Here is a 57,671-nt window from a genome sequence, read left to right on the forward strand (position 1 = left end):
GCCGACATTATAGCAACAAAAAAAGAATGCGCGATAGCGCATTCTTTAATCAGCCTGACGTCGCAGGAAAGCAGGAATATCGAGATAATCCATATCAGGACTGTCTGCGACATCTATCTTCCGCGCGGCGTTGCCGGCCTGACGGGTGATGGTCGGACGATCCAGCTGACTGTAATCCGGCGTACCATCGGCTTTACGCGTTGCCGTATTATCGACCACTTTGGTCGGCTTTGGTTCCTGAGCCGCTTGCGCACCACCCAGACCCGTTGCCACCACGGTTACCCGTAACTCGTCGGTCATTTCCGGATCAATAACAGTACCGACTACAACGGTGGCGGTTTCTGATGCGAATTCGGCAACCAGGTCACCCACTTCACTGAATTCACCCAACGACAGATCAAAACCTGCCGTCACGTTAACCAGAATGCCGCGGGCGCCCTGCAGATTAACGTCTTCCAGCAGCGGGCTGCGGATAGCACGCTCGGCCGCTTCACGGGCACGGTTTTCACCACGGGCAACACCGGTACCCATCATGGCCTGACCCATTTCAGACATCACAGTACGCACGTCAGCAAAGTCGACGTTGATCATACCCGGACGGGTAATCAGATCGGCAATGCCCTGTACAGCACCCTGCAAAACATTATTTGCTTCTTTAAAAGCATCCAGCAGTGAAGTGTTTTTACCCAACACGGCCAGTAATTTTTCGTTCGGAATGGTGATCAGCGAATCCACATGCTCACTCAGCTGCTTCAGTCCCTGGTCAGCAATCAGCATGCGTTTTTTACCTTCGAACGGGAACGGACGGGTAACCACAGCCACCGTCAGAATACCCATTTCTTTGGCCACTTCAGCCACCACCGGCGCACCACCGGTACCGGTACCACCACCCATACCCGCGGTGATAAATACCATGTCTGAACCTTTCAGTGCTTCGGCAATACGCTCGCGATCTTCCAGCGCTGCTTGTCGGCCAACTTCCGGATTTGCTCCGGCACCCAATCCTTTGGTTAATCCATTACCCAACTGGATAATGGAACGTGAACTTACATTACGCAGGGCCTGGGCATCGGTATTGGCACAGATAAAATCCACGCCTTCAATATCGTTTGCCACCATGTGCTGAACGGCATTACCACCGCCACCACCTACCCCTACAACTTTAATAACTGCAGATTGCTGCAGATCATCGGCAAGTTCGAACATATCCCCTTCTCTTTGCTGAGACATAGCGTTATCTCCTTAGCGCGCGCTGGTTATTATTTAATCTTAAAAATTGACTTTAATCCAATCTTTTATCCGCGATAAATAACTATCCTGCGGTTCTTCTGCAGGCATATTTTTGCGGTTATTCGTTTGCTGCTGGGCGGCGAACAAAAGTAAGCCGACACCGGTTGAATAAATGGGATTATTAATCACGTCGGTGAGACCACTGACCCCTTGTGGACGGGCAAGACGAACCGGCATATGGAAAATTTCTTCAGCCAGATCCACGACACCTTCCATTTTCGCCGTACCACCGGTTAAAACGATGCCGGCAGCGACCATATCTTCAAAGCCACTGCGCCGCAGTTCAGCCTGAATCAGGGTAAATAATTCGTCATAGCGTGGCTCAACCACCTCGGCCAGAGACTGCCGGGAAAGATCCCGGGGCGGCCGGTCACCAACACTCGGAACTTTAATCGTTTCATCGGCCTTGGCCAGCTGCGTTAACGCACAGGCGTATTTGATTTTGATTTTTTCCGCATGCTGGGTCGGGGTACGCAAGGCCATGGCGATGTCATTGGTTACCTGGTCACCGGCAATCGGAATAACGGCAGTATGGCGGATGGCACCTTCGGTAAAAATGGCAATATCGGTAGTACCGCCACCGATGTCGACCAGACACACACCCAGTTCGCGTTCATCATCGGTTAATACGGCATAACTGGACGCCAGTTGTTCCAGAATAATGGCATCAGTCTGCAAACCGCAGCGCTGCACACAGCGTTCAATATTCTGGGCGGCATTAACGGCACCGGTCACCAGATGCACCTTGGCTTCCAGGCGCACCCCGGACATGCCAATAGGCTCTTTAATGCCTTCCTGATTATCGACCACATATTCCTGCGGCAGCACATGCAGAATGCGCTGATCCTGCGGAATAGCCACGGCCTGCGCAGCATCAATAACCCGTTCAATATCGGCCGGTGTTACTTCACGATCACGCACTGCCACGATGCCGTGGGAATTCATAGACTGAATATGGCTGCCGGCAATACCGGCATACACCGAATGAATGGTGCAACCGGCCATCAGCTCTGCTTCTTCCACGGCACGGCGGATGGACTGCACGGTGGATTCAATATTAACCACCACACCTTTTTTCATGCCGCGACTGGGATGGGAACCCAGACCAACAATTTCAATGGTGCCATCAACACCCATTTCGCCCACGATGCAGACAATTTTTGAGGTGCCGATATCCAGGCCAACCAGCATCTTTTTTTGTTGTACCGGATTCATGATCCCATCTCCTGATCCTGGTGCCAGCGTATCGCTGCACCTTTTCCGTAACGTAAATCCACTGCTTGCACTTTTTCCTGCGGCAGGCGTGCCAATAAGGCTGCTAACCGCAATACCCGTTCTTCAAAATACTGGCGGCCAAACTCAACCTGCCAGCCATTATTCAGTTGCGTCCGCACCGCTCCGGTTGCCGTTATGTGCAACTGCTCTACCCGCACGGCATTCCCTGCCAGAACCTGCTGAATACGGCGAAAATAACGTACCGCCTGCTCAGCCTGAACGCTGCTGCCCTGCATCCGGGTCAGCCCGGCAGTTTCCAGCCCTGCCGGCACTGCACTGAGCATGCCACTGGCACTGAGCAACTGATCGTTATTCCACAACGCCACCGGCACATCTTCATACAGGCGGATATCCAGCGTACCCGGCCAACGCTTGCGGACGCTTACCTGCAACACCAGCGGCAAAGCCTGCAACTGGCGGTGTACTTTTTCGACATCCAGTGAAAAAAAACTTTCACCCTTTACCCACACCAGCTGGCGGGCAATTTCATCCGCCTGCCAGACAGATAAACGACCACTTACATCAATGGCGGTTACCGGCCAGCTTTGATAGCCCCAGCGCATCCCCGCTACCAGCGCCACCAGCAGCAGTGGCAGCAACAACCATTGCCAGCGGATATTCAGCTGCGGCAGCCGCCACTGCCGGGCGGGTTTCGCCACCGGCCGGGGGGTTGCACCGCGCGGAATATCCGGCTTTTTTTTAGCCACGGTTACGACCCTTCGCTTCCTGCAACAACAGCGTTACCAGGCGGGGAAAATCCATGCCTGCCGCACGGGCCGCCATCGGCACCAGGCTGTGATCAGTCATGCCCGGCGCAGTGTTGGCTTCGAGCAACCAGAAATCACCTTGTTTATCCTGCATCACATCAATCCGGCCCCAGCCCTGGCAACCCAGCACATCAAAAGCCCGCAGTGCCAGTTGCTTTAATTCCGTTTCTTTTTCCGGCGCCAAACCACAGGGCAACAGATACTGAGTATCAGTGGCCTGATATTTGGCGTCGTAATCGTAAAACTCATGGGTGGTTTTCAGCTGAATCGGAGGCAGCGCTTCACCATTAACAATAGCGACGGTAAATTCCGCGCCCTGCACCCAGCGCTCAGCCAGTACCAATGCATCAAACTGACTGGCGTAACCAAAACTTTCCTGCAGCTCTTTGGCACTGTGTACTTTACGCATACCAATGCTGGAACCTTCACGGGCCGGTTTTACAATGGCATCGGCCTGCAAGGCCGTAATTAAGGCATCCCAGTCACTGTCTTGCTGCAGTAAAAATGCAGCGGGAGTCGGCAAACCGGCGGCCGTCCAGATTAATTTCGTGCGCCACTTATCCATCGCCAGAGCGGAAGCCATAACACCGCTGCCGGTATAGGGTTTATCCAGCCATTCCAACACCCCCTGCAGAGTGCCGTCTTCACCACCACGGCCGTGCATGGCAATAAATGCCACATCAAATTCGGCATCGGTGAGCTGGTTAACTGCGTGGCCCTGAATATCAATAGCGAACACATCCGCCTGCAACGACTGCAACGCCTGCAGCACAGCCTGACCACTGCGCAGCGATACTTCCCGCTCGGCTGAATTGCCACCCATAAGGACAGCGATTTTTCCCAGTGCCGCCACACTCATACCTGAACCTCTTTTAACCATTGCGGTAATTGTTGTGCCATATTCTGTGCCAGTGCGCCGACGTCTCCGGCCCCCTGCATCAATAATAAATCGCCCGGCTGCAGCAGGGTTTTCAGCGGCGCTTCCAGAGAATCATCACGACCGATAAAGACCGGATCCAGCTTGCCACGCTGACGGATGCTGCCGCATAACGAACGGCCATCGGCTCCGGCAATGGCTTTTTCACCGGCCGGGTATACTTCCAGCAGCAACAGCACATCGGCGTTGGCCAATACTCTTACAAAATCTTCGTATAAATCCCGGGTGCGGCTGTAACGATGCGGCTGAAACACCATCACCAGACGCCGTTCCGGAAAGCCTTTACGGATGGCATCGATGGTGACTTCCAGTTCCCGCGGATGATGGCCGTAATCATCCACCAGCATCACATCACGCTCACCGAACGGGTATTCACCCAGTACGGTAAAGCGCCGGCCAACCCCAGAGAATTTTTCCAGCGCCCGGATAATATCGTCATCGGCAACGCCTTCATCATCGGCAACCGCAATGGTGGCCAGCGCATTCAGAACATTATGCTGGCCCGGCATCCGCAACGTAATGTGCAGAGGGGCCCGGCCGGCCGGCCGCAGCACGGTAAAATGGGTAAATAAACCCTGTTGCTGCAGGTCAACTGCGCGGTAATCGGCATCTTCTGCAAAGCCGTAAGTAATGGTCTGACGACTGATGCGGGGTAATAATTCGCGCACGACTTCATCATCAATGCACACTACGGCCAGACCATAAAAAGGCAGATTGTGCAGAAATTCAATAAAGGTATTTTTCAGCGTTTCAAAATCACCGCCGTAAGTACTCATATGGTCGGCATCAATATTGGTAACAATGGATACCATGGGCTGCAGATGCAGAAAGGACGCATCGCTTTCATCGGCTTCGGCCACCAGATAGCGGCTGGCCCCCAGGCGGGCATTGGTACCGGCGCTGTTCAGTTTGCCGCCAATCACAAAAGTCGGGTCCAGTCCGGCCTCGGCCAGCACCGACGTCACCATGCTGGTGGTGGTGGTTTTACCATGAGTACCGGCTACCGCAATGCCGTGGCGGAAACGCATTAATTCAGCCAGCATTTCTGCCCGGCGCACCACCGGTACCCGGCGCTCCAGTGCCGCTTTAATTTCCGGGTTAGCGGCATCAATAGCCGTAGACACCACCACCACATTGGCTGCATCAACGTGCGCCGCCTGATGGCCTATATGTACTTTAATACCCATATTTTCCAGACGCTCGGTGACCAGCGACTGACGCAGATCGGAGCCGGAAATACGATACCCCTGGTTGTGCAGCACCTCGGCAATGCCACACATACCCGCTCCACCAATACCGACAAAATGCATGTGCCGGATACGGCGCATTTCCGGAATAAGATGACGGTGGCTCGGATGATTTTGTTCAACCACGGCAAAACCCCTTGATATGTTGCACCACATCACTTGTGGCGGTGGTAATGGCCAGTGCCCGGGCACGTTCAGCCATTGCCTGTAATTCGTTTTTATGGCCGGCAAAATGCTGCCAGACTGCGGCCAGTTTCTGGCCGTCTGATTCACGTTGTTGCTGCAACAAAGCCGCCTTCTGATCCGCCAGATAGCGGGCATTTGCAGTCTGATGATCGTCAACCGCAAACGGGAAAGGCACGAACAAGGCGGCACAACCGGCCGCGGCAATTTCGGCAACCGTTAACGCACCGGCACGGCAAATAACCAGATCAGCCCACTGGTAAGCGGACGCCATATCATCAATAAAAGGCAACACCTCAGCCTCAATGCCGGCGGCCTGATACTGTTGCTGTAAAGCTGTGGCATTATTTTTACCGGCCTGATGACGCAACTGCGGACGTTGTTCTGGCGGTAAAATCTGCATCGCCTGCAGCACCACATTATTCAGCGCCACCGCGCCAAGACTGCCGCCCACCACCAGTACCTGCAGTGGTTGTCCGTTGCGGCCGGCAAAACGCTCAGCCGGTGCCGGCAACGCCACCACATCGGTACGCACCGGATTACCAACCGTTACCGCACCTGGTAACGCGCCGGGAAAAGCCTGCAACACCCGCTGACTGATGCGACTGAGCAAGCGGTTGGTTAACCCGGCAATGGCATTCTGTTCATGAATAATCAACGGAATGCCGGCCAGCCGGGCGGCTACCCCACCCGGACCAGTAGCGTAACCACCAAAACCGACCACCACATCCGGTTTAATCCGCTTAATTATCCGGCGCGCCTGCCACACCGCACGGATAATACGCAGAGGAGCAGCCAATAACCCGCTAACACCTTTACCGCGCAGACCGGCAATATCGAGAAAATGCAGCGGCAAACCCTGTGCCGGCACCAGATCATTTTCAATACCACGGGCGGTGCCTAACCAGTGCACATCGATGCCGGCAGCACGCAATTCACGCGCAACCGCCAGCGCCGGAAAAACATGGCCACCGGTACCCCCCGCCATCATCAGAACGGTGCAGGCTTCAGGCATAGGCCACCTCCGTTTCTGTCAGCGGAACAGCGGTCTCATGCGCAATTCGCATCACAATACCAACCATGGCACAGCACACCAGCAAACTGCTGCCGCCGTAACTGTAAAACGGCAGGGTTAAGCCTTTGGTGGGTAATAAACCAATATTAACGCCGACGTTAATCAGCACCTGCAGACCAAATAAGGTGGCAATGCCAATGGCGATATAAGCTGCATATAAATGGCCATTCTGTTGTGCCTGCCAGGCCACAGACCAGATACGGGACAGCAGCCAGACCAGTAAGCCCAATGCTGCCACGGCGCCCAGTAAACCGGTTTCTTCCGCCCAGATAGCGAACACAAAATCGGTATGCGCTTCCGGCAGATAAAATAATTTCTGTACGCTTTCACCCAGCCCGACACCCAGCCACTCACCACGGCCAAAGGCAATTAGTGACTGCGTTAACTGGTAACCGGTACCGTAAACATGATCCGGATTCCAGGGATCAAGGTATGCCATTAAACGTTCAACCCGGTAGCTTTCAGCCCCCAGGGCGATGCCACTGAGCACTAACGTCACCAGCAATGCCAGGAAAAACTGCCCGGCCTTTACCCCACCTAAAAACAGCTGCGTCAGCACCGCGCCCATTAACACCACAACGGCACCAAAATCCGGTTCCAGCAATAACAGCAAGACCACAAACAACAGCAATCCCACCGGCTTTAAAAAACCTTTCCAGCTGCTTTGCACTTCATCCTGACGGCGGACCAGATATCCGGCGACATAGAATACCGCTGCCAGCTTCGCCAGCTCAGAGGCCTGTACTTTAATAATTCCCAGATTCAGCCAGCGCCGGCTGCCGTTCACTTCATGGCCAATAACAGGGGCAAACACCAGAATCAGACCAACCACAGACAGCAATAAAAACCACACATCCAGTCTGGCCCAGCGTTGTAACGAAATCTGGCTGACGGCGTAGAGAGCCAATACGCCGGCCAGCAAATAAACGCCCTGGCGAATGGAAAAATAAGCGGCGTTGCCGGTGTAGTAATCAGCAATACCGGTGGAAGCAGAACTGACCATCAGCCAGCCCAGCATTAACAAAGCCAGCCAGGGAAAAAATAATGGATTCTGATGCTGCCAGTGCAAACGCTGCAGGTTCATAACTGCGCCTCCACTAAGGTGCGAAAATACTCACCGCGCTGCACATAGTTGCGGAACTGATCAAAACTGGCGCAGGCCGGGGATAATAAAATTACGTCGCCGTTTTGGGCGTGCTGCAGGGCGGTGGCAAAGGCGTCATCCAGCGTGGCAAAATTTTCCGTCGGACAATGGCCGTTAACAGCGGCAGAAATTTTGCCACCGTCGGCACCAAAGGTCAGTACCGCGGCAGCGTACTGATGGCAGGAATCCGCCAGCGGTTTAAAATCCTGGCCCTTGCCTTCACCACCGGCCAGCAACCATATTTTACCGTTAATTTCCGGCCCCAGACCGTTAATGGCCGCCAGGGTTGAACCGACATTGGTGCCTTTGGAATCATTATAAAAACTCACCCCCTCGCGCTGCCCCAACCACTGACAACGATGTTCCAGCCCGGCAAACTGCCGCAACGCCGGCAGTACCGTCTGTGGCGCCACACCCACCGCCTGCACCAGAGCCAGTGCGGCCATCACATTGGCCAGATTATGCTGACCTTTGATTTTTAATTCTGACGCCGCAATAACCGGTTGTTCACCCAGTACAATCCAGCTTTCATTCTGAACACGCTGTAAACCAAAAGCGCCGGCAACCGGAGCATCCAGACCAAAACGGATTACCGCGGTGCCAGCCGGGGCGGACGTGGCAGCATCGTCACGATTAACAACCGCCAGCCGGCAGCCCTGAAAAATACGCTGCTTGGCCTGCAGATAACCCGCCATACCGTCGTAACGGTCCAGATGATCTTCACTCAGATTCAGAATAACGGCAGCCGCGGCATTGAGGTTGCGGGTGGTTTCCAGCTGAAAACTGGATAACTCCAGCACATAGATTTCCGCCGCCGGTAAATCCAGCACTGGCACACCAATGTTGCCGCCCACGGCCACCTGCTTACCGGCCGCGGCTAATAATTCACCCACCAGCGTGGTCACGGTGCTTTTACCGTTAGAACCGGTAATGGCAATAATGGGTTGCTGACAACGCTCGGCAAATAATTGCACGTCACCGCTGATCTCGGCGCCGGCCGCAGCTGCCGCCTGAATAGCCGGCTCATGAATGGCCACTCCGGGGCTGACAATTAACTGGTCGTACGCCGATAAAATATCCGCCTGCAGCGGGCCGGTAAAAATAGTGGCCCGGGGAAATTCTGCCTTTACCGCCGCCAGACCCGGCACTTGCGTGCGGGTATCACACAAATCAAACGCATAGCCCTGACGCTGACACCAGCGCGCAGCCGACAGCCCGGTCATACCCAGACCGACAATCATGCGTTTGTTAATGGTGTGAATGGCAGTCATAACAGTCTCTTAACGGATTTTTAATGTGGCCAGACCGACCAGCACCAGAATAATGGTGATGATCCAGAAGCGGACAATAACCCGCGGCTCCGGCCAGCCTTTTAATTCGTAATGGTGATGCAGCGGCGCCATCCGGAAAATACGCTTACCGGTCATTTTGAACGAGGCTACCTGCAAAATAACGGAGACGGTTTCAGCCACAAAAATACCGCCCATAATAAACAGCACAATTTCCTGCCGCACGATGACCGCGACCACGCCCAGTGCAGCGCCTAAGGCCAGCGATCCGACATCCCCCATAAATACCTGTGCCGGGTAGGTGTTAAACCACAGGAAACCGATACCGGCACCGACAATGGCGGCGCAGAACACCACCAGTTCCCCTGCACCGGCGATATACGGAATGTGCAGATAATTAGCAAAATTGACGTTACCCGCTAAGTACGCGCACACGCCCAGCGCCGCACCCACCATGACGGTGGGCATAATGGCCAGACCATCCAGACCATCGGTTAGGTTGACCGCATTGCTGGAACCAACGATGACAAAATAGGTAAGCAGAATAAACAGCAGCCCCAGCTGCGGCATCACATCTTTCAGAAACGGCACCACCAGCTGGGTTTCCTGTGGGCTTTGGGCGCTGTAAAACAAATACGCGCCGGTAATCAGCGCCAGCACTGACTGCCAGAAATACTTCCAGCGTCCCGGTAAACCACGGGAATTTTTTTCCACCACTTTACGGTAATCATCCACCCAACCAATGGCACCGAACGCCAGCGTCACCAGCAGTACGACCCAGACAAAGCGGTTTTCCAGATTGCCCCACAGCAAGGTACTGACGGCGATGGACAGCAGAATTAATACGCCGCCCATGGTCGGCGTACCGGCTTTGCTGAGATGGGATTTTGGCCCCACTTCACGGATCGCCTGACCAATCTGATATTCACGTAATTTGCGGATAACCAGCGGCCCCAGCAGTAACGCCACCAGCAAGGCGGTAATAACCGACAAAATAGCCCGCAGGGTTAAATAATTAACCACCGCAAATCCGGTGTGGTACTGAGCTAACCAGTCTCCCAGCCATAGCAACATGATCAGTGTTCCTCTGAATTTTTTTGCAGTGCGGTAACAACCTGATCCATACCGGCACTGCGCGACCCTTTCACCAGAATGACATCCTGCTGGTTGGTCTGTTGTTGTAAAAATCGCACCAAATCATTTTGGGTTGCGAACCAGTGCGCTCCGGCACCAAATGCGTCCGTGGTAGCTTTGCTCAGCGGCCCGGTGGCCAGCACATGCTGAATTCCCTGACGACGGGCATATACACCGATATCCGCATGTTGCTGCACGGCATCGGCGCCAAGCTCGGCCATATCACCCAGCACCAACCAACTGCGCGGGGCGTGCTTCAGTACATGAATAGCGGCTTTAACCGAAGCCGGGTTGGCGTTATAGGCGTCATTCAGAATACGCTGCCCCTGCGCACCGCTTACCCATTGCAAACGGCCGGCCACTGCACCGGCACTCTGCAAACCGGCAATAATTGCTTCCGCCGGCAATTGCAGAGCAAATCCTGCAGCGGCCACAGCCAGGGCGTTACGGATATTGTGCTCACCCAGCAGCGGTAAATTCACCGGCCATTGCTGTGCGCCAAATAACAACGTGAAATGGCTGCCCTGCAAATCGGTCTGGATATTCTGTGCCCGCACATCAGCAGCAGCGCTGAAACCAAAACTCAGTTGCTGTTTATCCGCCGCGCGCTGAGACCAGCGGCTGTAAAACGGATCATCAGCATTCAGTACCGCAACACCACCGGGCTGAATAAAATCCAGTAATTCACCTTTGGTCTGCATTACCCCTTCCAGGCTGCCAAAGCCTTCAATATGCGCTTCCGCGGCATTGGTAATAATGCCCACCACAGGTTTTACCCACTGCGCGGTGTAGGCAATTTCGCCGGCACCGCTGGCACCTAATTCAATTACCGCCGCTTCATGCTGCGGCTGTAACGCCAGCAAGGATAACGGGGCGCCGATATGGTTATTCAGGTTGCCTTGCGTCATCCAGGTATTGAACTGTTGGCTCAGTACACTGTGCATTAATTGTTTAACGCTGGTTTTACCGGCACTGCCGGTAACTGCCACTACCGGGCCGTTAAACAGCGAACGGTTATAACCGGCAAGTTCACCCAGCGCCTGCAGTGTATTGGCCACCTGCAGCTGTACGATGCCGGCATTGGCCTGTGCTGTTTCAACCAGTGCCGCGACGGCACCGGCGTTACCGGCCGGTGCAATAAAATCATGGCCATCAAAACGCTCGCCACGCAGCGCCACATACAGATCACCCGGCTGAACCGTGCGGCTGTCAGTGCTGATACCGGTTACCATCAGGTCAGCATCAGCCACTACCTGAGCACCGGTAACCGCTGCAATTTCCTGCACCGTAAAAGACTTAAGCATGCTGTACTCCGGCGCGCCGATAGCCCTGCTGCAACAACACATCCGCATCCCGGTAAGGATGTTTAACCCCGGCAATATCCTGATAATGTTCATGGCCCTTGCCGGCAATCAGTACAATGCCGTCGGTGGTCGTTGCCGCCAGTGCTTTAACGATGGCCTGACGACGATCATGTTCGGTATTAATACCCGCAACACCGGCCAGTACATCGTTAAAGATCTGCTGTGGATTTTCATGGCGCGGATTATCGTCGGTCAGCCACACCTGCTGGCTCAGTTCTTTAACCACCGCCGCCATTAATGGCCGCTTGCTGCGATCACGCTCGCCACCACAACCAAATACTGTGGTCAAAGGACGCTGCCATGCACGCAGGGCTTCCAGCACATTACGCAACGCATCCGGAGTATGGGCAAAATCCACCACTGCCAGCGGGGCATTGTCTTTTACGTATAATTCCATCCGTCCGGCTACTGCCTGTAAGCGCGATGCTGCGGCACACAAGGCATTGAAATCCTGGCCCTGCCAGCTCAGCACAGTAATAGCGGCACAGACATTGGCCAGATTAAATTCACCAATTAATGGCAACACCAGCTGAGCAATGCCCCAGGGCGTGGTTAATTCCGCATGCATGCCCTGCATATCCAGCGCCAGCAGCTGATAACGGATTTGCGCATCCGTATCATGGCCGTAGGTGGTTACCGGAGCGCGCAGATTTTTTCCGGCGGCCAGCAAGCGGCCATATTCACCCTCGGTATTAATCAGCGCGTGAGCCGCGCTGTAATCGGTGAACAACCGGCGTTTGGCAGCGACGTACTGTTCCATGCTGCCGTGATAATCCAGATGATCCTGAGTAATGTTGGTTAACACCGATACCGCAAAGGATAACCCTGCCACCCGTTCCTGCTGCAGGCCATGCGAAGACACTTCCAGCGCCACAAGGTTCACGCCCTGCTGCTGTAATTGTTCCAGCTGGCGCAAAATTACGGCCAGATCGGCGGTGGTATTACGGGTCGGTTGCAGATCGCCCCAGCGACCATTACCCAGGGTGCCCAACACACCACAGGGCACACCGCATAATTCCGCCAGTTGAGCAATGTATTGAGTAACAGAGCTTTTACCATTGGTGCCGGTAACCGCTATTAATTGCATAGCGGAAGGGTCATAACGGCGGTACAGCCATTGCTGCAGGTGACTGCCAACTTCCGGCGCCAGAAAGACCGGCACCATGGGAAAATGCGGGCTGCTTTCACAGCGAAAACCCATATCGCCTTCGGCCAGCACGGCTACAGCGCCATTGGCGATGGCAGCCTGAATATATTCATCACCATGAACACTCAAGCCACGACGGGCAATAAACACATCGCCTTTCTGTACATCGCGGCTGTCGGTAACAATATGGTTAAATTCACGATTCCATTCCGGTGGCAGAAAGAAATCACCGGCAATTAATTCAGTCAGCTTCATGCCGGACCTCCCGCCATCTGTAAGTTTTTTACACTGCCATCATCCGGCGCCACCTGACGCAAGCGCAGCGCCTGTTCCATAATCCGTGAAAATACCGGCGCTGCGACTTCACCGCCGTAATACTCACGACCTTTCGGCTCATCAATCACCACCACCAGCACCAGATCCGGATCAGACACCGGCGCAATACCGGAAAATACCGCGGTATAAACATCGTCTTTGTAACCACTGCCACCGACTTTATGCGCCGTACCGGTTTTGCCCCCGGCACGGTAACCCGGCACAGCGGCGCGACTGCCGGTGCCGGCTTTGGAAATAACGGTTTCCAGCATATCCAGCATCTGGCGGGCCACTTTTTCCGACATTACCGGCTGACAGGGCATTGCCACCCCCTGCTCCATCACCAGCCGCAGCGGCTTATGGCAGGCACCCTGGGTAAAATTGGTGTAGGCATAGGCTAACTGCAGCGGTGACATGGCCAGACCGTAGCCATAAGAAACAGTGGCCAGACGTAAATTATCCATCTGCTCCGGATAGGGCATCTGACTGATGGCTTCGCCGGGAAACCCCAGCACACTGGCCTGACCGATACCGGCCTGAGTAAAAAACTGCCACAAGGATTCCGCACCCATTTGATGCGCCAGCTTCACCACACCAATATTGCTGGATTTGGTAATCACACCGGTAATATCCAGCACGCCGTAATTACGGTGATCGCGGATGGTTTTATTGCGGATACGCATAAACCCCGGCGCGGTATTGACTTCAGTGCCAGGGGAGTAACGGCCGGACATTAATGCCGCCGCCACGGTAAAAGGCTTAATGGTCGAGCCAGGTTCAATTAAATCGGCAACGGCGCGGTTACGCATATGTTCCGGCCGTAAGGCCGCGCGGTTATTCGGGTTATAAGACGGCTGACTGACCAGGGCCAGCACATCGCCGCTGCGCGCATCCAGCAATACCGCGCTGCCGGAACTGGCTTTATGCTGATTTACGGCCGCTTTTAATTCCCGGTAGGCCAGATACTGCAGACGCAGATCCAGCGTCAGCTGCAGATCACCGCCCGGCTGTGCCACGTCGCGTACCTGCAGCTGCTTGATAACATTGCCGTATAAGTCTTTAACCACCTGCCGGGAACCGGGCTTACCCTGCAAATACGCATCGTAGGCCAGCTCCAGACCTTCCTGGCCACGACCGTCAATATTCACAATACCCAGTGTGTGCGCGGTGACTTCGGCAGCCGGATAAAAACGGCGGAAATCATCTTCGCCATAAACACCGGCCACCCGGCGGTCCAGTACCTGCTGCGCCAGCGCTGGCTCCACTTGCCGGCGCAGGTATAAAAAGGAACGTCCGGCCGCGGCGGCCCGCTCCGTACGGCGCACCAGTTCGCGTACGTTTATGCCCAGGTCAACAGCCACGGCAGGCAACTGCTGCACATTCACCTGCTGCGGATTCAGCCACAGGTTCACCACCGGCGTACTGACGGCCAGCGGCTTACCAAAACGATCGGTAATCATGCCGCGCATGGCCGGCTGAACCTCGGTACGTACCGTACGCTTTTCGCCCTGTTCAAACAGGAACGGCTGTTCCACGGTGTGCAGCATCACCAGCCGCACCAGCACCGCCAGCAACAACAACGCAAACATGCCCAGCACCAGCCTGAAACGCCAGCGGGTAATGCCTTGTGGTTGTGGTTCCTGTTTACGCGGCTGAGCGTTCATTTACGCAACACCTGCACTTGTTGTGGGTCGGTCATGTTTAATTGTTTGCGGGCCAGCTGATCCAGCCGGCCATGGGCACTCAGCGTGCTGCGTTCCAGCAACAGCCTTGTGTACTCCTGCTGCAACGACAAACGCCGCGCATCCTGTTGTTGCCATTGCTGCAGCAATTCGCGGTGCTGATGGCTCACCGCCACCTGCGCCAGCGCCGCTGCCAACACCAGCAACCACATCAGCAGCGGCATCAATGCAACCGCTCGGCAAGCCGCAACACCGCACTGCGGGCGCGGGCGTTGGCACGCACTTCGTCATCGCCGGGCATAATGGCTTTGCCGATTTTCTTCATGGTGCGGCCCAGCATATCGTCGGTCACTGGAATGCCACGGGGTAACTCGCGGCCATTTTCCTGCGTGCGGATAAAGCGCTTTACCATACGGTCTTCCAGCGAGTGGAAACTGATAACCGCCAGCCGGCCACCGGGTAACAACAGATCGACACTGTCGGCCAGCGCACGCTCCAGATCACCCAGTTCGTTATTCACGGCAATACGGATAGCCTGAAATGCCCGGGTGGCCGGGTGCTTGTGTTTTTCCCAGGCCGGGTTGGCCTGCTTCACAATTTCCGCCAGCTGCAGGGTGCGGGTAATGGGTGCTTCCTGACGGGCCAGTACAATGGCGCGGGCCATGCGCCGGCCAAAACGCTCTTCACCGTACTCTTTGAACACCCGCGCCATTTCATCTTCGGCCGTGGTCATTACCCAGTCGGCGGCACTGATACCGGCCTGCGGGTTCATGCGCATATCCAGCGGGCCATCTTTCATAAAGCTGAACCCACGCTCGGCATCATCCAGCTGTGGGGAAGACACGCCCAGATCGAGCAGAATGCCATTCACCTTAGTGATACCCAGCTGCGCCAGCGCCGCCTTCATATCGGCAAAACTGCCCTGCACAATCTGAAAGCGGCTGTCTTCGGCAGCCAGCTCATGACCACTGGCAATCGCCAGCGGGTCTTTATCAATACCAATCAGGCGGCCGGCCGGCGCCAGCTTACTGAGCAGTAAACGGCTGTGACCGCCGCGGCCAAAGGTACCGTCCACATAAATGCCGGCCGGGTCGTTCAGACAACCATCCACGGTTTCGTGCAGCAACACCGTGGTGTGGGCTGATTCAGGCAGGCTCATAATGACAAACTCAACATTTCAGCCGGTAACTGATCCGGCTGACTGACCATATCCAGATACGCATCGCGGCGGTTATCCCACTGCGACTTGCTCCATAATTCCAGCTTCTTACCCTGGCCCAGCAGCACGGCCTCTTTCTCCAGACCGGCGTATTCGCGCAATGACGGCGGCACCAGAATACGGCCACTGCCATCCAGCTCCAGATCCGTTGCGTGACCAATCAGCAAACGCTGAATACGGCGGGCCGCCGGGTTAAAGCTGGGTAAGGCTTCAATCTGAGCCTGAATCGGCTCCCACTCATTAACCGGGTAAATCAACAGGCAGTGCTCTTCCGTGTCGATGGTTGCCACCAAACGGCCGCCACAGAGCGCCGCCAGCGCATCCCGATGTTTGGTCGGGATCGCCAGACGCCCTTTAGCATCCAGATTGATCGTGTGCAGCCCACGGAACATAGGTCCATCCTGTTGATCATGATTAGCAGAGGTGGGTGCTTACTAACGCAAGCAAATAACCACAAGAACCCACTTCTGCCCACATTTTTCCACTTTGCGACACTATAGAAACCCAGTTGGTCTTTTGCAAGCACCCAAAACCCCGCCGGAGCGGCATTTTTACTAGGTGCCACAAGCACTTAGACACAGACTGCAACAGGTGGCAGAACGCCGGTGTTCAAATACCGAACAACACCACAAACCTGCATAGGGAAGTTAAAGTAAAGTATAAAGTTAGCACCCACTAACATTATGATTTATGAAAATTTTACGGCGTTAGTAATTACAAACATGAAATAAATCTAAGGTTAAAATGGCACAGCCACGGTATGTCTTGGCGATTGAAATCCCCTGTGCCAGACTCCGCGCCAGTTTCCCGCCACCGCCATTCTGTGAGACCTGCTATGAAACGCTACCTGTTGCAACCCCTGATCAAAGGCTCGATGGTAGTAATCCCGTTACTGGTGACCATCTGGTTGTTGTGGTCGGCCTTACTGTGGCTGAACAGCCTGGGCAGCAATGCCCTGACGGCGCTGGGCATCGACATTATGTTCCCGGGCATGGGGCTGATAATCATGCTGCTGGCTCTGTTGCTGGTCGGCATGCTGTTTCAGCTGAACCCGGTCACCTGGCTCTACCAGTATGTGGAAGACGCCCTGCTGCGCTTCCCGCTGGTCAAAACGCTGTACGGTGCCGTAAAAGACTTTGCCGCCATGCTGGACAAAGACAAGCAACAGGCGCAGGCGGTTGTACTGGTGGATATGCCGGGGCTTGGACAGGTTATCGGGTTTATTACCGCCACCCGCATTCCGCCCCAGATTCAGACCGTTAACAGTGCCAGCGATCTGGTGGCCGTCTACCTGCCGATGAGCTACATGGTGGGGGGCTATACCTTATTTATTCCCCGCTCACGCCTGACCGAGGTGGACTGGTCATTTGAGGATGCCATGCGCTTTGCCCTCACCGCCGGGGTATCGCAAAGCCAGGCCCGCACACGGCACAGCAACACAACGCCAACTGACGCTGGCGGACAGCCTTTGTTATAGTGCATATACTTTTATTGACTTATTAACACTGCAACCAAGGCATCCCGCATGGAAGGTACGACCAGCCCGGACTTAACCCCGGAACAGATTCAGCATTTTATCCCGTTCGATGAACTGTCCGTCGGCGCGATCACTGAACTGCTGCCGCATTTCCGTTTTTACCGGGTCGATGCCAAAAAAGTGCTGTTCAAACGTGGCGAAGAAGACAGCGAATGCCATTTCTTACTCACCGGCAGCGTTGACCTGGCCGATGATCAGTTCCGCATCACCCCGATCAAGGGCGATGACGACGAAAACTTTCTCGCCCTGGATGCCAGCCACAGTATTCATCGCCATGCTGCCATCAGTCAGACGCCCTGTACCCTGTTCGCGGTTAAGCGTCAGCATCTGGAACTGATTACCACCTGGTCGGAATTAACCCAGTCCTGGCAACAGGATGACGATAACGCCGACTGGCTGGAAACCCTGCTTACCTCCGGGCTGTTCAACCGCATACCGCCGGGCAATATTCAGAAGCTGCTCAGCCGCTTTAATGAACGGCCAGTGGCACTGGGCGAACAGATTATCCGCGAAGGCGAAGAAGGCCACGAATGCTATGTCATCAAACAAGGCAAGGCGCTGGTAACCCGCCAGCACAACAACAAAACCGAGACACTGGCCGCGCTCAGTAATGGTGACCTGTTTGGTGAAGATGCCCTGATCAGCAACCTGCCCCGCAATGCCAGCATCACCATGAGCAGTGATGGGGTATTAATGGTGCTGACCAAAGAAGATTTCGACGTACTGCTGAAGCAACCGGTACTGAGCTACGTCAGCGAGGACGAGCTGGAAAGCCTGATCGCCGATGGCGATACCGGTACCGTGATGCTGGATGTCCGCCTGCCGCAGGAAGTAGCCGCTAACCCGCTGCACCGCGCCCAGACTATTCCACTGGCCCAGCTACGCAACCGCCTGAATGAATTGTCTAACGCTTTTGTCTATGTTGTGGCCGGCGAAGGCCGGGCCGAAGCGGCCGCCTATATTCTCAGCGAAGCGGGCTTTGAAGCCCGGGTACTGAAGCAAACCAGCCAGCACTGAGGCGGGAAATAACCCCTACTGGCCGGAAACAACCGGACAATGTAAGACCACTTGCGCCACCACGTTACACAAAGACCACTAAAAAGTTACACAATGTAACCCTTCAGGCCAAACTCAGAATACCTACAAAAAACCACCAGCCACCCTCTCTTTTATCGTGATTCACTGCCGCAGCTGCCGGTTATGCCGTCAGTACTCAACGCACGGCCCAACAATAACGATAAACGGAGATCACCACATGAACAGTATCTGGGTTACCTGGCCCTCGCTGGTCAAGCTCGGCACCCTCGGGATTTTTGCTGGCTTAATTACACTGGCTGCCGAACGGCAGGAGTTGTTCAAAAACAACCTGTTTGATTTCGAACGCTGGGATGAATACAACGCCGACATCAACTGTGATGAACGCAGCCTGAATGCCCGTACCGAAAACGGTACCTGTAACATTCTGGAAAACCCGTCAGAAGGTTCGGTTATGCGTCGTTTCGGCCGTAACGTTGAACTGTCCGCCGCTCAGGGCGAAACGGAAGCCGACACCCTGTTAACTCCGAACCCGCGTGAAGTCAGTAACGTACTGCTGTCCCGTGGCGATGATTTCAAACCGGCCACCTCGGTTAACTTCATTGCTGCCAGCTGGATTCAGTTCATGACCCACGACTGGTTCTTCCATGGCGAAAACAGCGCCGAAAACCCGATTGAAGTGCCGCTGCCGGCCGGCGACAGCATGGGTTCCGGTACTCTGAAAGTGCGTCGTACCCAACCGGATACCACCCGCATCGCCTCTGAAGCACACTTGCCGGACAGCTATCAGAACCATGTTACCCACTGGTGGGATGGCTCGCAGATTTACGGCAGTGATCTGGAAACCTCCAACAGCATCCGTGAATTCCAGGGCGGTCGTCTGACCGTGAATGCCGATGGCACCCTGCCGCGTGAATTCTTCTCTGGTCTGCCGAAAACCGGTTTTGTGGATAACTGGTGGGTCGGTCTGAGCATGCTGCACCAGCTGTTCGTAAAAGAGCACAACGCTATTGCTGAAACACTGGCGGCCAGCTACCCGGATAAAGATGATCAGTGGCTGTACGACAAAGCCCGTCTGGTCAACTCCGCCCTGATGGCGAAAATTCACACTGTTGAATGGACGCCGGCCATCATTGCCAACCCGGTTACCGAGCGTGCCATGTACGCCAACTGGTGGGGTCTGGCTGGTGACGCCAACAAGCGTGACAAGTACGGCGCCGAACTGGACAAGATTTATGAAGATCTGGCCAAAAAAGATTCCTGGATCCGCCGCATTCTGGGTCTTGACCCGAAACTGGCTGAAGCCATGGAAAAAGGCGACTTCCTGGAATGGGCGATTACCGGTCTGGCTGGTGCGCGTAAGTCTGACAACGCCGGTGTTCCGTTTACCCTGACCGAAGAATTCGTCTCGGTTTACCGTATGCACCCGCTGATGCGTGACAATATCGATATTTACGACATCGGTTCTAACGTCGTCGACAAGAGCGTTGCCCTGGAAGAAACCCGTGACGGCGCCGCCGAAGACATGCTGGACCGTGAAGGTTCTGACCGTCTGTGGTACTCCTTCGGTATCACCAACCCGGGCGCCCTGGTACTGAACAACAACCCGGAATTCCTGCGTAATCTGGATCTGCCGATCGTCGGCAAAATGGACATCGCCGCTATCGACGTAATCCGTGACCGTGAGCGTGGTGTACCGCGTTACAACGAATTCCGTCGTCAGATTGGCCTGAACCCGATCACCAAGTTTGAAGATCTGACCAAAGATCCGAAAACCCTGGCCGATCTGAAGCGTTTGTATAACAACAACGTTGAAATGATCGACACACTGGTCGGCATGATGGCGGAAACTGTGCGTCCGGAAGGCTTCGCCTTCGGCGAAACCGCATTCCAGATTTTCATCATGAACGCTTCCCGTCGCATCATTGCTGACCGTTTCTTCACCTCGCACTACACCCCGGAAGTTTATACTCAGGAAGGTTATGACTGGGTAGAAAACAACACCATGGTGGACGTGCTGAACCGTCACTTCCCGCAACTGAACACCTCTCTGGTGGGCGTCGATAACGCCTTCAAACCCTGGGGTCTGAACATTCCGGCTGACTACGATCAGTGGGATGCCTGTGCCAAGCAGGAGCTGCTGTGGACCAACGGTGTGAAGCGCACGACCTATGCCGAAGGCGAACTGCCGGCGATTCCGGATGTAGACACCCGCGCTATGATCAGCCGCATTCTGTGGGACAAAGTCCGCTACGTTGGCGACGTTGCTCCGGTTGGCCATACCAAGCCGATCCATCCGCACGGTGCGGTGGCCAAAGTAGCCTTTAATGCCACCGCCAACCATCCGTATACCGGTGTGTTCAAAGGTAACGAATGTGGTCTGCTGCGCATGTCGGTAACCGGTGATCCGGCCAAACGTGGCGTCCAGCCAGGTCTGGCATGGAAAACCTTTATCGATGGCAAGCCGTCTGAAAACGTTGCTGCGCTGTACACTCTGACCGGCCAGGGCAACAACTACAACCTGTTTGCCAACGAGCTGTCACAATATGTGCGTCCGGAAGCCAACGACACTCTGGGCAGCACCATTCTGTTCTCGCTGGTCACCACCAAGCCGACGCAACTGATGGTGAACGCCATGGCCGAAGTAAACTCTGACGGTAGCGCGGCTGCGAATGCCAAGTCACCGACCCAGATCTACTTCGTACCGGCGGCTGACGTGAAAAACCGCTTCAGCACCGCGGCACACGATTTCCGTACTGACCTGCTGAGCCTGCCGGCCGGCACCAAGCTGTACGATGTCTACGCGACTGACAAATCGATCCAGAACTCCATTTTCAGCAGCATTGCCGCCCGCTATGCCTCTGAACGCCGCAACAGCGCGGTGAAAGTGGGTGAGATTGTGCTGACCTCTGAATTTGCTGCCTCCGCTTTCGGCGACTCCGGCATCTTCTTCAAGCATCAGCGTTACGAAGACCGGTAATCCGCCGGTTGATGGTTGCAATAAGGGGTTACGGTTCGCCGTAACCCCTTTATAAGACCTATAAAAAAACCGCCGCAGATAACTGCGGCGGTTTTTTTATGGAAGCGAAAAAGCGGCGCTGCTTACAGCTTGCCGGCTTCTTCGGCCAGGTATTTAGCTACGCCTTCCGGAGAAGCGTTCATACCTTTATCGCCTTTCTTCCAGCCAGCCGGGCACACTTCGCCGTGGGCTTCGTGGAATTGCAGGGCTTCAACCAGACGCACCAGCTCATCAATGTTACGGCCCAGCGGCAGGTCGTTGATGTTGGCAGCGCGGATCACGCCTTCTTTGTCGATCAGGAACGCACCACGCAGCGCCACGCCACCGGCGGTTTCTACGTCGTAGGCTTTACAGATACCGTGGTCAACGTCAGCCGCCATGGTGTACTTAACCGCACCAATGCCGCCTTTATCCACCGGGGTGTTACGCCAGGCGTTGTGAGTGAAATGTGAATCGATGGAAACCGAGATCACTTCCACACCCAGTTGCTTGAAGGCATCCATACGGTGATCCAGAGCGATCAGCTCAGACGGGCACACGAAGGTGAAATCCAGCGGGTAGAAGAACACCAGGGCGTATTTGCCTTTGGTGGCTTCAGCGAAGTTATAGGAATCTACGATGGTGCCATTACCCAGTACCGCCGGAACGGTGAAATCGGGGGCTTTTTTACCTACCAGAACGCTCATTGTTTAACTCCCTTTGAGTTGCAGAAATACATCATCGGATCAACCGGCTGCCGGGCGGCAGAACGGTACAGAGCTGGTATCATACATGGCGTATCGGGCAGCGCCTACCCACAACAAGAATGCCGGCAGCGCCTGTAACCGCTCACCAGAAACAGGATAAGTCCTTGTGCTGAAAGGATTTTCTGCATTAGTCATACGGCTTAACCAGCACCGTCTGTTGCTGGGAATGCTGGCTGCTTCCCTGTTGCTGCACAGCCTGTTACTGGCACCGGGCTGGCACTGGCCACAGGCTCAGCCCCAGCCGGTGGTTATTCTGGCGAAAATCCGCAGCCCCGAGCCGCAGGCCCCTGTCCGCCACGATACAGCGGCAAGTCAGACGGCCGCTCCTGCGAACCAGCCATTACCGCCAACACCCCCTCAACCGCAGCCACCAACTAAGCCGCTACAGACCACTAACGCCGCCAGCCGCCCGCTGCCATCCGTGCCACAGCCTGCCAGCCCTGAACAAACCGCGCAGACCACCAATAAGAACACCAGCAGCGCAGTATCAACCACCCCTGATGGCGAACAGCCCGACAGCCGCCCGGGCCTGACCTTCAGTAAAGAAGAACAAGCCAGCGACCCGCTGGAATACAGCTACCAGCAACAATTATTAGCGCACCTGCGCCAGCGCTTGCGCGCACCGGCCGGTTTAAAGGGCAGCGTACGGCTGGAAATTCAGTTCAGCTACCGCCAACTGGCCACGAACATTCAGGTAATTCACAGCAGCGGCAACCCCAGGCTGGATGACTGGGCCATGAAAGCCGTAATGGCCGCCAACCCGTTCCCGCCGGTGCCGGCGGAGTTGCCGGCCGACTACATATTCCGGCCGACGATTAAGACGGAAGAGTAAAATGGTTAAGCGTTATGCGTTCAGGGTTCTGTGTGCCCGGCGTTGAATGACAAAGCACGCCCAACGCTCAACCCAGAACCCCTAACCCGCCGTTTTGCCCGCCAACATCCGGTACAACACCGGCACCACAATCAGCGTCAGCAGGGTCGATACCAGCAAACCACCGATAATGGCCCAGCCCATCGGTGCCCACATGCCAGAACCCGACAGCGTCAGCGGTAATAACCCACCCACGGTCGTCAATGTGGTCAGCACAATGGGCACAAAACGGGTTTGCGCGGCTGCCGCAATGGCTTCCATGACCGTCATGCCATCGCGGCGCATCTGGTTGGCGTAATCCACCAGAATAATGGAGTTATTCACCACAATACCGACCAGCGAGGTTAAGCCGATAAAGGCGGTAAAACTGAAGGTAAAGCCGGTGAAAAATAACGCCAGTAACGCGCCGATAATGGCGAAAGGAATGGCCGCAAACACAATCAGCGGCTGCACAAAGGAACGGAACTGCAGCACCAGCACGGCAAAAATGCCCATCACCGTCAGCAGCAGGGCTTTCGCCATACCACCGAAAGCTTCTTTGCGGTTTGCCTGTTCACCGCCCACGGTAAAATGCACGCCGGTGGGTAATTGCAGTTGCTGTAAGCGCGCCACCAGATCATTGGTCACCGCTTCGGTGGTAAAACCGGGTAACACATCGGCGGTTACCCGGGCCATGCGTTCGGTATCAAAATGCTGGAAGCGGGCAATGCTGGTTTCCGGTTCCAGCGACGCCAGCTGCAACAGCGGCACCAATGTGCCCTGAGCGGTGGGAATCTGAATATCGGCAAAGGTCTGCAACTGCGGCGAACTGTATTCCGACAGCCGCAATACCAGCTGATATTCCTCGCCATCGCTGTCCCGGAACAGCCCCACCGGCGTGCCCACCAGTGCGGTGCGGATGGTGCGGTCAATGGTGCTTAACGGAATGCCCAGTAACGCGGCTTTATCGCGGTTAATCTGTACGTGCAGATCCACTTTAAAATGCCCGGCCGGGTTATCAATGCCCACCAGCCCGGGCGTTTGTTCCATCTGTTCGGTGACCTGCTGCGCCACCTGCTGAATATCGCTTAATACTTCACCCAGCACGCGGATTTCCACCGGCGCTTCCACCGCCGGCCCCTGCAGGAATTCTTTTACGGTAATTTGTGCGCCGGGAATCTGCACCAGTTGCTGGCGTAAGGTCGCCACTAACGGTTCTACCTGAGCTAATTCATGCGCGCTGAGGCTGACAAATAATTGTGCATAATTCACCGTCTGCCGCGACGGCATGGTGTTGTAATACACGCGCGGATTACCGCGGCCAATATTGGCGGCAATATCCACCACCAGCGGATGCTGGCGCACCAGCGCTTCAACCCGTGCCGTCATGGCATCGGTCTGGTCAAAACTGCTGCCTTCCGGCATATCAATATTCACCAGCAACATGGGTTTTTCCGCTTTCGGAAATAAGCTGACGCCGATAAAAGGAAACAACGTCAGCGAGCCGATTAACAGCAGCACCGAAATGCTTAACACCCGTCCCGGCCGCTGCAATGCACGGTTTAAATGACGCTCATAGCTACCACCGGCGACGCGCATTAATAAGCGCTGCGCCAGGGGGATTTTATCCGAACGCCCCAGCCGGCTGGCCAGCAACGGCGTCAGGGTTAACGCCACCAATAATGACGCAAATAACGTCAGCACCACGGTCACCGGCATGGCGCGCATAAAGGTACCCGAGCCGTTCTGCATCAGCAGCATGGGTAAAAACGCCAACACTGTGGTTAACGTCCCTGACGCCACTGCCCAGGCGACCTGGGAGCTGCCACGCACCGCGGCTTCGGCCGGAGTATCCCCATCACGCAAATGACGACTGACGTTTTCCACCACCACAATGGCGTTGTCCACCAGCAAACCCAGTGCAATCACCAGACCGACAATGGACATCTGCTGCAAACCGAAACCGGCAATATCCACCCAGCCAATGGCAATAAAAATGGATAACGGAATCGCCGCCACCACCACCAGCGCCGGGCGCAACCCCAACACCAGAACCGACAGCACCGCCACCAGCACCAGACCCTGATTTAAATTATCAAAAAAATGGCTGATCTGACGCGCCACACTCAGGGATTGATCCATCACCACATCGAGACGGATATGCCCCGGTAAGCGATTTTGTTGATAGTTCTGCAGCACGGTTTCCATGCCATCACGGACCTGAAAAATCTGGCTGCCTTTGCGTTGTACCGCCGCCAGAAAAACCGCTTTTTCACCGTTCAACCGGGCCCGGTAACCGGGCAGGGTTTCGGCCAGGGTAATGTGAGCCAGGTCGCGCAAATAAATAATGCGGCTGCCTTCGGCGCGCACCACCGTCGCGGCAATGGCTTCCAGCGATTCATAATCGCCGCTGGTGCGCACCGTAAACCGCCGGTCGCCGGCATGGGCGTGACCACCGGGTAAATTCTGTGCCGCACTTTGTACCGCGGCGGCAATGCTATCCAGACTGATACCCAGTGCATTGGCTTTGCGTTGCTGAATCTGAATCTGTACTTCCAGCGCTGGCAGCGCGGCAATATCGACCCGTTTAACCCCCGCCACCCGTTCCAGCTGTTGCTCCAGGGTTTCGGCGTGTTTTTTCAACTCGCTGTAGTCCGCCTGTTCTGATACCAGCGCCAGTTGCAGAATGCTGACATCGGCGGGGGAAATTTTATCGATATCCAGCGCCACAATACTGGCCGGTAACTCGTTGCGGATACGGGCCACCGCCGCTACCACATCATCGTATTTATCTTCCGCATTGGTGCCGTATAAAAACTCAATGCGGATCACCGCCAGGCCATCTTCAATGTCGGTTTTAATTTCGCGCACATCGTCCAGTTCATTCAGGACGTCTTCAATCGGATCGACCACCAGTTTTTCCATATCCAGTGGCGTGGTACCCGGATTCACCACCTTAATCATGGCGGCAGAAAAATCGAATTGCGGGTCTTCCGACCGGGGCATGGTAAAAAATGACACCACCCCCAGCAGCACCAACAATAAAAACATCACCCAGGTAAATTGGTGATTGCGGATCGCCAGCTCAGGTAATTGCATGGTCTGCCCTCAGTGGCCGCGCTGTTGCACAACACTGACCGCACGGCCAGGGCTTAAATACGCGGCACCGGCCACCACCACCTGCTCGCCCTCGTCCAGCCCGCCGGTAATGACCAGCTGGCCCGACTCCAGCGCCAGCAGCGGCAGGCGCCGCAATTCGGCCTGCTGCTGCGCGTTCACCACAAAGACTTCCACTTCACTTTGCATGCCCAGCTGGCGCGCCTGCTCACTGCGGAAGGCGCGCACCATGGCGGCCGGCGGCAGCAAAATGGCCGGACGGGTATGCACCGGGGTAATACTGGCATGGCCAACAAAACCGGCCAGTAACGGCTGACTGCCTTGCTCCAGCACCCGCAGTTCTACCCCAAAGGTTTGGCTCTGATCTGCCCGCGCCGCCAGTTCGCTGATACGGGCAGGGAAAGACTGACCAGGAAAGGCATCAAACTGCACCGCGGCCTGATCTTCCAGGCTTAAGCGCACAATATCGCGGTCGCTGACGCCACCGCGTAACACCCAGCCGCTCTGGCGCGGCGCAAACAAAAAGGCGGGGGTACCGGGGGCAACCATTTCGTTATTTTCGATGACCCGTTTCAGAATACGGCCGTCGGCCGGTGCGCGAATAACCGCATGACGCTGATTAAAACGCGCCACGGTCAGATCGGAACGCGCCACATCGGCCTGCGTTTCCGCCGTTTGTAATTGTTCAACCGATAAGGCATCGGAACCCTGCAACGACTGAAAACGGGCCAGATTACGCTCGGCATTGGCCAGTACCGATTCGGCCTTGGCGACCTGTGCGTCAATTTCCTCCAGATCGAGCGCCGCCAGCAGCTGACCTTCTTTGACCCACTGGCCTTCATTCACCAGAACTTTGCGCACTAACCCACTGATTTTAAAGGCCAGATTCTGTTCCGATTTATTTTCCAGCACCCCACTGAAACGCACCGGGCGGGCATAGTCCTGCCACTCAACCGTCACCACCTCAACCGGCAAAGCAGATTGTGGCGTAGCGGCCGGCTGGGCCTGCACGAACGGCAACCAACCCAGGAATACGAACAGGCACAGGCGCAGACCTGTGGTAACAGACATCAGCATGACAGAACCCCGGTTATTGTTATCAGTGGGATGGGCTGAACAGCGACCTGGCGGTCGCCATGTTTACACCGAAAACATACTATGCCGGAGCGGGTCGCGCGGTCAACGGCTGTGCTATTGACGCTGCGGCAACAGGCAGGTTGAATGGCCGCAGACCTTATAGGAAGCCCAGCATGTCCGGCCCGGATCAACATCAAAGCGCAGAAACCAGCAGCTACCATCATGGCAACCTGCGCGAAGCCCTGCTGCAGGAAGCCATTCTGTGCATCCGCCGCGAAGGCGTAGAAAACCTCAGCCTGCGGGCGCTGGCACGCAATATCGGCGTCTCGCAAACCGCCCCCTACCGCCATTTCACCGACAAAAACGCCCTGCTGGCCGAGCTGGCCACCCAGGCGTTTAACGAACTGGCCGACAGCACCGCAGCACTGATCCGCCCACAGCAAAGTGCCGCCGCCAATATGCAACTGGCTGGCGAAGCCTATCTGCGTTATGCCCTGCAGAATCCGGAAAAATACCGCCTGATGTTCGGCAGCGCCATTGTGCAGCGCGACCAATATCCGGCGCTGGTACAGGCGGGCAATCGCGGCTTCAGCATTTTGCTGCAACTGATTGAACAGGGCATAAGCAGCGGCGAATTTATAGCGCATTCCCCCCTGCTGCTGGCCAACGCCTGCTGGTCGAATATTCACGGTTTTGCCCTGCTCAGCATCGACGACCTGTTCGCCCGCCGGCCACTGCCGGCCAGTATCGACATCATGCTGCAGCGGCAGATTCAGTTCACCCTGCGCAGCCTGCAGCAACAGCCACAACCCCTGCCCGGCCTGAACTGACACAACCGGACAGATGCCCGCTTGCAACGAACCCGTTATACTCGCCGGTTTTATACTATGCCCGCAGCGCATTACCGGTTAACCATGGAGAAACCGCATGAGCAATAACCCGACCGATCTGAAATACAGCACCTCGCATCAGTGGATCCGTGCCGAAGCCGATGGCACTTTTACCGTTGGCATCACCGACTTTGCCCAACAACAACTTGGTGATGTGGTGTTTGTTGAACTGCCGGAAAACGGTGCCGATGTGGGCGCAGAACAGGATGTGGCCGTGGTTGAATCGGTAAAAAGTGCCTCCGACGTCTACGCCCCGGTGGCTGGCCGTATTACTGCTATTAACGAAGCGCTGCCGGACACGCCGGAACTGGTGAATGAAGACCCGTACGGCAAAGGCTGGTTTTTCAAAATTGAGCCGGTCGATGCTGCCGACCTGGACAACCTGCTGGACGCCGACGCTTACGCTGCCACCTGCGAATAAGCTGGCCGTGCCTGTGTTACGGCCGTGAACTGGCGGTATTCCCGGCGAAAAATCTTTCCTCGTTCCCATGCTCCGCGTTTCCTCGTTCCCACGCTCCGTGTGGGAACACAACAGTACCAGCAAGGGCTACCACGCAGAGCGTGGGAGCCAGATGAATCTTTCCTCGTTCCCATGCTCCGCGTGGGAACGCAACGGTACCAGCAAGGACTACCACGCAGAGCGTGGGAGCCAGTTATTCCAACGCTCCACATTCCTCGTTCCCACGCTCCGCGTGGGAATGCAATGGTACCAGCAAGGACTACCACGCAGAGCGTGGGAGCCAGTTAAAAATCTTTCCTCGTTCCCACGCTCCGCGTGGGAATGCAACGGTACCAGCAAGGGCTGCCACGCCGAGCGTGGGAGCCAGTGAGACCTATTCAGACCACCAGCTCTTTCCTCGTTCCCACGCTCTGTGTGGGAATGCAACGGTACCAGCAAGGACTACCACGCCGAGCGTGGGAGCCAGTTATTCCAACGCTCCGCATTCCTCGTTCCCACGCTCCGCGTGGGAATGCAACGGTACCAGCAAGGGCTGCCACGCCGAGCGTCGGAGCCAGTGAGACCTATTCAGACCACCAGCTCTTATCCACCGGCAGCAGTCCTTCGCTATAGGCGTAGTCTCTGGCACTGGAATAGCGCCAGTGTTCGGCGTTATCAACATATCCCCGCTTGACCGGATTCTGATGAATATATTCGATCTTTTGCTTCATCATCTCCGAACTGCTGATCCATTCAGGATGAACACCTTCTTGCCAGAGCTGCCATTGACGGTCGGTTTTATGGGCAAGTTTTAGTTGCTGAAACTGGTTCAGCAAGGTCGTGGCTTTTCTCTGCTGTAAGTAATCCAGAAGCTGACGAGCGGTGAAGGATTTGAACCGGGTAATGTCTTTATCAAGCTGCTGACTTTGAGCTATCAGGTGCAGGTGGTTTTCAAGAATAACCCAGGCGTGAATGCGCAGACCTTCATTCATCAAAAAGCGAAACGATTGCAGCAGAATGTCTACAGACTCAGGTCGGGTAAAGACAGGCAACCACCCCTGCACCGTCAGGGTCATAAAATGCGGTTGATCGGGATAAATAAATCTGTAACGACTACGGCCCATGAAACACTCCTTGTTTCCAGCTCAAGGCTACCACGCAGAGCGTGGGAGCCAGTTAACCTGCTTTCCTCGTTCCCACGCTCCGCGTGGGAATGCAACGGTACCAGCAAGGGCTGCCACGCAGAGCGAGGGAGCCAGTTAGATGATGAAAACGCAATTTCCTCGTTCCCCCGCTCCGCGTGGGAACGCAACGGTACCAGCAAGGGCTACCACGCCGAGCGTGGGAGCCAGATGTTTATAGCTTATTATGTATTACCATTTATAGCTTATTGTGCATTACGGTTTATAGCGTATTGCGCGGGATACCCCATCCATGCCCTTCACCGTGCCAATCGGTTACACTCCCCGCTCCAATATTCATGCCTTTGTGTCTTTGCTATGCCTGCTCTCCGCCCCGCTCTGCCTGCCGATATTCCTGAAATTCTGCGCATTCAGGCGCTCTGTTACACCAGCATCGAGCCGGAACGGGCCTCGGCCTACGCCAATAAGCTGGCCATCGCGCCCGATTGTGCCTTTGTGGTGGAGCAGGGCTCCGGTGCGGGTTTGCTGGCGTATGTGTTCGCGCTGCCCATCCAACTGGCTAAGCCACCGGCGCTGGATGCCGATGATTTAACCCTGCCAGCTGCGGCCGACAGCTTGTATCTGCACGACTTAGCGATTGACCCGGCCGCACGCGGGCTAAAACTCAGCCAGCCCTTAATGCAGGCATTTTTCCACGCCGCGCAGCAACGCCAACTGGCACAGGCCAGCCTGATTGCGATTCAGGGCTCACAGCCCTTCTGGCAGCGCTATGGGTTTCACAGCGAACATCCGGTATCGCAGCAGGCGGAAGTACGGGAGAAAATCCGTGTGTATGGCGAGGCGCAGTATTTGACCCGCCAGCTGGCGGGTCAGCCGTAAGCAGGCCGGTCAGGCGGCGGTAAAAAACCGCCGCCGCACCGCGCTTTCCAGTTCCAGAATCAGCAACACCGCCACACCGCAGCCCACGGCAAACAGCAGCGCCGGAGCATCGAGTGATGCGGTGTTAAAGGTGCGCTGGAACCAGGGCACCCAGGTGAACAGGCTCTGCACCAATACCAGCGCAGCAATGGCCAGCCAGATCAACGGCGTACCCAGCACGCCACGCAGGGTAATAGACGGGGTATCGAGGTAGCGCACCGCAAATAAATAAAACAGCTCCATGGCCACCAGCGCATTCACCGCCAGCGTGCTGGCGTAAGTGCCATCACCGGTACGGGCCATGCCCCAGTTCCAGGCGGCAAAAATACCCGCCAGAAACAGCAGCGATACCAGCACCACCCGCTCCACCAGAAAGCGGCTGAGCAGCGGTTCATCGCGCCGGCGCGGCTGGCGTTGCATCACATCCGGTTCGGCCGGTTCAAACGCCAGTGTCATGGCCAGAATCACCGAGCTGACCATGTTCACCCATAAAATTTGCAGCGGCGCGATGGGCAGGGTTAAGCCCCACAGCAGCGCCACAATCAGGCTGATGGATTCACCGCCGTTAATCGGCAGCAGAAAGGCCACGGATTTTTTCAGGTTCTGGTAGACGGTACGGCCTTCCTGCACCGCCGCCGCCAGGCTGGCGAAGTTATCATCCAGCAGCACCACGGCTGAAGCTTCCCGCGCCGCTTCCGAACCTTTCTGGCCCATGGCAATGCCGACATCGGCGGTTTTCAGCGCCGGTGCATCGTTAACACCATCGCCGGTCATGGCCACCACGCCATGTTCCTGCTGAATGGCCTGTACCAGTCGCAGCTTGTGCTCCGGGCTGGTGCGGGCAAATACGCTTACCTGTCCAACCCGCTGCTGCAGCTGCTCATCACTCAGGCCATCCAGCTCCGCCCCGGTCATCACCTGCTCAGGGTTCTGCAGCCCCAGCCGGGCGGCAATGGCTCCGGCGGTAAGGGCATGGTCGCCGGTGATCATTTTTACCTGAATGCCGGCGGCCTGACATTCGGCCACGGCGTCAATGGCTTCCTGCCGTGGCGGGTCCATCAGACCCACCAGCGCGAGCAACTGCAGCTCCTGAATATCGTCCATCTGTAATTCCGGCCGCTCGGCCGGCTTGCAGGCCAATGCCAGCACCCGCTGCCCCTGGGCGGCAAAATCCGCAATCACCTGTTGCCAGGTTTCCGGTTGCAGAGGCTGCGGCTGCAGGTTGTTATCCAGTTGAGTGCTGCAACGCTGCAGAATGGCCTCCGGCGCCCCTTTTACCCAGATCATACGCTGACCACGGTGGTCGTGATTCAGCGTTGCCATAAAGCGATGCTCAGCATCAAAGGGAATTTCATCGCTGCGCGGCCATTGGCGACTGAGGTCATCCGGCAACTCACCCAGTTTGTGCGCCAGCACCTGCAAGGCAGCTTCCATCGGGTCGCCATGAATGCTGACCTGGCCGTCCTGCCGGCTGACCGAGGCGTCGTTGCACAGGCTGGCGGCGCGGGCGATCTGCTGTTGCAGCTCCGCCGATAACCCCGTCGCCAGCTCACCATCCATTGCATAACCCGCGCCGCTCACCGCCAGCTGCTGCTCGGCGGCCGCCACCGCGGCCACCATCATTTCATTGCGCGTTAAAGTGCCGGTTTTATCCGAGCAGATCACCGACACCGCGCCCAGGGTTTCAATCGCCGGCATGCGCCGGATCACCGCTTTGCGGCTGGCCATGCGGCGCACGCCGACGGCCAGGGTAATGGTGAGAATGGCCGGCAAGCCTTCCGGAATCGCCGCCACCGTTAAACCCACCACCGCCATAAATAATTCCGGGAAGGGTAAATCACTGAGTAAGTAGCCCAGCCCCAGAATGGCGGCACCGGTGCCGATCACCACCAGCGAAATAAAACGGGCAAACTCATCCATCTGCGCCAGCAGCGGTGTCTGCAGCTGCGTGGTGCTTTGTAATAAGCCGGAAATACGGCCGATTTCAGTCTTGCTGCCCGTCGCCACCACCACGCCACGGCCGGTACCACGGGTTACCAGCGTGCCGGAAAAAGCCATATTCAGCTGGTCGCCCAGCGGTTGTTCACCGCTGAGTGCGTCGGCATTTTTTTCCACCGCCAGCGATTCACCGGTCAGAACGGATTCATCAATGGTCAGGTTGGCGCAGCGCTCCAGGCGGATATCCGCCGGCACCCGGTCGCCAGGTTCCAGCAGCACGGTATCGCCGGGCACCAGTTCAACCGCTGCAATGCGCTGACCATGACCGTCACGGATCACCGCCGCGGTCGGTGCCAGCATATGGTGAATGGCGGCCAGCGCCTGCTCGGCCTTACCTTCCTGAATCAGACCAATCAGGGTTTGCAGCACCACCACCGCCATAATCACGCCACTGTCGACCCAGTGGCCGAGCATGGCGGTAATGACTGACGCACTGACCAGCACCAGAATCAGCAGGTTGCTGACCTGCGCCCACAACCGCGCCAACAGGCTGCGCGGCGGCTGCGCGGGAATGCTGTTCGGCCCATGTTGTTGCAGACGAGCAGCGGCTTGCGCCGCTGACAAAGGCTCACTGGCGTGTAATTGCTGCCGCACGGTGGCAGCGGTCAATTGATACAACGGTGGGACAGACGATGAACGTTCAGCAGAATCCGGCATACCACATCCCTGCAAAGCATAAGTAACAGTTGCGACCAGTCTAAAAAGTTTTAACCGGCATCTCTATGCGTAAAATCAACGAAAAACCGCTCAGGACGTAAGGAAAAGTCAACCGCCAACGGCCTTTCTGACGGTGTGGAATACTGGCAAGTCCGATCTGTAACAACCTTTTCGCAGTTGCTACCTGCTCTGATGCGCAGTCGGCGCTATAATAGCGGGCGATTACAGGCGGCTACCTCTGGCAGCCACCCCGGGATATACGTTAGTAGTAACACGGGACTCAGTGGTTGTCCCGGTCGATGGCGCTGTGTATAAAGCGTCGGTTTAATGCTCCCCCATTTCTCAGGATCAGAAGTCCGGCAGAAATCCGGGCCACAAGCCCACGGCGGGAGTGACAGGCACCTGCAGATTTTGATTTTCTGAATTAAAGGCGAAATCCTGATGACTATACAAAAGGTCGATGTGCTCCTCGTCGGTGGCGGGGTGATGAGTGCGACGCTGGGAACCCTGCTTACCAGGCTGGACCCGTCCCTCAAAATTACCATGGTTGAACGGCTCGACCATGTCGCTCATGAAAGCACCGATGGCTGGAATAATGCCGGTACCGGCCACGCCGGCTACTGTGAGCTGAACTACACCCCCGAAGATGCTCAGGGTAATGTCAGCATCGACCGCGCGCTGACCATCAACGCCAATTTTGAAATCTCCCTGCAGTTCTGGACCCATCTGGTGGAAACCGGTGGCCTGCCAGAGCCGTCACGCTTTATCAACACCACGCCGCACCTCAGCTTTGTGTGGGGCGAAGCCAACGTCGCTTTCCTGCGCCAGCGCTATGAAAAACTCAGCGCCCATCATCTGTTTAAAGATATGGAGTACAGCGAAGACCCGGCGGTACTGCGTGAATGGATGCCACTGGTGATGAACGGCCGCGATCCGGCCGAAAAAGTGGCCGCCACCCGGGTTGCCTACGGTGCCGATGTGGATTTTGGCTCGCTCACCCGCAACATGGTCGCCCGTCTGCAGGACAACCCGCATTTCAGCCTGCTGCTGAACCATGAAGTGGACGACTTCGACCACGCCGATGACGGCAGCTGGTTTATTGAAGTGGAAGACCGCAACAGCGGCGACAAGCAAACCATCAATGCCCGCTTCGTGTTCCTCGGTGCCGGCGGCGGCGCCCTGCCGCTGCTGCAGGCGTCTGGTATTGACGAAGCCAACGGTTACGGCGGTTTCCCGGTATCCGGTCAGTGGCTGGTGTGCAAAGACCAGAGCATCGTCAGCCAGCATCACGCCAAGGTATATGGTAAAGCCGCCATTGGTGCGCCACCGATGTCGGTACCACACCTGGATACCCGCATCATCAATGGTGAGCCGGCCTTGTTGTTCGGTCCTTATGCCGGGTTTACCACCAAGTTCCTGAAAGCCGGTTCCAAGCTGGACCTGCTGAAGTCGGTGAGCATCAGCAACCTGATTCCGATGATGTCGGTCGGTATCAACAATATGGATCTGACCAAGTACCTGATTGGTGAAGTGATGCAGTCGCACGCCGATCGCGTTGCCACGCTGCGTCATTACTTCCCGGACTGCAAAGATACCGACTGGACGTTGGCGGAAGCCGGCCAGCGGGTACAGATCATCAAGAAAGATGCGCAGGGCCGTGGCAAGCTGGAGTTCGGTACCGAACTGGTAGCCAGCAAAGATGGCTCCCTGGCCGCGCTACTGGGTGCCTCACCGGGTGCTTCGGTGGCGGTACAGGCCATGATCGAGGTGCTGGAACGCTGCTTTGCCGACCGCATGCAGGGTGAATGGAAAACCCGCCTGCAGGGTATGATTCCGTCTTACGGCCAGAACCTGAAAACCGATGCCGGGCTGTTGCTCAGTATCCGTGAGCGTACGCTGAGTACACTGGGCCTGAAGAAATCAGACTGAACAAGTCAGCCTGAAGGCAGAAAGACCAGCCCGGACTTATAGGGCGAATAAAAACGGCACGCTGATCACGTGCCGTTTTTTTATGTCCGTCAAAGTGCATCTGCGCGCTATCCGTACGCCAAACAAGCAAAAAAAACGGCACCCGAGGGTGCCGTTTTTCATAGCGCAGTGAATGATCAGCTGAAGTAAGAGATCATCACACCCGCGGCCACTGCCGAACCGATGACACCGGCCACGTTCGGGCCCATGGCGTGCATCAGCAGGAAGTTCTGCGGGTTGGCTTCCAGGCCTACTTTGTTGGATACCCGCGCGGCCATCGGCACCGCCGATACACCGGCCGAACCAATCAACGGGTTGATCGGATCTTTGGTAACTGCGTTCATCAGTTTAGCCATCAGAACACCGGCCGCGGTACCAAACGCAAAGGCGATCAGACCCAATACCACGATAGAAATGGTACTGGTATTCAGGAACGCATCTGAACTCATTTTGTAACCCACGGACAAGCCGAGGAAAATGGTTACGATGTTTATCAGGGCGTTCTGTGCGGTATCGCTCAGACGCTCAACCACACCGGATTCCTTCATCAGGTTACCGAAGCAGAACATACCCAGCAGCGGGGCCGCAGAAGGCAACAACAGAGCTACCAGCACCAGTACCGCCACCGGGAATACGATCTTCTCGGCTTTGGATACGGTGCGCAGCTGCGTCATCTTGATCTTACGTTCCTGCTCACTGGTCAGCGCACGCATAATCGGTGGCTGAATCAGCGGTACCAACGCCATGTAGGAATACGCAGCAACGGCAATAGCACCCAGCAATTCCGGCGCCAGCTTTGACGCCACGAAAATGGAGGTCGGGCCATCGGCACCACCGATAATACCAATCGCAGCTGCCTGCTGGATGGTGAAATCCATCAGACCAACCTGGCTCAACGCAGCAGCCCCGAACAGCGTACCGAAGATACCAAACTGAGCAGCTGCACCCAGCATCAGGGTTTTCGGATTCGCCAGCAGCGGACCGAAATCGGTCATGGCACCCACCCCCATAAAGATCAGCAGCGGTGCAATACCACTGGCAATAGTGACCTTATAGAAGGTGTAGAGCATGCCACTTTCAAAGCCTGCTTCACTGGCCAATTTCAACACTTTGGCACCGGTTACAGTGTCAGCATTGTAATAGGCCTGCAGCAAAGCTTCTTTGGTGGCAGCGGCATCCAGCTGGAACAGCGTACGGAAGCTGTCCAGCAAGGCCGGATCAGTACCCAGACGAATGGCTTGCTCAGCCGCTGACCAGCCCATGCCCGCACCCGGTACGTTCACCAGCAGGGTACCGGCGGCAATCGGCAGCAGCAGTAACGGCTCGAAGCCTTTTTTAATGGCCAGATACAACATCACACAGGCGACCAGCATCATTACCAGCTGACCTGGTTCAACATGGTAAAGGCCGGTGTCATGCCATAACTTAATCAAAAGTTCCATGACATCTCCTTAAGCGATGGTGTACAGGGTATCGCCTACTTTCACGGCAGTACCCTCTTTGGCGGTTACGCTGCCAATGGTACCGGCTTTCGGAGCGCGGATTTCGGTTTCCATTTTCATGGCTTCCAGAATCAGCACCAGATCGCCTTCCGCTACCTGATCACCCGGCTGTACCAGCACTTTGAAGATGTTACCCGCCAACGGCGAAGCAACCGGCTCACCACCACCGGCAGCAACCGGAGCAGCACCAGCGGCTGGTGCAGAACCACCCAGTGAGGTTGGTGCGCCGTTAACAGCCGCCAGCTGAGTAACGTCACCGCCTTCGTTCACTTTCACCACGTATTCGTTGCCGTCTACGGTGATGGTGTAGGTGTCTTCTGCGTCGCCTTTCGGTGCCGGCTCAAAGGCATCCGGGTTGCCACGGTTGGCCAGGAACTTCGGCGCAATCTGCGGGAACATGGCGTAAGTGAGGGCGTCGTCGATCTTGTCGGTGGCCAGCTTGAAGCCTTTTTCGGCCGCCAGCTTCTCAACGTCGGCGATCACTTTATCCAGTTCGTTTTCGATCAGGTCAGCCGGACGACAGGTAATGGCTTCTTTGCCATCCAGAACACGGGCCTGCAGTTCAGCGTTCATGGCAGCCGGAGCGGCACCGTATTCGCCTTTCAGGATGCCCTGAGTTTCTTTGGAGATAGACTTGTAACGCTCGCCGCTCAGTACGTTCAGTACCGCCTGAGTACCCACGATCTGCGAAGTCGGGGTTACCAGCGGAATCCAGCCCAGGTCTTCACGCACGCGCGGAATTTCGGCCAGTACAGCGTCGAACTTGTCGGAAGCACCCTGCTCACGCAGCTGGTTTTCCATGTTGGTCAGCATGCCACCGGGAACCTGAGCCACCAGAATGCGGCTGTCGGTGCCTTTCAGGGCGCCTTCAAACTTGGCGTACTTCTTACGGACTTCACGGAAGTAAGCAGCAATTTCTTCGATCAGCAACAGATCCAGACCAGTGTCACGCTCGGTACCGGCCAGGGCCGCCACCACAGACTCAGTAGCGGTGTGGCCATACGTCATAGACATAGAAGAAATAGCGGTATCCACACGGTCAATACCGGCTTCAACGGCTTTCAGAATGGTCATATCAGACAGACCGGCGGTGGCATGGGCGTGCAGCTGCACTTCCAGGTCAGTCTGGGCTTTCAGACGGGATACCAGCTCGAAAGCAGCATACGGAGTGAGTACACCGGCCATATCTTTAATGGCGATGGAATCGGCACCCATATCTTCGATTTGTTTGGCCAGGCTTACCCAGGCTTCCAGCGTGTGTACCGGGCTGGTGGTGTAAGACAGCGTGGCCTGCGCGTGTTTGCCCTGTTTTTTAACTGCTTTTAAAGCAGTTTCCAGGTTGCGCGGATCGTTCATGGCGTCGAACACGCGGAATACATCCACACCATTGGTGGCAGCGCGCTCAACAAATTTTTCTACCACGTCATCGGCATAATGACGGTAGCCCAGCAGGTTCTGACCACGCAGCAGCATTTGCTGTTGGGTGTTCGGCATGGCTTTTTTGAATTCACGGATACGATCCCAGGGATCTTCACCGAGGAAACGAATGCAGGAGTCGAACGTAGCGCCGCCCCAGGATTCGAGTGACCAGTAACCAACCTGATCGAGTTTGGACGCAATCGGCAGCATATCGTCGATACGCATACGGGTTGCCAAAATAGACTGATGAGCGTCGCGCAGTACGACGTCGGTAATTCCGAGTTTCTTAGAAACGGGCATGGGTGATGACCTTTTCTTCCTTTAAACGTTTGTTAACGTTCGGGGTTATTGTAACCGCGTGCTACTTTTGGCGCGCGCGATGCTCTTTTACCGCGGCTGAAAGTACTTTCAGCAACTGCGGGTCCACACCTTGCTGGGGCTTGGCGCGCACAGGGGCAGCAACCAGTTCCGCTTCAGGTACGATTTTATTTACCAGCTTGGACATCAGGGTGGTTACGACGACCAGCATCGCCAAAAAGACGAATACCACGCCCATACCAAACACCATCAGTTCCAAACCCTGTGTGACGAGACTGTGCTCAGACATCAGGGAGGCTCCTCAGTATGATTATTCCAGTGCTTGCCGCCGTCGTTCAGGCACAAAACAACCTGCTTTTCAGCATGACAAACCGGCACAGGTTACTTGAAAAACCCTGTGCAACGCAACCAACCGGCCCCGCGATGGTCTGATCCTGCCAGGGAGCCTCTGAATAACTCGGTGCCCGCTCTGGATTGCAGGAAAGTTCTGAGTCACGAAGCCGGGTTGCAGGCATAGCGGGTTCTGTCAAAACCCGGCGACACCGAGTCAGGGCTTTCCTGCAATCCCCGTAGGGCGCGGCTTTCCGGGCCGTATAGCGGCGTTGGCGAACTTGAAAAGGGCTCGCCATTCTCTGCGTTCGCCGCCTTGCTCTACAGCCCGGAAAGACTCGCGCAGAGCTGTGCAGAGTTGTTCAGAGACTCCCTAACTTCCGGTACCCCCTGCGCACCGCTATACTGCCGCCCCTTCACCCCGCCACCTCCGGAAACCATGTCGCACGCTCTGGCCTTTACCGGCACCCTGCCGTTTCAGCAACAGCCTCAACGCCCCTATATTGCGTTAGCGCCAATGGAAGGCCTGATGGACCACCATCTGCGCGACATTCTGACCCGCGTCGGCGGCATTGATCATTGCGTCACCGAATTCATCCGCGTCACCGAACAGGTGTACCCGGCCAAAGTGTTCCGCCGCTACTGCCCGGAGCTGGACAACGGCGGCCGCACACCGGCCGGCACCCCGGTGCACATTCAGCTGCTGGGTTCCGACCCCTTTCTGATGGCTGCCAACGCACGTAAAGCGGCTCGCTTGGGCGCACCGGCCATTGACCTGAACTTCGGCTGCCCGGCCAAAACCGTTAACCGCAGTCAGGGCGGCGCGGTATTGCTGCAGTACCCGGATTTATTACACCGTATTGCCCGCGCCGTGCGTGAAGCCGTAGGGCCGGAAATTCCGGTCAGTGCCAAAATGCGGCTGGGGTATCTGGATAAAGACAACGCACTGGAAAATGCTCTGGCATTGGCGGAAGGCGGCATTCAATGGTTAACCGTGCATGCGCGCACCAAGACCGAAGGCTATAAACCCCCGGCTTACTGGGACTGGATTGCCCGTATTAAAGAGGTGGTGGCTATTCCGGTAATCGCCAACGGCGAAATCTGGACGCCGGCGCAGGCACAACAATGTATGCAGGAAAGCGGTTCTGATCTGATTATGATCGGCCGCGGGCTGGTATCGGTGCCTGACCTGGCCATGCAAATTAAAGCCGCCCACGGGCTGGTTGAACACACAACCCACAGCTGGCAGCAAAAACTGGAATTATTCCTGCAACTGGTGCCGAAACTGGACGACCTGCGCGATAAATCCCTGACCGACCGACTGAAACAATGGCTGCATTATTTCAACCTGCACTCGCCGGAAATCGCCGCCATTTTTGAAGCGGTAAAACGCGAGCGCGACCGTGAAACCTTTCTTGGCCGCATTCGTGAATTGTCAGCGGAAATGTCTGCGTCCAACTCAACAAACAACATTTTTCAGGGAGAACACCGATGAAATCGGTTTACACCACAGCACTACTGGCCTGTGCTGTTCTGATCAGCGGTTGCAGCAATTCAGAAGTGGGCGATGTGTCACTGGGACTCTTCACCACCAAAGACATTAAGCTGGATTTTATGAATGATCCGGTCGTGACCGGCGTCACCTGTCATGTTGCGTCTGTTGAAGCGGATTTGGACTTTTCCGACCCTAGCGACAGCGCAATTTCTTGTCGTCAGACCGGCGAGATTACCGCCGCCATGATTGCCGTCATCGATAAAAGCAAATCCGGCGAAGTAATCTTCAGCAAATCCAAAAGCATCTTTTTTAAGAATATGAAAGTGCGCCGGATTTTTGATGCCGAAAACCAAACGCTGATGTACGTTTCCTACTCCACCAAAGAAACATCCGGCAGCTACAAGCACAGCCTGTCTACCGTTCCGTTATGGGGTACGGGCGCGTATCAGATCACTGACAGCGCTCCGTCACCGCGATAATTCAGCATCATGATCAGAGCGGCGGAAAATCCGCTGCACTGTGCCGCTCGGCCAGCTGCTCGTGCGGCTCGCCCCAGGTGCGGTTGACGATACGCCCGCGTTTTACCGCCGGACGCGCGGCAATTTCATCGGCCCAGCGGCGCACGTGGGTATAACTCTGCACATCGAGAAATTCCGCAGCTTCGTATAAACCGCCCTGCACCAACACGCCGTACCAGGGCCAGATGGCCATATCGGCAATGCTGTAGTCGTCACCACACATATAACGGTTGTCGGCCAGATGCCGGTTCAGCACATCCAGCTGGCGTTTTACTTCCATGGCGTAACGGTTAATGGGGTATTCGTATTTTTCCGGTGCGTAGGCATAAAAATGTCCGAAACCGCCACCCAATAAAGGCGCACTGCCCATTTGCCAGAACAGCCAGTTAAAACATTCAGTCCGCGCTGCCGGTGCAGCCGGAATAAAGGCATTAAATTTTTCCGCCAGATACAGAAGGATGGAGGCCGATTCAAACACCCGTTGCGGCGGCGTTACGCTGTAATCGAGCAATGCCGGAATTTTGGAATTCGGATTCACCGCCACAAAGCCGGAACCAAACTGGTCACCTTCGTGAATGCGGATTAACCAGGCGTCATAGTCTGCTGCCGTAATTCCCGCTTCCAGCAATTCTTCCAGCATTATGGTCACTTTCACGCCATTGGGCGTACCCATAGAGTACAGCTGCAGCGCATGCTGGCCTCGTGGCAGTGCTTTCTCATGAGTTGGCCCGGCAATCGGCCGGTTAATGCTGGCGAATGCGCCGCCATTGCCTGGCTGCCATTGCCAGACCTTAGGTGGAATATAAGAATCGGTCATGCCACTGCTCCTGCGTTAAATATGCTGATGATTGTGCCCCGCCGTTCAGGCGCCGGCCAGCATGTCATGCAATTCAACCAGTAAACGCTCTGTTTCATCCCAACCAATACAGGCATCAGTAATGGACTGGCCGTAGATTAATTCGGCCCCGTCGTTCTGCCGCCCGGCGGTAATGAAGCTTTCCAGCATCAGCCCCAGAATGCCGTTATTACCCGCCACCCGCTGCGCCACGACATCGCGGGCAATGGCTGGCTGCCGGTCGTGCTGTTTGCAGGCGTTATCATGGCTGCAATCGACCAGCACTTTGGCCACACAGTCGCCCTGCTGCAACGTGGTGAGCGCGGCGGCAATGGAATCGGTATCGTAATTGGTAATACCGCGGCCACCGCGCAGCACCAGATGGGTATCGGGGTTGCCGGGAGTATCCAGCATCACCAGCCGGCCATCGGCATCCACGCCCAGCGTATGGTGGCTGTGACGGGCGGCAATCATGGCGTTCACGGCGTTGGCGGCCGAACCATCGGTGCTGTTTTTAATGCCCACTGGCATGGGTAAATGGCTGACCATTTCCCGGTGCGTCTGCGACTCCGCCGTACGTGCACCAATAGCAGTCCAGCTGATCAGATCGTCCAGGTAGCTCATCACCAGCGGGTTCAGCGCTTCGGTGGCCAGCGGCAAACCCAACTCGGCCAGCTGCAGCATCACCGCGCGGGAACGGCGGATGCCTGCGGCCATATCACCGTTTCCGCTGCGTTCCGGGTCGTAGGCCAGCCCTTTCCAGCCAATGCTGGTACGTGGTTTTTCCACATAGGCGCGCATCACCAGTAACAGACGGTCGCCCAGCTGCTCATTCAGCGCCGCCAACCGGCGACCGTAATCCAGCACCGCCGTTTCATCGTGAATAGAGCAAGGGCCGGTAATGACCAGCAACTTGTCCGACTGGCCATGCAGCGCTTCGCGGATGTGCTGACGCTGACGCTCAATCTGCACGGTTAATTCTGCGCTTAACGGCATCTCTGCCTTTAAGTCGCGCGGTGTACTCAGGGGGCGAACCGCCAATTCGCGGCGGTTGGAATCCAGGGTGTTTGTTGTGTTCATGTTGTGCCTCGTACCGGAAAAAGATCATAAAAAAACCCCGCTTGGCGGACTGCCAGCGGGGTTTTGTATTCCGGTGGCAGTCGGTGTGTACCGAGCTGCCCTGGGGCTGTCTGAGCATGGCTCAGATCAGGGGCGGCCCGGCCTCTGGCTAAAGTAATAGCCATAACCAAACCACCAGCCGCACACAGCCACAACCGCACCGGCAGGCTGAGCTGCAGTGCGGTTAAGAGAGTGTACGGAGCAGGAGTTCTGTGTGTTCATGCCAACGAATATACGCCGCTTATCTGAGTTTTCAACCCCACCAACGCCAGCGTTGCGGCATCAGACTGTTGCAAAACCGGTTCAGGCTTCGGCAATAATGACCGCACGCAGCGGGGCCGGATAGCCTTCAACGGTTTTATTCACATCGGCCGGGTCAAGAAAATCGGCCAGCGAGTTAAAACGCATCCAGTCGGTCTGGCGCTGTTCCTGCAGCGAAGTCTGGTTTAAATCCACCACCCGCGCGTTTTTAAAGCCGGCGCGCCGGCACCAGAGCAACAGCGTTTCGGTGCTGGGAATAAACCAGACATTGCGCATCATGGCGTAGCGGTCTTCCGGCATCAGCACGTCACCCAGCGCACCCTCTATTACCAGGGTTTCCAGCACCAGTTCGCCACCGGGGCGCAGTGCATCTTTGAGTTCCTGCAGATGCTCAATGGGCGATTTACGGTGGTACAGCACGCCCATGGAAAACACCGTATCAAAGGCTTTTAAATTGGCCGGTACGTCTTCCATTTTTAATGGCAATAAATCGGCATCGGCGCGCTGACCGGCGGCCTGCAGGTATTTTTTATAGGCCTGAAACTGCATTAAAAATAACCGCGACGGGTCAATGCCGATTACCCGCGCCGCGCCAGCGCCGAGCATACGCCAGACGTGATAACCGGAACCGCAGCCGACATCCAGCACCAGCCGGTTGGTTAACGGCGCAATATGCGGCGCCACCCGCTGCCATTTCCAGTCGGAACGCCATTCGGTATCAATATGGGTGCCGAAAAACTGAAACGGGCCTTTTCGCCACGGCATTAAACCGCGCAGCGCACTGTGTAATTGTTGCTCCTGCTCAGCCGTAATAACCGGGCTGTGCAGGCCTAAATCGTGCGCCGTTAAATCCGCCTGCACCTGGTCAATTTCCGGCAGCGCGGCCACGGCGTCCAGCCAGCGTTGCTGATCACCGTGCTCTTTTTCCTGCAGAATTTTCTGCAACTGCTGTGGCAACACCGCCGCCCAGGGCGCCAGCTTGCCATGCTGCATAAATGCCAGCACATCGTCGAACCAATGCAGAATGGTCTGTTCGTTTAACATAAAAATTTGCTTATTTAATGGCCAGGAACGACACGAAATTAAAACACTGATACCAGCGGATTACCTGGGAAAAACCGGCAGCTTGTAAGCGCTGAACATGGGCCTGTTCGGTTTCCGGAATTAAGACGTTTTCAATGGCGCTGCGTTTCTGGGCAATTTCCAGTTCGGAATAGCCGTTAGCGCGCTTGAAATCCAGATGCAATTCGTCCTGCAGACGCTGCTCCTGTTCCGGAAAGCATAATTTTTCCGACAGAATCAGCGCGCCACCCGGTAAGGTAGCGGCAGCAATGTTGCTTAACAGCGCCAGCCGCTGCTCCGGCGCAATAAACTGCAGCACAAAGTTAAGCGAGGTAACGGACGCCCGCTCCAGCGGATAATCCAGAATATCGGCGCACAGCATCTGTACCGGCACCCGGCCTTCGTCCAGCGCCACGTAATGTTCGGCGCGCTCAATCATAGAAGCGGAATTATCGATGCCGATAATGTGGCAACCTTCGGCGCGCACACCATGGCGCATGGCCAATGTAACGGCACCCAGCGAACAGCCCAGATCGTACAGGTTCGAACCCGGCTGCGCGTAACGGCCGGCAATAATGCCCGACATCGCCACGGTTTCTGCATAGCCCGGCACCGAGCGTTTGATCATATCGGGAAATACCCGCGCCACCGCCTGATCAAAGGCAAACCCTGGCACTTGCGTCAACGGCGTGCTGTAAATGGTATCGGGCTGGCTGGCGGCTGCCGCAGAGTGAGTATCGGGCTTGGGATCAATGGTGGTCATGGCAAGACTGGCGCTTTTCTGTACAGGGCGCGCATTCTAGCCCATGGCCGGAGCGGCAGCCAGCGCGGGCTGGCTGGCTGTTCGGTTCGTTCGTTCTGTTGTTCAGTGATCGTTGTCGGCGGGCAGCAACTGGCCATCTTGTTCCAAGGCTTCTTCAGCCAGATCACGGGCCAGCTCTTTTTTCACCCGCACACCCAACTGCAGGAATTTTTCACTCTGGCTGAGTAAATTACCACGGCCGGATTTCATGGCATTCCAGGCGTCGTCGTAGGTTTTCTGTACGGTATTTAGCTGGCTGCCGACTTTTTCAAAACGCTCCACCACCGACACCAGTTTGTCGTACACCTTAGCGGCCTGCTCCGCCAGTTTTTCGGTGCTGCGGTTGCGGCGTTCTAAGGTCCACAGGCTGGCCACGGTGCGCAACGTCGCCAGCAACGTGGTGGGCGTGACCACCACAATGCGGCGTTCAAAGGCATCGTTGAATAATTGCTCGTCCTGCTGAAACGCCAGCATAAAAGCCGGCTCGACCGGCATAAATAAAAACACAAAATCCGGCGCATTCAGATCTGGCAGTGTCTGATAGGCTTTATCGCTGAGGGTACGGATATGGTTGCGCACCGCGTCGCAATGTCGGCGGGAGGCCTGCGTGCGCTCTTCATCGGTTGCCGCATTCACATAATCGGTATAGGCGTTCAGCGACACCTTGGAATCGATCACAATGTGTTTGCCTTCCGGCAAATTCACCACCACATCGGGGCGATAAATTTTGCCGTTATCATCCTGCAGGTTTTGCTCGCGCACATATTCTTCACCGTTGCGCAAACCCGAGCGTTCCAACACCCGCTCCAGCACCATTTCACCCCAGTTACCCTGGGTTTTCTTCTCGCCGCGCAGGGCCGTGGTTAAAGCATGGGCCTCGGCGGTCATCTGCTGGTTAAGCTGATGCAGCTGTTCAATCTGGGTTTTCAGCGCGCTGCGGTCTTTGGCATCGGCCACATACACATCGTCGACTTTTTTGCGCAGCCCTTCGAGTTGTTCTTTAAACGGATTTAACAGGGATTCCAGCCCTTTCTGACTTTGTTCACCAAATTGCTTTTGTTTGTGCTCGAATATTTTCTGCGACAGGTTTTCAAATTCCTGCAGCAGCTGGGTTTTGTTTTCCGCCAGCAGTGCCAGTTTTTCATCGGCGTGTTTTTGTTCCTGCAGCCGTGCTTCCCGTTCGGTGGCTAACTGGCGCTGCAGATTTTGCAGTTGCTGCCCCCACTCCGCCTGTTGTTGGGCGGCATCATGACGCGCCTGCTCCAGCCATTGCTGCTGTTGCGCATTGTGCTGCTGCAGGTTGGTATTACGTTCCTGCAGGCGCACCTGTTCCAGCTGTTGTTCCTGCAATTGCTGCTGAAATTGCTGTTGCTGTTCTTCAATGCGGTTTAACAGCGCCTGCCGGCCGGCTTTTTGCCACAAAAATCCGGCGCTGAACAACGCCAGGCCAGGTAATGCAATGGCCAGCGCCAGCAGCGGTAACGACAGTTCCATAAGGTTTTCCTGCAACGTAAACAAAATGTCTGAATTAAAAACGCGCCTGCACGCCGGCGATAACGGCGCGGCTTTCTATATCAAGAAAATCGGTGCGGGCGTATTCGGCAAAAATGACCAGGTCAGGGGAATCCGGCAGCGGAAAATTAATGCCCCAGGTCTGTATGGGCGAGCAGTCGTCATCACTCCAGGGGTTCACAATGCCCGCCGCTGCGGCCGCCCAACAGTGCTGGCCATAACGCCAGTAAGGGCCACTGCCACGCGACAAACCGGCCAGTTCCAGCGGCAGACGCAGGGTAACATCCCAGCCGATGCTGATGCCGTCGAACTGCAACACATCCGAGTTGGTGTTCACATTACGGTCACCCCACAGCCGCGCCATCACACCGGTGCTGAGACCCGGCAGCCATTCAATGCCACCGTTTACATACAGCGTTTCGCTGTTCACCGTGGTGCGGCCATCACTGCCCGCCGCCGGATTATTATCCGGCAGGCGTTGCCAGCTGAAACCAGCGGCCAGGCTCATATAAGGGGTTAATAACAACTCGGCACGGGCCGGCAGCGCCAGCAGCAGTACCGCCCACAGCAACCCCATCATTCGCAGCCGCATTACAACAACCAGCCACCGATGGTGGCCATGGCGATCATCACCATCCACACCGATACCGAACGCAGGTGCAGCTGCTGCCATTCTTCCAGGTCTTTGGCGGCGGCTTCGGCATCGTCGGCGGCATTGTGCCACTGGCGCGGCTGGTCACTGTCGGCCATGGCGGCGTTGGCCACCTCAAACAGCACGTCAGCACTGTGCGCCTGCCATTGCCATAAATGTTGTTTCCAGACCGGCAGTGCCCGCATCAGGTTGCCGGCCAGGCCGAAGGTTAGGCCCAGCAGCCGTACCGGTATCCATTCCAGCCAGTGCAGATAACGCCAGGCACGTTCATCGCAAACGCTGGCGCGGGCGTATTGTACGGTCAGCCAGGCCAGCAGAATGCCGCCAACGTCAGCCACCATGTACCAGAACACCATCAGGAAGAAGTATTCAAACCAGCGGTGCAGCAACGATTTAATCACCTGCTCATTCAGCTGGGTGGCGTCTTCAGCCACGTCCACATTCTGCCCAGCCAGATATTTACCGGCACAACGATAGGCCCCCTGTGTATCGCCATTGCGCAGGTCTTCGCGGTATTGATCGAGGTGTTTCTGAATGCCCACATGCGCCAGCACATACAGCAGCAACAGCACTTCCAGCGCCAGGGTAAGCAGCCCCCAGACAAAACGCTCGCTGTACCAGAACGCAGCGGTGATCAGCAGCGCCGGTAACACCACCAGCAAGGCGTATTTAACGTGCCGGGGTAAACGGCTGAAAAAACTCAGCCGCTGCCACAGCGCCAGCCAGGCGGCAAAACTGCGGCTGTGCACACTGCGTGGTGGCAGCGGTAATTTCCACTGCAGCAGCAGGGCAATAAACACAATCAGAAATTTCATAGCATCCTCTTAAGCGCGTGTCTGACACAGTGAAACAAACAATCGTTGCCAGTCAAAGGCATTACCCGGGTCGGTTTTACGCCCCGGGGCAATCTGTTCGTGGCCGGTAATACGGCTGGGCACCAGCGCCGGATACTCTGCCCTTAATGCCGGCAGCAACGCCGCCAGCACATTGTATTGCTGGTCACTGTAGGGCAGCGTATCGGTTCCTTCCAGCTCAATGCCGATGGAAAAATCGTTGCATTCGCTGCGCCCGCCGTAACATGAGCGTCCGGCGTGCCAGGCGCGGTCAGCAAAGCTGACAAACTGGGTAATGGCACCATCGCGCTCAATAAATAAATGGCTGGACACCTGCAAGCCGGCAATGTCGGCAAAATACGGGTGCTCGTCCTTATTCAGCTGATTGCAGAAAAACCTCTGCACATAACCGCCGCCAAACTGCCCCGGCGGCAGGCTGATGTTATGCACCACCAGCAGGCTGATTTCACCCGCCTGCCCTGCTGGCCGCGGGCCGCAATTCGGCGACGGACAATGACGGGCCGGCTGTAACCAGCCATCCGTAACAGAAAAAGACAGTGTGCCCGGTAATGGGTTCATAGCGTGCTGGTCTGGCCTCAAATGGCGTTGCTCTGGCATTATCGGGCCCATCATACGTTTAAGCGCGGAAAACTGTCATGCTGGAAGCACTGAAAACCGTTAACGGCTGGGTATGGGGCACGCCCATGCTGTTGCTGATTGGCCTGACCGGGTTGTATCTGACGCTGGGCCTGAAAGCCTACCCGGTGCGGCATATCGGGCCGGGGTTTGCCCTGCTGTGGAAAAACCGCAAAGGCCATGGCGACGGCGACATTTCTGGTTTTAACGCCTTAATGACCGCCATGGCTGCCACCGTTGGCACCGGCAATATTGCCGGCGTGGCCACTGCCATCGCCTCCGGCGGCCCAGGTGCGCTGTTCTGGATGTGGATGATTGCCATGGTCGGCATGGCCACCAAATACAGCGAAGCGGTACTGGCGGTGCATTTCCGCGAAAAAAATGCCAACGGCAACTTCGTTGGCGGCCCCATGTATTACATCCGCAACGGGCTGGGGCCAAAATTCCGCTGGCTGGCCTTAATGTTTGCCTTCTTTGGCATGCTGGCCGGCTTCGGCATTGGCAACGGTGTGCAGTCACACTCGGTGGCCGATGTACTGCACTCTAACTTTGCCGTGCCCACCTGGCTGACCGGCATCGTTATCGCCGTACTGGTCGGACTGGTGCTGCTGGGCGGCATCCGCCGCATTGCCACGGTGGCCGGTAAAATTGTGCCCTTTATGGCGCTGGCGTATGTGGTCAGCGGCGTCATCCTGCTGATTATCTTCGCCGATCGAATTCCACAGGCTATTGAACTGATCATCTACCACGCCTTTAACCCGACCGCTGCGGTGGGTGGCTTTGCCGGCGCCGCCGTGTGGGCCGCCATCCGCTTTGGCGTGGCGCGCGGCGTCTTTTCCAACGAAGCCGGCCTTGGCAGCGCCCCCATCGCCCACGCCGCCGCCCAAACCCGCGACCCGGTGCGCCAAGGCAGCATCGCCATGCTCGGCACCTTTATCGACACCATCATTATCTGCACCATCACCGGGCTGGTGATTGTCGCCTCCGGCGCCTGGCAACTGTGCGCTCCCGAACTGGCCGAATGTGTGCCCGGCAAAGGCCTCAGCGGCGCGCCATTAACGGCCATGGCCTTCAGCCTGGGCCTGCCCGCCTACGGCAATATTATTGTTAGCCTGGGGCTGGCGGTGTTTGCGTTCACCACCATTATTGGCTGGTCGTTTTACGGTGAGAAATGCACCGAATACCTGTTCGGTGTAAAATCCGTACCCGTTTTCCGGCTGATCTGGGTGCTGGCCATTCCCATCGGTGCCACCCGCGAACTGGACGTCGCCTGGCTGCTGGCCGACACCCTCAACGCCATGATGGCGCTGCCAAACTTACTGGCGCTGCTGTTACTCAGCCCGGTTGTATTCAAATTAACCCGGAGTTACCTCACCCATGGATCTGCGTCAGCACACCAATGACATCATCACCGCCGTTCGCATTGCTCTGCAGGAAGACATCGGCAGTGGCGATATTACCGCGCAGCTGATTCCCGCCAGCCAGCAGGCCCGCGCCCGCATTATTACCCGCGAGCGCGCCATTATTGCCGGCGTTGCCTGGGTGAATGAGGTATTCCGCCAGGTTGACCCCACCGTACAGGTGGTATGGCGCGTACGCGAAGGCGAATGGGTTCGCCCCGATCAGGTGCTGTTTGAACTGCGTGGCCCGGCCCGTTCTTTATTAACCGGCGAACGCTGCGCGCTGAATTTCCTGCAAACCCTGTCCGGCACCGCCACCCGCTGCCGCCACTACGCCGACCGCGTTGCCGGCACCGGGGTAAAATTACTGGATACCCGCAAAACCATCCCCGGCCTGCGCATCGCACAGAAATACGCCGTGGCCGTCGGCGGTTGCTACAACCACCGCATCGGCCTGTACGACGCCTTTTTGATTAAAGAAAACCACATTATGGCCGCTGGCGGCATTGCCGCAGCGGTGCAGCAGGCCCACCAGATTGCCCCCGGCAAACCGGTAGAAGTAGAAGTAGAAACCGTCGCGCAACTGGACGAAGCCATAAACGCCGGCGCCGACATTGTGATGCTGGACAACTTCAGCCCCACCGCCATGACCGCCGCCGTCGCCCACAGCCGCCAGCGCAACCCGCAGGTAAAACTGGAAGCCTCCGGCGGCATTACCAACGACACCCTGCTGCCCTACGCCCACACCGGGGTGGATTACATCTCCATTGGCGCGTTAACCAAAGACTGCAAAGCCATCGACCTGTCGATGCGTTTGGTCTGACCATTGCTATAACGGTTGCCTGCAGTACGCTGGCAAGGACGCTAAGCGCCTGAAAAGTGACCAAATTTGTCACCTGCTGACACTTTCAGAGCAAACCAACGCCCCACTTTGCGACCTGTATCAAAAAACCGCTGAAAAGGCACGCCAACCTCTTGCCGCTCTGCAACAAGGTTGGCAGACTGCACTGCATGTCATAACGATGACAAGGAAAACCAGCCCACTGGCAACAGCGTGGTTGGATCCATAACTAAAAAATCTCGATCGAGAGTGGAGAAAGACTATGCAAACTCAAAAGGGTTTCAGCTTAATTGAATTGATGATCGTTATTGCGATCATCGGTATTCTGGCTTCTGTAGCCGTACCGCAGTACCAGAACTACGTTCTGCGTACCGATGCCACCAACACTCTGTCAGTAGCTCGTCCGCTGCAGCTGGCTCTGGGTGAATTTGCTGCACGTTATTCACGCCTGCCAAACACTATTGCAGAACTGGATGACTACACCGGTATTGATGCGGCAACACCAGCTACTCACGCTGCAGGTAAAATTGCTTCCATCACCATGGTTCCTGTAACACAAGCAGCTAACGGTACTGGTTCTTACTTCCGTCTTCAGTTTGCCACTGTGAATGATGGTGTTCCTGCTCAATTAGCTGGTTCATCATACGAATTGTTCCCAACCATTAACAGCAATGGCGTTGTTGTATGGGAAACTCGCGTTGGTTCTGGTACTACTCCGGTTGATGCGAAATTCCTGCCACGTACTAACTAATTTAAGTTAGCACGAAAAAGCCGACCTCCTGGTCGGCTTTTTTATTCCCGACTAGCAACAATGAAAAATAATTATCTCTTAGCAACAGTCCTTATCGCTTTTGCGTACTTACTCATCAGCATCCCTGGATGGCAATCTCTTCTATTGCTCTCCCCGCAGAAAGCTATTGATTGGTCATTAGTATTACACCCCATTTTACTGCGCCAGCTCGGATATTTTATGCTGGCGCACAGCCTGATTTTTCTTAGTGTTTTAATACTGTGCCTGAGCAATGCCAACGCCGTTGCCGGTTTCCGTCCCCGTTTATTCGTGCCCGCCGCCATCGGGATATTCTTTTTACTGTTTTATGCTATTGCCGGCTATGCCGTTACCCATTTCCCCTGGCTGGAAATAGCAAGAATTTCCGACAGTTTTTCCGCGGACTCCCCCTACAAAACCATTGGTCTGGTGGCTTTTTTGCTGCTGGTTATCAGCACGGTTATTACCTGGCTGATCAATCTGCGCACAGCCAAAAAAAACGCCTTGTGGCAGGGCATGGCAGCGTTGTTTTTGCTGTGGCCACTGCTGCCATCTGCCCCCATCGCAACCTTTAACCTGAACAGTGTGCAGGCCGATGCGGCAGAATCTGTACGCCCACAGCCGGATGTGATTCTGATTGGTATGGATTCGGTATCGCTGTATCAGGCGCGCGAACATTCCGACCGCATGCCCTTTGTGAATAGTCTGCTGGCCGGTGGCCATAACTACACCCAGGCATTTACGCCGCTGGGGCGCACCTATGCCGCCTGGAACAGTATTTTAAGCGGTCGTTATCCGGCCACTTCCGGTGTGCGCTTTAACCTGACCGAATTCAAACCCGAACAAATCGCCGATATGCTGCCGGCCGATTTAAAAAAGCTGGGTTTCTACAACCTGTACGCTCAGGACGAACGGCGTTTCAACAACATTAATGAAGACTACGGTTTTGATGCCACGGTGGGACCAACGGTAGGTGCCATTGATTTTGTTATTCCCCTGTTTGCCGACCACCCGCTCAGCAGTTATTTTCTGAACTCCGCCATTGGCGCATGGTTATTCCCCAGCCTGCACAATAACCGGGTCAGCAGCGTGACCTACCAGCCGGAAACCTTTGTGCACAGCATTCTGCAACACACCGACCAGGCCAGCAGCGAACAACCCTTGTTTATGGCCGGGCATTTTTGTCTGGCGCATTTTCCTTACCGCTGGCGTTCGTATCAGCCCGGTAAAGGATTGCAGGATGAACTGGCGTTGTATCGCGAATCATTGCAGGCGCTGGATCAGCAAATAGAAAACCTGTTTGCCGGCCTGCAGGCGCAAGGGCGGCTGGATAATGCCATCATTATTCTGCTGTCGGATCATGGCGAAGGCCTGGGCAACGAACTGCCGTTGTGGACGGGAACTGACCGTACTCCGGCCAAGCAGTTTGGTCAGATTCTTCGTGGTCATGGCAACAGCCTGCTGAGCCGCGATCAGAACAATGTGATGGTTAATATCCGCCACACCGGCAACCCAATAGCCAGCAACCCAATGGCCAGCGGCCGGAATACTCCGATCCACACCCCGGTATCACTGGTGGATATCCGCCCCACCGTCCTGACGCTATTGCAGCAACCGTTGCCAGAATGGCTGGATGGCACGCCGATTCCTCCGGCGGTGCCGCTCGCTGCCGCAAACCGCTATTTGTTTATGGAGACCGGCATCATGATGGATTTACCCCAGCCCGATGCCAACGCCCGGGAGTTAAGCGATAAGGTCAAAGACCTTGCCGATGGTTACTCTGTGAACAGCGCCGGCCGGCTGGTGATCAGCGATGAATTTATCCGCTTCAACCTGCCGAAAAAACAATTCGGGGTGGTGTATAACGAAGAGCTGCTGATGTCAGACTCCAACAACCCGGATGCCTTTCTGTGGGTTAACCGCGATACCAGCCAGTGGCAAACGCTTAACCGCTCTGAACTGAGCCAGGCTCCACAGGAGCATTTATTGCAGGCTCTGGATTGTTACCGGCAGCCGCAAAACCACTGCCAACGCGCCAGCCACTGAGCATACGGCTGGCGCATTACGGGCCTGTCTGGTATGTTCAGGCCCAAAAACCAGAACGCCTTTGGGGAATTAGCGTATGGCCGTGCTGACCGGTTTGCCACGCCGTCTTGTCGAACAAAATCTGATCACCAGCCAGCAGGCACAGCAGGTACTGGATAAGTCCCGGCAGGATAAAACCAGCTTTGTAACGGCTGCCGTCGCCTCCGGGCAGGTGAAAGCGCGCCCGGTGGCGCTGCTGGCCTCGGAAGAGTTTGGCGTACCGCTGCTGGATCTGACCGCCTTCGATTTTGAAGTAATGCCCAAAGAGCTGGTCAGCCGTGAATTAATTGAAAAGCACCGTGTGTTGCCGCTGTTCCAGCGTGGCAACCGGCTGTACATCGCCCAGAGCGACCCCTCGGCCATGCTGGCCATTGATGAAATCAAATTCGCCACCGGCATGACCATCGAAGCCATTCTGGTGGAAGAAGATAAATTGTCCCACGCGGTGGATAAATTCCTGGCCGCCAACGACAACAGCCTGGGGGATTTGGGCGGCGACTTCGAAGATGTCGACCTGGAAGACCCGGAAGCCCGCAGTAAAGAACAGGAAGCCGACAGCAAAGAAGGCACTGGCGATGACGCACCGATTGTGCGCTTTGTGAACAAAATGCTGCTGGATGCTATTAAAGCCGGCTCGTCCGATATTCACTTTGAGCCCTACGAAAAGCGCTACCGCGTGCGGTACCGTACCGATGGTGTATTGCACGAAGTCTCCAGCCCGCCGGTGAATCTGGCCGGTAAAATTGCTGCCCGTCTGAAAGTGATGTCGCAAATGGATATTTCCGAGCGGCGGATTCCGCAGGACGGCCGCATCAAGATGAAGCTGTCCAAATCCAAGGCCATCGACTTCCGGGTAAACACCTTGCCCACGTTGTGGGGCGAAAAAATCGTACTGCGGATTCTGGACCCGTCGTCGGCCAAACTGGGCATTGATATGCTGGGTTACGAGCCGGAACAGAAAGCCCTGTATATGGAAGCGCTGGCGCGCCCGCAGGGCATGATTCTGGTTACCGGGCCCACGGGTTCGGGTAAAACCGTATCGCTGTACACCGGCCTGAATATTCTGAACGTCGAAGGCACCAATATTTCCACCGCCGAAGACCCGGTGGAAATTAACCTGGAAGGTATTAACCAGGTGAACGTGAACGCCCGCGTGGGGTTGGATTTCGCCGCGGCCCTGCGTTCGTTCCTGCGTCAGGACCCGGACGTGGTGATGGTGGGTGAGATCCGTGACCTGGATACCGCTTCCATTGCCATTAAAGCGGCCCAGACCGGTCACTTGGTGCTGTCCACCCTGCACACCAACAGCGCCGCCGAAACCTTAACGCGTCTGGCCAACATGGGCGTACCGTCCTTTAACATTGCCACCTCGGTATCGTTGATCATTGCCCAGCGTCTGGCCCGGCGCTTGTGCTCAGCCTGTAAAGTACCGGCTGAAATCCCCAAAGAAACGCTGCTGGAAGCCGGTTTTACCGAAGCCCAGCTGCAGGATGCCGAAATTTATAAGCCGGTGGGCTGCGAACAATGCAAAGGCGGTTATAAAGGCCGTGTTGGTATTTATGAAGTAGTTAAAATTACCGACAGCATCTCCCGTATTATTATGGAGGGCGGCAACTCCATCGAAATTTCGGACGCTGCCCGCAAAGAAGGCTTTAACGATCTGCGCACCTCGGCCCTGATGAAAGTGGCACAAGGGGTAACCAGCCTGGAAGAAGCCAACCGCGTAACCACCGACTGACGCTTGTCGCCGTGCCCTGCGCACCTTTATGGATAAATAAAGCTTATGGCCAAACAAATTAAAAACAGCAGCTTCACCTGGGAAGGCACCAACCGCCGCGGGCAGACCATTAAGGGCGAAATGTCGGGCCAGAACGCCGCTATCGTGAAAGCCCAGCTGCGCAAACAGGGTGTAAACCCGCTGAAAGTGCGCAAAGCCGCGCAGCCGCTGTTTGGCATTGGTGGGCCGAAGAAAAAGAAAATTCAGTCATCAGACATCACCTTTTTTACCCGCCAGATGGCCACCATGATCAAAGCCGGTGTGCCGCTGGTGCAGTCGTTCGACATCGTTGCCGATGGCATGGACAACGTCTCGATGAAAGAGCTGGTGTACACCATCCGTGACAGCGTCTCGGCGGGTAACGATTTTGCTTCGGCTCTGAAACAGCACCCGGAATACTTTGATGATTTAACCTGCAACCTGGTGGAATCCGGTGAACAGGCCGGTGCGCTGGAGTCCATGCTGGACAAAGTAGCGGTGTATAAAGAAAAAACCGAATCGCTGAAAAAGAAAATTAAAAAAGCCCTGATGTACCCGGCCGTTACGCTGGCCATCGCTTTTATTGTGACCATTATCCTGCTGGTGAAAGTGGTGCCGACCTTCCAGGAAATGTTCAATAACTTTGGTGCTGAACTGCCGGCGCCTACGCAGTTTGTGGTGTATCTGTCCGTGCTGGCACAAACCTACTGGTTGCACGCCTTCGGTATTCTGGCCGTTATCGGTGTGGGCTTTACCCAGGGCCTGAAACGCTCGCCGGCATTCCGTGATGCTTTTGAAAAATTCACCCTGCAGGTACCGGTGTTCGGTGACTTAATCCGCAAAGCGGCAGTAGCCCGTTATGCCCGCGTACTCTCGACCACCTTTGCTGCCGGTGTGCCCCTGGTAGAAGCGCTGGAGTCGGTATCCGGTGCTGTGGGCAACGTGGTGTACCGTGAAGCGGTGCTGAAAATCCGTGATGAAGTCTCGTCCGGCCAGCAGATGCACTTTGCCATGAAATCCACCGGGGTGTTCCCCAACATGGTGGTGCAGATGACCAGTATTGGTGAAGAATCAGGTGCTCTGGATGCCATGCTAGATAAAGCCGCCACCTACTTTGAAGAAGACGTCGATGCCACGGTAGACGGCATGACCGCCATGCTGGAACCCATGGTAATGGCGTTCCTGGGTATTGTTATTGGTGGCCTGATCATCGCCATGTACCTGCCCATCTTCCAGATGGGGGACGTGGTGTAATGTCCACCCTCGCATTTATCGGCAACGAACCCTGGCTGGCCGTACTCAGCCTGGTGGTACTGGGCCTGCTGATCGGCAGCTTTCTGAATGTGGTGATTCTGCGCTTTCCCATCATGCTGTTCCGGGGCTGGAAGCGCGATTGTGAAGAGATGGTCAGCACCTTGCCCGACCATCCGGCGCTGGCCAACATGGACAAGCCGTTTAACCTGCTGAAACCCGATTCCCATTGCCCGAAATGCCACGCGCCGGTACGAGCCTGGCAGAATATTCCGGTCATCAGCTGGTTGCTGTTGCGCGGTAAATGTGCCAGCTGCGGCACCCGCATTGGCTGGCGTTACCCGGCGGTCGAACTGGCCACCGCGCTGTTCAGTGCGGTATTGCTGCTGGTCTTTCCCTGGGGCTGGCAACTGGCCGCCATGCTGGTATTTACCTGGCTGTTGATCAGCATGGCCGTGATTGATATCGACCACCAGATTCTGCCCGACACCATGACGCTGGGCCTGATGTGGCTGGGGCTGGCCATTAACACGCAGGGCCTGTTTACCGATTTAACCAGCGCCGTCTGGGGTGCCATTGGGGGTTACGGTTTACTGTGGTCGGTGTTCTGGTTATTCAAACTGGCCACCGGCAAAGAAGGCATGGGCTACGGTGACTTTAAACTGCTGGCCGCGCTGGGCGCCTGGCTGGGTGTACAAAGCCTGCCCCTGATTATTCTGCTGTCGTCCGTCGTGGGTGCGGTGGTGGGAATTGCCGGCATTCTGCTGCAGGGCCGCGATAAAAACGTCCCCATTCCCTTTGGTCCGTATCTGGC

At 56.1% G+C, this 57,671-nt stretch carries 48 protein-coding genes (1 of these 48 running past the window's edge); 17 read left to right on the forward strand and 31 right to left on the reverse strand.

What is annotated here, in order from left to right:
* Positions 1 to 45: 45 nt before the first annotated feature.
* From ftsZ to mraZ, 15 genes are all read right to left on the reverse strand, one after another.
* The gene (gene ftsZ, locus GJQ55_RS10490) at positions 46 to 1,206 is read right to left on the reverse strand and encodes a cell division protein FtsZ (RefSeq protein WP_228346783.1); all 1,161 of its coding nucleotides are present in this window, start codon (positions 1,204 to 1,206) and stop codon (positions 46 to 48) included.
* Between the two features lie 63 nt (positions 1,207 to 1,269).
* Positions 1,270 to 2,505, reverse strand: a complete 1,236-nt coding sequence (gene ftsA / locus GJQ55_RS10495) for a cell division protein FtsA (protein WP_228344916.1) — start codon at positions 2,503 to 2,505, stop codon at positions 1,270 to 1,272.
* Positions 2,502 to 3,272, reverse strand: a complete 771-nt coding sequence (locus GJQ55_RS10500; protein WP_228344917.1) for a cell division protein FtsQ/DivIB — start codon at positions 3,270 to 3,272, stop codon at positions 2,502 to 2,504. Before GJQ55_RS10500 ends, ftsA begins: the two co-directional genes overlap by 4 nt.
* A complete protein-coding gene (locus GJQ55_RS10505; protein WP_228344918.1) occupies positions 3,265 to 4,191 on the reverse strand; it encodes a D-alanine--D-alanine ligase in 927 nt (308 codons plus the stop codon). The genes GJQ55_RS10500 and GJQ55_RS10505 overlap by 8 nt, the downstream gene beginning before the upstream one ends.
* Positions 4,188 to 5,597, reverse strand: a complete 1,410-nt coding sequence (murC, locus tag GJQ55_RS10510; protein WP_228346784.1) for a UDP-N-acetylmuramate--L-alanine ligase — start codon at positions 5,595 to 5,597, stop codon at positions 4,188 to 4,190. The genes GJQ55_RS10505 and murC overlap by 4 nt, the downstream gene beginning before the upstream one ends.
* Positions 5,598 to 5,634: 37 nt before the next feature.
* Positions 5,635 to 6,714 (reverse strand): undecaprenyldiphospho-muramoylpentapeptide beta-N-acetylglucosaminyltransferase, encoded by a 1,080-nt coding sequence (gene murG / locus GJQ55_RS10515; protein ID WP_228344919.1) that lies wholly within the window; start codon positions 6,712 to 6,714, stop codon positions 5,635 to 5,637.
* Positions 6,707 to 7,858: a putative lipid II flippase FtsW gene (gene ftsW / locus GJQ55_RS10520; RefSeq protein WP_228344920.1), complete on the reverse strand. Its 1,152-nt coding sequence runs from the start codon at positions 7,856 to 7,858 to the stop codon at positions 6,707 to 6,709. Before ftsW ends, murG begins: the two co-directional genes overlap by 8 nt.
* Positions 7,855 to 9,189, reverse strand: coding sequence for a UDP-N-acetylmuramoyl-L-alanine--D-glutamate ligase (murD, locus tag GJQ55_RS10525; RefSeq protein ID WP_228344921.1), 1,335 nt, complete (start codon positions 9,187 to 9,189; stop codon positions 7,855 to 7,857). Before murD ends, ftsW begins: the two co-directional genes overlap by 4 nt.
* A 9-nt stretch (positions 9,190 to 9,198) precedes the next feature.
* Positions 9,199 to 10,281, reverse strand: a complete 1,083-nt coding sequence (gene mraY, locus GJQ55_RS10530) for a phospho-N-acetylmuramoyl-pentapeptide-transferase (RefSeq protein ID WP_228344922.1) — start codon at positions 10,279 to 10,281, stop codon at positions 9,199 to 9,201.
* A gap of 2 nt (positions 10,282 to 10,283) precedes the next feature.
* Positions 10,284 to 11,645 carry a UDP-N-acetylmuramoyl-tripeptide--D-alanyl-D-alanine ligase gene (locus GJQ55_RS10535; protein WP_228344923.1) on the reverse strand — a complete coding sequence of 454 codons (1,362 nt, stop codon included), beginning with the start codon at positions 11,643 to 11,645 and terminating at the stop codon, positions 10,284 to 10,286.
* Positions 11,638 to 13,107, reverse strand: a complete 1,470-nt coding sequence (locus tag GJQ55_RS10540) for a UDP-N-acetylmuramoyl-L-alanyl-D-glutamate--2,6-diaminopimelate ligase (protein WP_228344924.1) — start codon at positions 13,105 to 13,107, stop codon at positions 11,638 to 11,640. Before GJQ55_RS10540 ends, GJQ55_RS10535 begins: the two co-directional genes overlap by 8 nt.
* On the reverse strand, positions 13,104 to 14,831 hold the full coding sequence (locus GJQ55_RS10545) for a peptidoglycan D,D-transpeptidase FtsI family protein (RefSeq protein ID WP_228344925.1): 1,728 nt from the start codon (positions 14,829 to 14,831) through the stop codon (positions 13,104 to 13,106). Before GJQ55_RS10545 ends, GJQ55_RS10540 begins: the two co-directional genes overlap by 4 nt.
* The gene (gene ftsL, locus GJQ55_RS10550; protein ID WP_228344926.1) at positions 14,828 to 15,073 is read right to left on the reverse strand and encodes a cell division protein FtsL; all 246 of its coding nucleotides are present in this window, start codon (positions 15,071 to 15,073) and stop codon (positions 14,828 to 14,830) included. Before ftsL ends, GJQ55_RS10545 begins: the two co-directional genes overlap by 4 nt.
* The gene (rsmH, locus tag GJQ55_RS10555; protein ID WP_228344927.1) at positions 15,073 to 16,008 is read right to left on the reverse strand and encodes a 16S rRNA (cytosine(1402)-N(4))-methyltransferase RsmH; all 936 of its coding nucleotides are present in this window, start codon (positions 16,006 to 16,008) and stop codon (positions 15,073 to 15,075) included. The genes ftsL and rsmH overlap by 1 nt, the downstream gene beginning before the upstream one ends.
* A complete protein-coding gene (mraZ, locus tag GJQ55_RS10560; RefSeq protein ID WP_228344928.1) occupies positions 16,005 to 16,460 on the reverse strand; it encodes a division/cell wall cluster transcriptional repressor MraZ in 456 nt (151 codons plus the stop codon). Before mraZ ends, rsmH begins: the two co-directional genes overlap by 4 nt.
* A gap of 443 nt (positions 16,461 to 16,903) precedes the next feature.
* Between mraZ and GJQ55_RS10565 the strand changes: the two genes are divergently transcribed.
* The 3 genes from GJQ55_RS10565 (at position 16,904) to GJQ55_RS10575 (ending at position 21,620) form a co-directional block, all read left to right on the forward strand.
* Positions 16,904 to 17,545, forward strand: coding sequence for a DUF502 domain-containing protein (locus tag GJQ55_RS10565; RefSeq protein ID WP_228344929.1), 642 nt, complete (start codon positions 16,904 to 16,906; stop codon positions 17,543 to 17,545).
* 48 nt (positions 17,546 to 17,593) lie between these two features.
* Positions 17,594 to 18,622 (forward strand): cyclic nucleotide-binding domain-containing protein, encoded by a 1,029-nt coding sequence (locus GJQ55_RS10570; protein WP_228344930.1) that lies wholly within the window; start codon positions 17,594 to 17,596, stop codon positions 18,620 to 18,622.
* Positions 18,623 to 18,860: 238 nt separating this feature from the next.
* Positions 18,861 to 21,620: a peroxidase family protein gene (locus GJQ55_RS10575; protein ID WP_228344931.1), complete on the forward strand. Its 2,760-nt coding sequence runs from the start codon at positions 18,861 to 18,863 to the stop codon at positions 21,618 to 21,620.
* Between the two features lie 122 nt (positions 21,621 to 21,742).
* On the opposite strand, the gene GJQ55_RS10580 is transcribed toward GJQ55_RS10575, so the two are convergent.
* Positions 21,743 to 22,345: a peroxiredoxin gene (locus GJQ55_RS10580; protein WP_228344932.1), complete on the reverse strand. Its 603-nt coding sequence runs from the start codon at positions 22,343 to 22,345 to the stop codon at positions 21,743 to 21,745.
* 166 nt (positions 22,346 to 22,511) lie between these two features.
* On the opposite strand from GJQ55_RS10580, the gene GJQ55_RS10585 reads away from it, so the two are divergent.
* Positions 22,512 to 23,237, forward strand: a complete 726-nt coding sequence (locus tag GJQ55_RS10585) for a TonB family protein (RefSeq protein WP_228344933.1) — start codon at positions 22,512 to 22,514, stop codon at positions 23,235 to 23,237.
* Positions 23,238 to 23,318: 81 nt separating this feature from the next.
* On the opposite strand, the gene GJQ55_RS10590 is transcribed toward GJQ55_RS10585, so the two are convergent.
* Positions 23,319 to 26,354: an efflux RND transporter permease subunit gene (locus GJQ55_RS10590; RefSeq protein WP_228344934.1), complete on the reverse strand. Its 3,036-nt coding sequence runs from the start codon at positions 26,352 to 26,354 to the stop codon at positions 23,319 to 23,321.
* A 9-nt stretch (positions 26,355 to 26,363) separates the two neighbouring features.
* Complete coding sequence (locus GJQ55_RS10595) at positions 26,364 to 27,449, reverse strand: efflux RND transporter periplasmic adaptor subunit (RefSeq protein ID WP_228344935.1); 1,086 nt, start codon at positions 27,447 to 27,449, stop codon at positions 26,364 to 26,366.
* A gap of 173 nt (positions 27,450 to 27,622) precedes the next feature.
* On the opposite strand from GJQ55_RS10595, the gene GJQ55_RS10600 reads away from it, so the two are divergent.
* Both GJQ55_RS10600 and gcvH read left to right on the forward strand, forming a co-directional pair.
* A complete protein-coding gene (locus GJQ55_RS10600; RefSeq protein WP_228344936.1) occupies positions 27,623 to 28,279 on the forward strand; it encodes a TetR/AcrR family transcriptional regulator in 657 nt (218 codons plus the stop codon).
* Between the two features lie 97 nt (positions 28,280 to 28,376).
* Positions 28,377 to 28,760: a glycine cleavage system protein GcvH gene (gene gcvH, locus GJQ55_RS10605; RefSeq protein WP_228344937.1), complete on the forward strand. Its 384-nt coding sequence runs from the start codon at positions 28,377 to 28,379 to the stop codon at positions 28,758 to 28,760.
* A 602-nt stretch (positions 28,761 to 29,362) separates the two neighbouring features.
* Here the strand turns inward: gcvH and GJQ55_RS10610 are convergent.
* A complete protein-coding gene (locus GJQ55_RS10610; protein WP_228344938.1) occupies positions 29,363 to 29,902 on the reverse strand; it encodes an REP-associated tyrosine transposase in 540 nt (179 codons plus the stop codon).
* 375 nt (positions 29,903 to 30,277) lie between these two features.
* Here GJQ55_RS10610 and GJQ55_RS10615 point away from each other — a divergent pair, with 375 nt between their 5' ends.
* Positions 30,278 to 30,799 (forward strand): GNAT family N-acetyltransferase, encoded by a 522-nt coding sequence (locus tag GJQ55_RS10615; protein WP_228344939.1) that lies wholly within the window; start codon positions 30,278 to 30,280, stop codon positions 30,797 to 30,799.
* Positions 30,800 to 30,808: 9 nt separating this feature from the next.
* Here the strand turns inward: GJQ55_RS10615 and GJQ55_RS10620 are convergent, their stop codons facing one another.
* Positions 30,809 to 33,493, reverse strand: a complete 2,685-nt coding sequence (locus GJQ55_RS10620) for a cation-translocating P-type ATPase (RefSeq protein WP_228344941.1) — start codon at positions 33,491 to 33,493, stop codon at positions 30,809 to 30,811.
* Positions 33,494 to 33,934: 441 nt separating this feature from the next.
* Here GJQ55_RS10620 and mqo point away from each other — a divergent pair, with 441 nt between their 5' ends.
* Positions 33,935 to 35,422, forward strand: coding sequence for a malate dehydrogenase (quinone) (mqo, locus tag GJQ55_RS10625; RefSeq protein ID WP_228344942.1), 1,488 nt, complete (start codon positions 33,935 to 33,937; stop codon positions 35,420 to 35,422).
* 176 nt (positions 35,423 to 35,598) lie between these two features.
* Here mqo and GJQ55_RS10630 read toward each other — a convergent pair whose 3' ends face one another.
* The 3 genes from GJQ55_RS10630 to GJQ55_RS10640 form a co-directional block, all read right to left on the reverse strand.
* Positions 35,599 to 36,903 carry a sodium ion-translocating decarboxylase subunit beta gene (locus GJQ55_RS10630; protein WP_228344943.1) on the reverse strand — a complete coding sequence of 435 codons (1,305 nt, stop codon included), beginning with the start codon at positions 36,901 to 36,903 and terminating at the stop codon, positions 35,599 to 35,601.
* Between the two features lie 9 nt (positions 36,904 to 36,912).
* Positions 36,913 to 38,682, reverse strand: coding sequence for a sodium-extruding oxaloacetate decarboxylase subunit alpha (gene oadA / locus GJQ55_RS10635; protein ID WP_228344944.1), 1,770 nt, complete (start codon positions 38,680 to 38,682; stop codon positions 36,913 to 36,915).
* Positions 38,683 to 38,743: 61 nt separating this feature from the next.
* The gene (locus tag GJQ55_RS10640; RefSeq protein ID WP_228344945.1) at positions 38,744 to 38,989 is read right to left on the reverse strand and encodes an OadG family protein; all 246 of its coding nucleotides are present in this window, start codon (positions 38,987 to 38,989) and stop codon (positions 38,744 to 38,746) included.
* 480 nt (positions 38,990 to 39,469) lie between these two features.
* Between GJQ55_RS10640 and GJQ55_RS10645 the strand changes: the two genes are divergently transcribed.
* Both GJQ55_RS10645 and GJQ55_RS10650 read left to right on the forward strand, forming a co-directional pair.
* Positions 39,470 to 40,525 (forward strand): tRNA dihydrouridine synthase, encoded by a 1,056-nt coding sequence (locus tag GJQ55_RS10645; RefSeq protein ID WP_228344946.1) that lies wholly within the window; start codon positions 39,470 to 39,472, stop codon positions 40,523 to 40,525.
* On the forward strand, positions 40,522 to 41,004 hold the full coding sequence (locus GJQ55_RS10650) for a CreA family protein (RefSeq protein WP_228344947.1): 483 nt from the start codon (positions 40,522 to 40,524) through the stop codon (positions 41,002 to 41,004). Before GJQ55_RS10645 ends, GJQ55_RS10650 begins: the two co-directional genes overlap by 4 nt.
* A 13-nt stretch (positions 41,005 to 41,017) precedes the next feature.
* Here the strand turns inward: GJQ55_RS10650 and yghU are convergent, their stop codons facing one another.
* The 8 genes from yghU to ampD all read right to left on the reverse strand — a co-directional run bounded on the left by yghU (position 41,018) and on the right by ampD (position 48,698).
* Positions 41,018 to 41,860, reverse strand: a complete 843-nt coding sequence (gene yghU, locus GJQ55_RS10655; protein ID WP_228344948.1) for a glutathione-dependent disulfide-bond oxidoreductase — start codon at positions 41,858 to 41,860, stop codon at positions 41,018 to 41,020.
* Positions 41,861 to 41,905: 45 nt separating this feature from the next.
* Positions 41,906 to 42,958, reverse strand: a complete 1,053-nt coding sequence (locus GJQ55_RS10660; RefSeq protein ID WP_228344949.1) for a 3-deoxy-7-phosphoheptulonate synthase — start codon at positions 42,956 to 42,958, stop codon at positions 41,906 to 41,908.
* A 342-nt stretch (positions 42,959 to 43,300) separates the two neighbouring features.
* Positions 43,301 to 44,302, reverse strand: coding sequence for a tRNA 5-methoxyuridine(34)/uridine 5-oxyacetic acid(34) synthase CmoB (gene cmoB / locus GJQ55_RS10665; RefSeq protein ID WP_228344950.1), 1,002 nt, complete (start codon positions 44,300 to 44,302; stop codon positions 43,301 to 43,303).
* 10 nt (positions 44,303 to 44,312) lie between these two features.
* Positions 44,313 to 45,083 carry a carboxy-S-adenosyl-L-methionine synthase CmoA gene (cmoA, locus tag GJQ55_RS10670; RefSeq protein WP_228344951.1) on the reverse strand — a complete coding sequence of 257 codons (771 nt, stop codon included), beginning with the start codon at positions 45,081 to 45,083 and terminating at the stop codon, positions 44,313 to 44,315.
* A 102-nt stretch (positions 45,084 to 45,185) separates the two neighbouring features.
* The gene (locus tag GJQ55_RS10675) at positions 45,186 to 46,616 is read right to left on the reverse strand and encodes a DNA recombination protein RmuC (RefSeq protein ID WP_228344953.1); all 1,431 of its coding nucleotides are present in this window, start codon (positions 46,614 to 46,616) and stop codon (positions 45,186 to 45,188) included.
* A 34-nt stretch (positions 46,617 to 46,650) separates the two neighbouring features.
* A complete protein-coding gene (locus GJQ55_RS10680) occupies positions 46,651 to 47,226 on the reverse strand; it encodes a hypothetical protein (RefSeq protein WP_228344954.1) in 576 nt (191 codons plus the stop codon).
* Entirely contained in the window at positions 47,226 to 48,101 is an 876-nt protein-coding gene (gene ampE / locus GJQ55_RS10685) for a regulatory signaling modulator protein AmpE (RefSeq protein ID WP_228344955.1), read from the reverse strand. Before ampE ends, GJQ55_RS10680 begins: the two co-directional genes overlap by 1 nt.
* A gap of 9 nt (positions 48,102 to 48,110) precedes the next feature.
* Positions 48,111 to 48,698, reverse strand: a complete 588-nt coding sequence (ampD, locus tag GJQ55_RS10690) for a 1,6-anhydro-N-acetylmuramyl-L-alanine amidase AmpD (RefSeq protein ID WP_228344956.1) — start codon at positions 48,696 to 48,698, stop codon at positions 48,111 to 48,113.
* Positions 48,699 to 48,775: 77 nt separating this feature from the next.
* On the opposite strand from ampD, the gene GJQ55_RS10695 reads away from it, so the two are divergent.
* From GJQ55_RS10695 to GJQ55_RS10725, 7 genes are all read left to right on the forward strand, one after another.
* Positions 48,776 to 50,158, forward strand: coding sequence for an alanine/glycine:cation symporter family protein (locus GJQ55_RS10695; RefSeq protein ID WP_228344957.1), 1,383 nt, complete (start codon positions 48,776 to 48,778; stop codon positions 50,156 to 50,158).
* On the forward strand, positions 50,133 to 50,978 hold the full coding sequence (nadC, locus tag GJQ55_RS10700; protein ID WP_228344959.1) for a carboxylating nicotinate-nucleotide diphosphorylase: 846 nt from the start codon (positions 50,133 to 50,135) through the stop codon (positions 50,976 to 50,978). The genes GJQ55_RS10695 and nadC overlap by 26 nt, the downstream gene beginning before the upstream one ends.
* A gap of 280 nt (positions 50,979 to 51,258) precedes the next feature.
* The gene (locus tag GJQ55_RS13405) at positions 51,259 to 51,747 is read left to right on the forward strand and encodes a pilin (protein ID WP_275944423.1); all 489 of its coding nucleotides are present in this window, start codon (positions 51,259 to 51,261) and stop codon (positions 51,745 to 51,747) included.
* 219 nt (positions 51,748 to 51,966) lie between these two features.
* Entirely contained in the window at positions 51,967 to 53,811 is a 1,845-nt protein-coding gene (locus GJQ55_RS10710; protein WP_228344960.1) for a sulfatase-like hydrolase/transferase, read from the forward strand.
* Positions 53,812 to 53,887: 76 nt separating this feature from the next.
* Entirely contained in the window at positions 53,888 to 55,588 is a 1,701-nt protein-coding gene (pilB, locus tag GJQ55_RS10715) for a type IV-A pilus assembly ATPase PilB (RefSeq protein ID WP_228344961.1), read from the forward strand.
* 45 nt (positions 55,589 to 55,633) lie between these two features.
* Complete coding sequence (locus tag GJQ55_RS10720) at positions 55,634 to 56,860, forward strand: type II secretion system F family protein (RefSeq protein ID WP_228344962.1); 1,227 nt, start codon at positions 55,634 to 55,636, stop codon at positions 56,858 to 56,860.
* Positions 56,860 to 57,671: the 5' portion of a prepilin peptidase gene (locus tag GJQ55_RS10725; RefSeq protein ID WP_228344963.1), read on the forward strand. The gene runs 67 nt beyond the window's last position; the window shows 812 of its 879 coding nt (coding positions 1-812); the start codon lies at positions 56,860 to 56,862; the stop codon falls past the right edge of the window. The genes GJQ55_RS10720 and GJQ55_RS10725 overlap by 1 nt, the downstream gene beginning before the upstream one ends.

This window comes from Venatoribacter cucullus (assembly GCF_016132445.1).
Lineage (GTDB): Bacteria > Pseudomonadota > Gammaproteobacteria > Pseudomonadales > Oceanobacteraceae > Venatoribacter > Venatoribacter cucullus.

Coding starts and splice junctions, on each gene's coding strand:
- GJQ55_RS10720 (WP_228344962.1), top strand. CDS start 55,634: ATGGCCAAACAAATTAAAAACAGCAGCTTCACCTGGGAAGGCACCAAC.
- GJQ55_RS10630 (WP_228344943.1), bottom strand. CDS start 36,903: ATGGAACTTTTGATTAAGTTATGGCATGACACCGGCCTTTACCATGTT.
- ftsW (WP_228344920.1), bottom strand. CDS start 7,858: ATGAACCTGCAGCGTTTGCACTGGCAGCATCAGAATCCATTATTTTTT.
- GJQ55_RS10620 (WP_228344941.1), bottom strand. CDS start 33,493: ATGCCGGATTCTGCTGAACGTTCATCGTCTGTCCCACCGTTGTATCAA.
- ftsL (WP_228344926.1), bottom strand. CDS start 15,073: ATGCCGCTGCTGATGTGGTTGCTGGTGTTGGCAGCGGCGCTGGCGCAG.
- GJQ55_RS10565 (WP_228344929.1), top strand. CDS start 16,904: ATGAAACGCTACCTGTTGCAACCCCTGATCAAAGGCTCGATGGTAGTA.
- GJQ55_RS10535 (WP_228344923.1), bottom strand. CDS start 11,645: ATGCTTAAGTCTTTTACGGTGCAGGAAATTGCAGCGGTTACCGGTGCT.
- GJQ55_RS10615 (WP_228344939.1), top strand. CDS start 30,278: ATGCCTGCTCTCCGCCCCGCTCTGCCTGCCGATATTCCTGAAATTCTG.
- mraY (WP_228344922.1), bottom strand. CDS start 10,281: ATGTTGCTATGGCTGGGAGACTGGTTAGCTCAGTACCACACCGGATTT.
- GJQ55_RS10645 (WP_228344946.1), top strand. CDS start 39,470: ATGTCGCACGCTCTGGCCTTTACCGGCACCCTGCCGTTTCAGCAACAG.
- GJQ55_RS10570 (WP_228344930.1), top strand. CDS start 17,594: ATGGAAGGTACGACCAGCCCGGACTTAACCCCGGAACAGATTCAGCAT.
- oadA (WP_228344944.1), bottom strand. CDS start 38,682: ATGCCCGTTTCTAAGAAACTCGGAATTACCGACGTCGTACTGCGCGAC.
- GJQ55_RS10595 (WP_228344935.1), bottom strand. CDS start 27,449: ATGCTGATGTCTGTTACCACAGGTCTGCGCCTGTGCCTGTTCGTATTC.
- GJQ55_RS10650 (WP_228344947.1), top strand. CDS start 40,522: ATGAAATCGGTTTACACCACAGCACTACTGGCCTGTGCTGTTCTGATC.
- yghU (WP_228344948.1), bottom strand. CDS start 41,860: ATGACCGATTCTTATATTCCACCTAAGGTCTGGCAATGGCAGCCAGGC.
- GJQ55_RS10660 (WP_228344949.1), bottom strand. CDS start 42,958: ATGAACACAACAAACACCCTGGATTCCAACCGCCGCGAATTGGCGGTT.
- GJQ55_RS10580 (WP_228344932.1), bottom strand. CDS start 22,345: ATGAGCGTTCTGGTAGGTAAAAAAGCCCCCGATTTCACCGTTCCGGCG.
- GJQ55_RS10575 (WP_228344931.1), top strand. CDS start 18,861: ATGAACAGTATCTGGGTTACCTGGCCCTCGCTGGTCAAGCTCGGCACC.
- GJQ55_RS10675 (WP_228344953.1), bottom strand. CDS start 46,616: ATGGAACTGTCGTTACCGCTGCTGGCGCTGGCCATTGCATTACCTGGC.
- rsmH (WP_228344927.1), bottom strand. CDS start 16,008: ATGAGCCTGCCTGAATCAGCCCACACCACGGTGTTGCTGCACGAAACC.
- pilB (WP_228344961.1), top strand. CDS start 53,888: ATGGCCGTGCTGACCGGTTTGCCACGCCGTCTTGTCGAACAAAATCTG.
- murC (WP_228346784.1), bottom strand. CDS start 5,597: ATGCGCCGTATCCGGCACATGCATTTTGTCGGTATTGGTGGAGCGGGT.
- ftsA (WP_228344916.1), bottom strand. CDS start 2,505: ATGAATCCGGTACAACAAAAAAAGATGCTGGTTGGCCTGGATATCGGC.
- GJQ55_RS10505 (WP_228344918.1), bottom strand. CDS start 4,191: ATGAGTGTGGCGGCACTGGGAAAAATCGCTGTCCTTATGGGTGGCAAT.
- mqo (WP_228344942.1), top strand. CDS start 33,935: ATGACTATACAAAAGGTCGATGTGCTCCTCGTCGGTGGCGGGGTGATG.
- GJQ55_RS10600 (WP_228344936.1), top strand. CDS start 27,623: ATGTCCGGCCCGGATCAACATCAAAGCGCAGAAACCAGCAGCTACCAT.
- GJQ55_RS10610 (WP_228344938.1), bottom strand. CDS start 29,902: ATGGGCCGTAGTCGTTACAGATTTATTTATCCCGATCAACCGCATTTT.
- GJQ55_RS10540 (WP_228344924.1), bottom strand. CDS start 13,107: ATGAAGCTGACTGAATTAATTGCCGGTGATTTCTTTCTGCCACCGGAA.
- murG (WP_228344919.1), bottom strand. CDS start 6,714: ATGCCTGAAGCCTGCACCGTTCTGATGATGGCGGGGGGTACCGGTGGC.
- cmoA (WP_228344951.1), bottom strand. CDS start 45,083: ATGACCACCATTGATCCCAAGCCCGATACTCACTCTGCGGCAGCCGCC.
- GJQ55_RS10710 (WP_228344960.1), top strand. CDS start 51,967: ATGCTGGCGCACAGCCTGATTTTTCTTAGTGTTTTAATACTGTGCCTG.
- nadC (WP_228344959.1), top strand. CDS start 50,133: ATGGATCTGCGTCAGCACACCAATGACATCATCACCGCCGTTCGCATT.
- GJQ55_RS10640 (WP_228344945.1), bottom strand. CDS start 38,989: ATGTCTGAGCACAGTCTCGTCACACAGGGTTTGGAACTGATGGTGTTT.
- mraZ (WP_228344928.1), bottom strand. CDS start 16,460: ATGTTCCGTGGGCTGCACACGATCAATCTGGATGCTAAAGGGCGTCTG.
- gcvH (WP_228344937.1), top strand. CDS start 28,377: ATGAGCAATAACCCGACCGATCTGAAATACAGCACCTCGCATCAGTGG.
- ampE (WP_228344955.1), bottom strand. CDS start 48,101: ATGAAATTTCTGATTGTGTTTATTGCCCTGCTGCTGCAGTGGAAATTA.
- murD (WP_228344921.1), bottom strand. CDS start 9,189: ATGACTGCCATTCACACCATTAACAAACGCATGATTGTCGGTCTGGGT.
- GJQ55_RS10680 (WP_228344954.1), bottom strand. CDS start 47,226: ATGCGGCTGCGAATGATGGGGTTGCTGTGGGCGGTACTGCTGCTGGCG.
- cmoB (WP_228344950.1), bottom strand. CDS start 44,302: ATGTTAAACGAACAGACCATTCTGCATTGGTTCGACGATGTGCTGGCA.
- GJQ55_RS10695 (WP_228344957.1), top strand. CDS start 48,776: ATGCTGGAAGCACTGAAAACCGTTAACGGCTGGGTATGGGGCACGCCC.
- GJQ55_RS10545 (WP_228344925.1), bottom strand. CDS start 14,831: ATGAACGCTCAGCCGCGTAAACAGGAACCACAACCACAAGGCATTACC.
- ftsZ (WP_228346783.1), bottom strand. CDS start 1,206: ATGTTCGAACTTGCCGATGATCTGCAGCAATCTGCAGTTATTAAAGTT.
- GJQ55_RS13405 (WP_275944423.1), top strand. CDS start 51,259: ATGCAAACTCAAAAGGGTTTCAGCTTAATTGAATTGATGATCGTTATT.
- ampD (WP_228344956.1), bottom strand. CDS start 48,698: ATGAACCCATTACCGGGCACACTGTCTTTTTCTGTTACGGATGGCTGG.
- GJQ55_RS10590 (WP_228344934.1), bottom strand. CDS start 26,354: ATGCAATTACCTGAGCTGGCGATCCGCAATCACCAATTTACCTGGGTG.